The organism is Acinetobacter sp. MF4642, from assembly GCF_002018925.1.
In the GTDB taxonomy this organism is placed as follows: Bacteria; Pseudomonadota; Gammaproteobacteria; order Pseudomonadales; family Moraxellaceae; genus Acinetobacter; species Acinetobacter johnsonii.
Genome location: NZ_MVON01000004.1, coordinates 115,343 through 173,013 on the forward strand (window position 1 = coordinate 115,343; position 57,671 = coordinate 173,013).

Sequence of the window (57,671 nt, forward strand, 5' to 3'; positions counted from 1 at the left end):
AAGCACAGTTCAAAACTTTGCAGGAAGCATCCAAGCAGTATTCTAGTTTTAGCAATTTAGATAAACGTTCTAACCCAGATAAAGCCGAACTCAAAGTCGATGTGAACCAAAAGCAAGCTTTGGCCAATGGACTCAGCCAGACCGCCATTAATAGCACTTTATCCAGTGCTTGGGGTGGAAGTTATATCAATGACTTTATTGACCGTGGTCGGATTAAGCGGGTAATTATGCAAGGGGATGCCGAATTTCGTTCAAAACCTGATGATCTTCAAGCATGGACCGTACGTAATGATCTGAACCAAATGATTCCTTTTACAAATTTTGCTCAAGTATCTTGGAGTGGAGGCCCTGAGGTAGTGAATCGCTTTATGGGCTATACCGCACTAGAAATGGAGGCGGATACAGCACAAAATGTTAGTTCTGGACAAGCCATGCAAGACGTACAAAACATGGTACGAGGGCATGATGGTATAGATTTGGCTTGGAGCGGGTTATCGTTCGAGGAAAACAAGTCCAATAACCAAGCATTGCTGCTGTATTTGGTCTCCATAGGCTTTATCTTTTTATGCCTTGCTGCACTTTATGAAAGTTGGAGTATTCCAACTGCAGTCATGAGTGCGATTCCACTCGGTATCGGTGGCAATATTTTGTTCAGTTATCTGACGGGTTTTCCGAATGATATTTACTTTCAAATTGCCTTGCTGACTACAATTGGTCTGTCCTGTAAAAATGCGATTTTAATTGTGGAATTTGCTTCACTGGCGCAGCAAAAAGGCCAAACCGCAATTGAAGCTGCCTTGGAAGGCGCAAGCTTACGGTTACGCCCGATTTTAATGACGTCTTTGGCTTTTGGCGCGGGTGTTACACCTCTGGTCTTTGCTTTTGGTGCAGGGGCCGCAAGTCGTCAGGAAATTGGGGTGAGTGTACTTGGTGGCGTGATTTTTGGCACGGTGTTGGTATTGCTGTTTATTCCTTTAATGTATGTCTTGGTTCGCCGTGTGTTTCATGGACGAACACCTCAGGACGAGGTTTAAGATCGAATCCGAAACATTCGTGTGCAGTCTGAATAGGCAAAGCGAACCTTTAACCCAATCAGGCTGAAAGGCCTGACATTTAAAGATCGTTTGCTATACTCGCATAGATAAAGAAAACAATATTTGAGTGGTGTATGCCAAATCCGTCATTTTCACAGCAAGATTTCCAAGAGCAATTAAATCAGCCCGATAACCATGCTTTTATTCAAAGTTTGAAACAGTACAGCACTGCGTATTTGGCTGATATTTTAATGGGCCTGCCTATAAATGACCAAATTCGGCTATTGGAACAATTACCACAAGCCAGTTATGTCTTTGAGTTTTTAGCATTAACCCAGCAGCAGCAGCTAGCAGCGCAATTGCCTCAGGCTTTGCTGGTGAAGCTACTGGCTCATATGCATTCGGATGACCGTACTGATTTATTTCAAAGCTTGGCACAAGAGGTTCAAGGTCAGATTTTTCCGCAGCTAGATGCGCATGTTCAAGCCCAGCTGAATGATTTAATGCACTATCCAGCTGAGTCTGCGGGTGCAATTATGAGCACTGAAGTCATTACGGTACATGCCGAAATGACCATGCAACAGGCGATTCAACATATACGACAGCATGCAGCGGAAAGTGAAACTTTATATCTCATCTATGTGACCGATGCCTCGCGTTATTTACACGGGGTGATTTCGCTGCGGCAAATTATTCAGTCTCCGCCTGAGCAATTGATTGGACAGGTTATGACCAGCCATGTCATTACGGGTTTAGTCAGTGAGGATCAGGAAAGTATTGCACAGAAACTGGCTCATTATGATTTTATGGCTTTGCCCATTGTCGATGAGCAGCAGCGTCTATTGGGGATTGTGACTTATGACGATGCAATGGATGTGGTGCAACAAGAAACCACAGAAGATATTCTAAAAAGTAGTGCGGTTGCGGCCAGTCCGCAGATGAGTATTAAAACGGCTCCAATCCTCTTACTGTATCAGAAGCGGGTGTTTTGGTTGGTGTTTCTGGTTTTTGGCAGTTTACTCTCGGGGCTAGGAATTGCACACTTTGAAGACTTGATTGCGGCACATATCGTTTTGGTATTTTTCCTTCCTTTACTGGTGGGAAGTGGGGGAAATGCGGGGTCACAGTCCGCCACTTTAATGGTACGTGCACTGGCAACTGGCGACGTACATTTTAAAGACTGGTTTTATTTGCTAGGGCGTGAAAGTCTGGTTGCGCTGTGCTTGGGTGGAACCATGGCAACGGCAGTCTCCATTTTGGGCTATTTCCGTGGGGATATTCTGGTCGCTGTAGTATTGGCACTGAGTATGATGGGCATTGTGTTGATGGGTTGTTTGATTGGTATGAGTCTGCCGTTTATCTTAAACCGCATGAAACTCGACCCAGCCAGTGCATCCGCACCTTTGGTCACCTCAATTTGTGATGCGTCAGGCGTGGTGGTATATCTGCTGATTGCATCGCAAATTCTGACCTTGTCTTAAGCTAATAAGTAATTGTTTCAGCACAAAGTTAGCACAGAAAAAAGTCATGAAAACCAGCATAATTCAGTGGTTTTATGATGTTAAAGTGGTTGAAATGATGGAGGTCAGTAACAACATGCCTGAACCCTTAGAACAAAAAAAAATGAGCCAGCAAGATGTCATTCGGTTAGAGCGTGATTTGGCCAAATATGCCAATATGATGGACTCTGTGGTGCGTATTCCGTTCACCAAGCAGGGTGTCGGTGCCGATGCCGCATTGAGTACTGTTCCGATTGCTGGGGATATCGCAGGTTTTGCCCTAACGTGTTATGCCATTTATAAAGCCAAGCAAATTGGCGTGCCGCAAGAGAAATTGAGCCCTGTATTGAAGCTGGCTATGATTGACGCTGTGGTCGGTTTTATCCCAGTGTTAGGAACATTGTTTGATATTTTTATACGTCCGAGTCGTAAAGCACTGGATGTGGTTCATGACCATATTCGGGAAGAATACCAAATTCATTCAGAGCATCATGTGACGCATCCTTTTCTCCATGAAAAATTGGAAAAGAAACAGCAACAGTCCGCATTTTGGCGAAACCCAGTAGTGGCATGGCTTTGGCTACACATCCCCGATTTGTTTGGCCTGATCTTTTTGGTGTGTTTTATGGGCTTATTGTGGTGGGGTGGTAGTGTGATGTGGCATTGGTTACAGGGACTAAACTTAGGATAGCCACTCATGAAATTTGAAGGTCAGATTACGGCAAATTTGCCAGCGATTGATTTGGCGTGCACTTCTTCATTTTATCAAAGCTTGGGCTTTAATCTGGTTTATCAGTCCGCAGAGTGGATGATTCTGCGTTTGGGCGAAATGACACTGGAATTTTTCCATCATCCGCATTTAGACCCAAATAGTTCATGGCATAGTGCCTGTATTCGCGTAGCGGAAATTCAACCCTATTATGAATACTGGTCTAAAGTGAATTGGTCGTTGTGGGAAAGCGCTCGTATGACCGATATTCAGGATTTTGATGAGATCCGCCAGTTTTGCATCATTGACCCAAATGGCAGTTTATTACGCTGCATCGAAGTGACGATTGAATGAAAATGTTCTTATGCCGAGTCACAAAAAAGCCTCCATGCGGAGGCTTTTTCAAATCTAGTGAACGAATTGTTTATGGACAATCGAGCTGTTGTAAAGCAGCAACACGTTGTTCAATCGTTGGGTGGGTTTGGAACAAAGCAGCTAAACTAAAGCCTTGCTCTTGACCTGCCGCGATCGCAAACGCTTTCATTTCTTTAGGCATCGCATCTGGAAGTTGTGACTCGGCTTGTAAACGTAACAAGGCTGAAATCATTGCTTGTTTGCCTGCAAGACGCGCGCCTGCTTCATCTGCACGATATTCGCGGTAGCGGGAGAACCACATCACGATTGCAGAAGCTAAAATACCAAAGACAATATCAAGCACGATGGTAATGGCAAAATAAGCTAAACCTGGTGCTTCACCGTCTTCACGACCAAAGACATTACGGTCAATGAAATCACCTGCGACACGTGCAAAGAACATCACAAAGGCGTTCACGACACCTTGAACCAGCGCCAAAGTCACCATGTCACCATTGGCCACGTGACCAATTTCGTGAGCCAAGACTGCGCGAAGCTCGTCTTTATTCATACGCTCAAGTAAGCCGGTAGAAACTGCAACTAATGCATCGTTCTTGTTCCAACCTGTAGCAAAAGCATTAGATTGGTAAGACGGGAAAATACCGACTTCTGGCATTTTAATACCAGAACGTTGCGCCAATTGAGCGACTTCTTGTAACAACCATGCTTCAGCTTGGTTGCGCGGGGCATTGGGGTCAATTAACTCTGTACCAGTTGTTTTTTTCGCCATCCATTTTGACATGAATAGAGAAATCATTGAGCCAACCATACCAAAGACAAAACAGATAACCAGTAGGTTACCTAGATTTAAGCCACCCGCGCCATGGTAACTACCGACACCGAAGAGTGACAAGATAATGCCAGCTACAACCAGTACCGCGAGGTTGGTTAGCAAGAACAAACCAATCCGCATCATTGAGAAAATCCTCTTATAATAAAAAAATAATCTGATTTATAAATCGAAAATCATTGATCTCAATATGAGGTGAAACTCATCAAAATTCAAGAAAAAATAATAAAACTGCTATAAAAATTATTCTGAAATTTGGATGCGGGCAGAGGCGGTTGCATTGGCCGTGGCATAGGAACCAGGCGCATCAGTAAAACTGCCATCAGCTGCGAGGATAATTTGGCGTGAAGGTGCGCTACGACTCACACTGAGTTGTGTGCTTGGAGAAGAGTCTGCATCGTAATGTGTAGATTGCGCAATGACTTGAGCATTGGCTGGTGTGTTATTTGAGCCTGCAGAAATGTTGATCCCGCCCGCATATAGATTGCTATAACGGCTACTCACGCGGCGAACATAGTCTTGAGTTTCACGGAAGGGTGGAATACCGCCGTACTTTTGTACATTGCCTTCGCCAGCATTGTAGCCTGCAAGCGCAAGACTGGTGTTGCCGTTAAAGCGTTTCATCAGCCATGCTAAATACTTGGCACCTGCATTTATGTTCTGCTGTGGATCATATGCATTAGAGACATTAAAGCGCCGTGCTGTCGCAGGCATGAGTTGCATAAGACCCTGAGCCCCAACAGGTGAGCGTGCGTTGACATTAAAGCCTGATTCGGTATGCATAACTGCTTTAATTAAGCCTTCAGAAACGCCGTGGGTTTGAGCCGCTTGGCGAATAATGTGGTCAAAAGCATTTTTGTTACGACTATAACTGGGCAACACGGAAGATTCAGAAGCCCCCCAGTTACTATAACTGTGGATATTACTGTCTGGATAATAGGTTTTCTTTTCGACTTTTAAGTTGCTATAACGACTTTGTTTATTGGTTAACAAGGTCGTGCCGTTGGAATCTTTCAATTGGTAGATAGTTTGACCCGCGTGACAATCTAGTGCCATAAACGAAATCGTCATACACCCCAAAACGTAAAAACGACTCAAAAGCAGCTTATTTTTCATTATCTATTATTAATCGTAAAAAAATCGATGTCAGTACTAGAAATGAGTTTAGCAAAAAAAGAACCGTCTGAAACTATTTTAAGTTTAAAAAATCCATGTCTTTGTAAAAATCAAGTCAAATTGTTGAGCAAGTAATCAAAAAAATAATTAATTTATTTTTAATGAGGATTGCTTGACTGGGTTAAGCTATTGAAATTTAATGGTAAATAAATTGATCAAAAAATGATCAATTTAAATAGAAGCCTTAAAGAGTGGGGGGGACACCCTGTCAAGTCGATTAGAATCCACAAAGTTATCCCCAGCTTTTGTGGAAAAATGTGGAAAAGTCCAAAACATAAGCAGTTCAGCTAAAATATGAACGCAATCGTTCAAAGTTAAACCGATTTCAATACATGAATATGACAGCAATGACAATTCATGAGAATTTACATTCTTTAGGTGCGAGATGGCTGTGAATCGGATAAAATTGCGCGGTATTTTTTTTAAGGTTTAACTCGTCTATGTTCTCGCCAGTTGAGTCCAATCAGGGATTTAATTTTAAACCAGAACTACCCACTAGCTCTGCGTATTATCGTCTGTTGAAAAAGTTACGCCGTCAGGTGGGTCATGCCATTCGCGATTTTAAAATGATCGAAGAAGGCGATAAAGTGATGGTCTGCATTTCCGGTGGTAAGGACAGTTATACCTTGCTCGATATTATGTTGCAGTTTAAACGCATTGCACCGATCAATTTTGATGTGGTGGCTGTGAATTTGGACCAGAAGCAACCGGGTTTCCCTGAGGACGTGTTACCACGTTATTTAGAAGAGAATAATATTCCCTACTATATCTTAGAAAAAGATACCTACAGCATCACCAAACGCTTAACGCCTGAAGGCAAAACCTACTGTGCAGTTTGTTCACGCTTACGCCGTGGCTCTTTATACGGCTTTGCGCAAGAAATTGGCGCGACCAAAGTGGCGTTGGGCCATCACCGTGATGATATCTTGGCGACTTTCTTCTTGAACTTATTCCATGGCGGCAGCTTAAAGGCGATGCCTCCTAAATTGTTATCGTCAGATAAAAAGAATATCTTGATTCGCCCACTGGCTTATGTGGAAGAAAAAGACATCATTAAATATGCTGAAATGCGTCAGTTCCCGATTATTCCGTGTAACTTGTGCGGTTCTCAGGAAAATCTGCAACGTGCCATGTTAAATGACATGTTACGTGAGTGGGATAAAGCACATCCAAAGCGTTTACACAGTATTTTTGGCGCCTTGCAGAATGTTTCGCCATCGCAGTTGGCAGATCGTGAGTTATTCGACTTTGAAGCGTTAGATAGCGAACGTGAATTCGACTTTAAAGGTGAAAGTTGTTCAACGGAAGATGAACCGGAGAACAAACGCATTAACATGGTTAATCTTGGCTTTGCAGCAGACTAATTTTGTCAGTTAAGCCAATGCAAAACACCAATCAATGATTGGTGTTTTTTTTATGTGGATGATTTTGATAAACTTTGTATAAGAAATATAAAATATGAACGGTACGTACAAAAAACTTTAGGCACATGCAGGATATACATGCTATAACAATCTCCGAGCGTATTTAGCTTCACAATGATGCCGTCTGGATAGGCAGCACACAACGAACAAAGAATTGAGGAAACATCATGCCTGCTTTTTTAACTGATGATTGGTTTTCAACTGTAGAAACATTAACTGCTCAAGCGGGGAATTTGAACCTGCCGCCAGCACTTGCGAATCTTGCAATTAACTTAGTTGTTGCTGACAATGCGGGTAATACCGAATTATCTTTAGATGGCGGCGCAATTAAAAAAGGTTTGTCTTCGAACGCGAAAACAACTTTGAACATGGATGCTGAAACACTACGTAAAGTGTTCCTTGAGTTTGATATGGCTGCAGCAATGCAAGCGTTCATGACGGGTAAAATAAAAGTTCAAGGCGATATGTCACAGTTGATGGCATTACAAACAGCGAAGCCAAGCCAAGAGCAAAAAGATTTATTTAAGAAAGTGCTTGAGCAAACGGCTTAAGTGTTCTGAAATAAAAAAAGCTTACCTTTATAGGTAAGCTTTTTTTATGCCGATAGAGAGGATCTTTTAGATATTGACCAGCTGCGGCGTGGTTTTAATGTGCTCAAGATAAGCTCGGATACGCGTCACATACTGTAGTGCTTGACGGTAACGGCCATTCTTTGTTTGGTTCTGTTGTAAGTAAGCATACAAATTGAGCCAGTTATTTGGGTCTTTACCTTGTGCTTGAATCCGTTTTTGAATCTGATTCACCGCACCCGGTCCCATATTGTACGCAACCAATGCATACCAGTTACGGTCAGGGAAGGGAATATCATCATAGCGACTCAGCATTTGGTCGTAGTACTTAGCACCACCTTGAATGCTTTGCGCAGGATCGGTACGGTTACTTACACCCATGGCTTTGGCTGTGCTATTGGTCAACATCATCAAACCACGTACACCCGTGGGAGAAACGGAGTTTGGTTTAAGATAAGACTCTTGATAACCAATCGCTGCCAATAAGTGCCAATCTAAATCGTACTTTTGCGCTGTGCTTTTAAAACTGGCCTTATAGATTGGCATACGCTGACGCAAATCGCGTTGAATCGTATTCCAGTTTTCAGGCTTCACGACATTACGGTTGTAAAAAGAGGCCAATTGACCAATTGAACCAGATTGTTTACCACGGCAGACAAATCCGCTCGCCGTTTGCGTTAATGGATCATTCGCATGTTTAAATACCCAGTTCAGCTCAGTATTGAGGCCATTTTTACGTAAAACGTTTAAATCACCACAAGTTGCAGAAAAGGTTGCGAGACTTTTTTGCTCAATCGTTTGAACACTTGCCGTCGTCATTGCAAAATTTGCTTTGCCCTGTGCGACCCATTTCAGTGCTGTAGCGTTATCGGGGACGGTTTTGAAGTCTAGCTTTACATTTAAGCTGTCTGCATAGTTACGTGCAAGGTCATAACCAAAACCATGCAAATGCTGACCATCTTTAAAAACGGTCGTTGGGTTTTCCACTGAAACGACAGTCAATTTATTATGATTGACGACGTTATCATATTGGTAGGTCTTACTTGCATTAATACTATGAAATGGAATTAACAAAGTACTTAAAGCAAGGGCTTTCAACGGGAGAGAGAAAGTTAATGAATTAAGGCAAAGCCTCGATCCAGAAGTTGAACTACTGTGCATGTTGTCTCCGCTACAAGTAATTTATGCCCTAGAACGCAAAGGCAAAAACATGCCTTAAAACGAGTTCAAGTTGTCTAAATTCAATAAGAGGTTGGGCATTCATGACGTCATTCAAAATGACATGGGATTAAGAAGATTATGTAGAAAAACTACATAGATTAAAAAATAGGCAACTAATTTAAGATGTGCGCATAATATATAGCAATTTTAAAAGTGTCAAATTTTGTGCAATATTTTTTTGAAAAATGTAACATAACAATTTAATTTAATTCAGGAATTTATTTTATAAACTTCTGTTGTGGAGAAATAAGGGATAAAATAATCCTTTGTTGTAAATCAATAAGCAGATTTAGACGGCATTCATCATGAAATCAAACTTAATTACACGTGCTGGTCACGACAAATTGGTGGCGGAATTAAAGCAGCTTTGGCATGAAGAACGTCCTGAAATTACCAAGAAAGTAAACTGGGCGGCGAGCCTTGGCGACCGTAGTGAAAACGCGGATTATCAGTACAACAAACAGATCTTACGTAAGATTGATCGACGGGTTCGCTACTTGGGAAAACGCCTCGAAGAACTTCGTATTATCGACTTTTCTGAAGAGCAGGCTGGCAAGATTTATTTTGGGGCTTGGGTCGAAATTGAAAATGACGCAGGGGAGCAAAAAACCTTACGCATCGTTGGGGTGGATGAAATTTATGATCATCACCCGCAGCACATCTCCATCGACTCGCCGATGGCACGGGCTTTACTGTCCAAACAAGTCGATGATGAAATTGAAGTGTTGACGCCAACTGGAAAAAAACACTGGTACGTCAATTCAATTCGTTATGACATACCTGAAAGTTCAGAGAACTAAAAGATTTTGTTTTAATTTTAGCCACTTGGTGTGATTTTTGAAGAAAAGTATTTGCCAAGTAGATTGAATGTTTATATGATGTCGCCCATGGAAGCGTGGCAGAGCGGTTTAATGCACCGGTCTTGAAAACCGACGAGGGTGTGAGTCCTCCGTGAGTTCGAATCTCACCGCTTCCGCCAAATTCAAAAACCCTGACTAAGTCAGGGTTTTTTTTATGCCTTTTTTAAAGTTAATTTTTAAAAGATGCCAGAGTTATTGATCAATTTTCCATCCTATAGAGGCTGTAAATTTAATATCTTATTGAGATTGAACATTTTTTAGCTGAATAGTGGCTTTTTGCAGGCCGTGAGATGAAAAATATTTGCCAAAAAATATTTTTATTTATATGATAGCGCCCATGGAAGCGTGGCAGAGCGGTTTAATGCACCGGTCTTGAAAACCGGCATACGTTAATAGCGTATCCAGGGTTCAAATCCCTGTCTCTCCGCCACATTTAGAACTAACCCACTGTTTTACAGTGGGTTTTTTCGTTTTTAAGCATTTCAAAGATGATCGGTCGATCAAAAAATCATTCAAAAATAAGAGTCGTTAGCAGTTGTTAGTTTTAGCAGGTCCTAAAACTCTCTACAAGAGTCGCTATGAAGTATTTAGTCATAAGCACCACCCAGATAACCATAACAGCGTTAAACGCTGCTTATGGCACATACAGCTCTTTTCAAGCAATCAAATAACTCTATTTACAGTAATATGTATAAACAAGTTATTTAATGAGACTTGAATTTACCTGAAAATATGATAAATAAATTAATGTAAAAAACTATTTTAAAGGAGAAATAATGAGTATTAAACATGTTTATATATCAGCAATTGCTAACAAAGAAAATACAGATGTTGAACTTGTAAGAAATTGGGCATTGATGTTATTAATGAATATCGAAGTACAAACAGAATGGAAAAGAACATCTGATTTTTTTAAGGGCTTTATGTGCCCACCAATTTCAGCAGAAACATTAGATTATATAGATAATGAGATTTTACACAATGAAACTGATGTTATTGAAGCAGAAAGTTTACTTTATATTTTTGAAAAAGCAGAACAAGAATGTAATAAATATGTTGAATATATTCACGACATTCAAAACATCATTAATAAATACCAAAATCTTTAAAAGCTACAAATCAAAGATTTGTTACTCAAAAAAAGAAGAATATAAAGGCATTCTTCTTTTTTTCGAGCTTCATTTTAAAGACCCATTCTATTTTTTACTCTTTGAGTAAATGTTTGCTTTTGTGTTTGTTTTTCATTTTCTGGTTCATCAATTTCAATTTCTTCTGTAAACTCATTTTTTATAGATTTTTGAGATTTTAAACGTTCCTTTCTCTTTTCTTCTTCTTGGGTTTTTTTAGCAGTTTGACGTTTTAACCAATTTGGATTCTTCTTTTCAATTTCTTTTTTATATGCGTTATTTTCTTTCAATAAATCATCTATAAACTCTTTTACATCACGATAAAAGTCCAATGTTGATTTTGAAATTGAACGTAAGTTTGCAATTCTATCTTGAACCACATCACTTTGAATAATGTTATACAACCATTCTTGATTATTACGGATTTTAGTATTTATTCGTTTCAATTCCTTTTGAGCAAGTTTTGTTTTCTTCACAGCAGCCGCTTTTTTTGTCTCAGCAGCAGCAACTTCATTCAAAACATTGCTTTTAGCAGCCTCAGCAGCACTCAGAGCCTCTTGTTCTGCTTTTCTTTGTCGTTGTAGCTCATTAGCTTTATCGATACGTTCCTGAGCCTCTGGCACTTGATTGATCTTCTTTTGAGCAAGCTTTGTTTTTCTTTGCCATTCTTCTTGTCGTGCAATATGTTGAGGTTTTGACGGTTTACGCCTGCGTCTACCTCCTTTTTTCTTCTCAGAGCTTATATATTGAGGGTTATTTTTCATTCTTTTCTCAAACTGTTGCTTATCTTCAATTTCTAATTGATTTTTTTCTTCTTCACTTAAACGATCACATTTTGGAATATAATCTTGTGGTTTTAATTTTAAAGTATCTAATACAGCTTTATCATACGCTTTTTTTATATAGTTTTGTCCAGCCGTTTGATTTAACATCTTTAAATAATTACCACCTTGTATATTGCTTGTAATTATGTGTAGATGTGAAGCCTCTTCAAAATTATCTTCTTCATTATGAATAACAGCAACAGAATTATTTTTAAACATATCAGGATTTAATCTAATAGCATTATATTTTGCAACATTAGCTCTATTTTCTTCTTTAATGTGTTCAACGCCTTTATTTTCTTTTCTTTGTTGATTTTCATTGATGAAATGGCTTTGTTGCACAAAGCTGTTCGTAAGGTCTGATTCAGCAATATAATTCTGAGATGAATAAGCCTACACCTAAAATTTATCGTACAACCAATTGGTCTTCATATAACCGAGCACTCATTAATCGTGGAAATATTTCGATTTGGTTTGATCCTCAGACTCAATGGTATGCTCAATTACAAGGTAAACAAGGACGAAATCAAACCTACTCAGATAGAGCAATTCAATGCTGTTTGATGATCAAATGTCTATTTCGACTTTCTTTACGTATGGTTACAGGCTTTGTGCAAAGTCTTATTCAACTCTGTGGTTTAAGTTGGACGGCACCAGATTATTCCACACTCTGCAGAAGACAAAAGCAAATTGATATTGAGATAAGCTATCAGCAAAGTCATGGTGAACTACATCTACTTGTAGATTCAACTGGCCTGAAGTTTTTAGGTGAAGGTGAATGGAAACGCAAGAAACATCAACCTGAATACCGTCGGCAATGGCGTAAACTGCATATTGGTATAGATGCTAAAACGCTGCAAATACGGGCAGTTCAGCTCACGACGAATAATGTCAGTGATTCACAAGTACTTGGTAATTTACTTGATCAAATTCCACCAGATGAACAGATTGATTCAGTCTATACAGATGGGGCTTATGACACAAAAGAATGCCGTCAGGTTATTGCAGATCGACAAGCGCATGCGGTGATTCCGCCAAGAAAAAATGCGAAGCCTTGTAAGGATACAAAAGTTCATTCGCTAGAGCGAAATGAATTACTTCGTACTGTTAAACATTTAGGCAGGACACTATGGAAAAAATGGTCAGGCTATCATCGACGCAGTTTGGTTGAAACCAAGATGCACTGCATCAAATTATTAGGCGATAAATTAATGGCAAGAAGCTTTCCTAGTCAAGTGAATGAAATTCATGCTCGTGTAGCGGTCTTAAATAAATTTACACAAATAGGCCGACCTCATACCCAAGTTGTCACTTAAATTTGAGCGACTCAGGAAAGCTCTATCTTTAAAATCTTTATGCAACAAAGCCTGATGAAATTACAAAAATTCTCAATCGTCCTATTATAAATATCGTCCCATTCATCATTGCTTGGATGAATTAGATCTTCAGGCATTGATAAAACATAAGTCGTTGAAGTTTCAGGTGGTCTACCACCTCCATTTTCTTTTTGATGAGCAATATACTTTTCATTTTCAAAATATATTCTTTCATAAGTTTCTTTTACATTTTCAGTAAGTGAATGTATTTTTGACTTATAATGCGAGGCAGTATTTTCATTCAATAAGTAATCAATATGATTTTTTACTTTTGTAATTGTGTTATGTTTCCTCATTTGTTTGATAAAAAAATTCTTCATAATTAAAATCCTTGTTCTAATTATGTTTTATCATTTATTTTGCATCTTTCAAGTCTGAGATTTTTAGGATTAAGCAAGATAGCCAAACCTTGCAGGTTCGTCAGTCGTTTCACTCCTTGCTACTTGGCATGGGACACCCCTACAACCCAAAAAATCAAAGATTTTTTCAACCGCTAACGCTCTCGATTTTTTCAAAATCTCACTATATTACAGAGAAAATTTTTGCTTGTCTGTAAAAGGAAAGATCTCATTGTTTCAACCAAAAATCGGTTAATCCATTAAATTCGACCAATTCCCCAAAACCTCCCAAAAAAAGATAGTCTTTTTCTCTCCATTCGGTGATTTTTTATATTCAAATGGTCGGACTTTGCTTATTCGGTACTTAAAGTGATAATTGATTTATCATTTTCAAAAACAAACTTTCTTTTTTCGTGGGTTCATCGTTTTGATATTTTATATCCGTACTTAGATTTTATTTCAAATACTTAAAGCATTAGCTCTTTATATAAAACCATTGTTTCATCAACAATCTTTTTGTGATTTTCATTATAAATAATAAAATTAATGCCTCCACCTAAAAAAGTAAAAGAATTATTCTTTATTTCTATTGTTTCTGATAGTTCCACTCGATGAATTTGGTCTAATTAACAATTTTAATCACGCTATCAAATTCTATTTTTAACTCTTTTAGTTTCTCTTGTTCTGTTCTTTGGGGTTTTTATATTCAGCCATTTCCCTCACCTTTAATTAAAGTATATTTAAAAAGCCTTGACTTATTATCAACTGATGATAAAACATTATTAGAAATAAAAAAGTCACTGATTGAACAATGACTTTTAAGATTAAAACTTTATGCGGAAGTAATAATCCTTCAATAAACAATAAATCATTAATGTTTATTACTGTCAATAGCAACTTAAAAATTACTTCCGCATCAACTAAAAATAGTTGATGTTTTTTGTTTTAATCCAAATGAATTTTGGAATAAAGATGATTTGGAATTTGTTTGTTTCAGCCATTACAAGGATCGCCGAGAGTGGCAACCTGCGAGGATACTCGTTTTAATTAAAAACAAACGGTCTATGAATAAAGACATTAACGTTAGAGTAATACCGCCCAGATGCTCAAGAGCTTTGAAAGTAGCTTCAAATCAGGGTTAATTAAAACATAGAGTAGTTAGAGAGGGTTCGGTGGAGGATACTCAATTATTTCCTTTAAGTCTCTAAAAGCAACCATGAAAACTGAGTTCAAGGGTTGCCTGTCAATGGTCACAGGATGATCAAAAAGCAGAAGTCTGATTATGCACTATAAGCTATATTTTTTAAGCTAATGTGTAGGGGCTTGGTTTTTCTGTCTTTTGGTCCAAGGATATAAGAAAGATAATAATAAAGAGTAAGACTAAAAGACAGAAGTAATATCATTTTTATAAAATAATGTATATTTGTTATTTCATATGTATATCATCAATATTGACAATAAAGACCTTGCCGAAATTTTTTAGTTGTTTAAGCTCCCATGGTGGATTTTCTATTATGACGTTTACAACACCAAGCTTAATATAATCCGTCGGATAATAAGTCCACCCTGAATATTCGTGTGAATCAAACGCTTTATATTGTTCCGATTGACCAAGTGTTGTTATTTTTTTATTTACATTTATTTTGTTGAAAAAATTGCTTTCTTTAAATTTTGTCTCTTTGATATAGTCATGCATTTCTTTAAGGATTTTTTCTTTTTCTTTTTCCCGTGCTTCTTTAGGTAAGTCATGTAACATATTGTCAATTTCTGACATATCAAAGCTTTCACTGCTTAACCCTCCATGAAATCCGATAATTGCCTTATTCGATATATACTTGTATTTCCCAGAAGTAAAGATATAGTTCGCACAAGAGGATAAACAGTAATCTTTTACTTCTACATTCAAGTTATTATCATATATCCAATTACCTAATTCCATTCCCAGTCCTACATCACCACCATCACTGGATATTGAAATTGTCTTTGGTTTTATTGTAGAGTTTTTATATAGTTCAAATGTTTCTATATTTGCTTCATGAGTTAGTGTGCCATTATAAAAAATAGTTTCTTTTTCCAAAGAAACTTGTGTAATATTTTCCTGATTAGCAAAGCATATTGGACTAAATGCTAACATTAGCATAGTATTTAAAAATTTGTTTTCCATGAAACATCCTTACATATTAGTTAATTCAACACATATGACCTTTAAATCTTTCAATAAGTTCCCCTTTAATATTCGTAGAAATGACGCAACTATGTTATAGGTATGTTAATGCATTTGTTCCATTTAGCAGATACTATCATAGATGCATATCATCTAATGTAGTTATTGTTCTTTTAAACAAATCCGCCTTTCTTTTTTCAAATTGTTCATCGATTTCTTTTGGAAGTTCTTTCTCAATTGCGACTTTATTACGAACAAGTGCAGTTCGAGCCTGTCTTGTCATTACGGTGATATGGGAATAGTGTTTTTCTATCATTGTTACGCTCGTTCCTGCATTTTCTGCAATAAGAGGTAGGTCTACACCTTGCTCGATAGAAGTAGTGATATAACTATGTCTGAGTGAGTATAGCGTTAGATCTTTATCTTTTGGCAGCTTCCCAATACCTTTTAGATGGTCTACCCACTTTTTAAAAATTTTCGGATAGGTTGGGCTTTGACTATAAACCGTTGAAAAAATCGTCTCATTTGGTTTGTTATATCTCAAATATTCGATTATTGACCGTTTTGACCTGTTTTTTACGATCTTTGGATGTTTTAACTTAGCGACACCGATCAAACAATCTTCTGCAAAAAGATCAAAGAGCACATTACGATTATTTTTTTTATAATCCTTTGTTTTTCCATCTTTAATAGTCGCATATACATCACCAAATGAAGTAAAATTAAGATCTGACCATTTTATACCGAGCGCTTCAAATCCAGCACGAACTCCTGAATGATAAAGAAAGGAGATGTAATGAACTGCCATATGTTGAGTATGTTTTCCTTTACCATGTGCTTTATTTATCTCAGTTAGACCAAAATTAGCAACTTTTGTAAATTCATAGTAAGAAAAGTGATCTCTCCTCGATTGGGTTAGTTTTCCAACTTTAATTTTTTTTATATCGACAAGCTGATCAGCTTTAATCTGTTTTTTCTCTAATGAACGGTCTTGTATCGCTGTAAAGCAATACCGAGTCGCAACAAGTTGAGTCGTGGAAAACGGTTGATTTTCTTCAAAATATCTACGAATTTCTGCAATGTTTAGATCATGTGGTTTAGTTTTTGAATCATAAAAAGCTCTAATTTTTTTGAACAGTCTGATTTGAGTTGCATATTTTCCATCTCTACCGTCCTGTTTAACCTTTGCTTGTTCTTTCTCATGTTCATCAATTAGCTTATCAATGATTTTATAAAGTGAAAGGCGTTCTTGTGTTTGTGGAAACGGTATGCCATTCTCTAACATTAGTTCGTGAAAATGATATTGCGCTTTTGCTTTTGCAATTGCTTCATCAAGATCGGACGTTTTAAGCGAAAATTGGCATTTTTTATGACCATCGAACTTAATGTAAACACTGTAATTTTTACTTTGTGGCAGTTTACGGATCGACAATCCAGATTGGATTTTTATGCTTTTTGTAGACATTTTAAACCTTAAAAGTTGTTAGTTTAGTTGTTAGTCACCAATAACTTTCTTATAAATGTATGATTATATTCTTAAAATATGGAATTATCCATCAATCTTGAAAACCGACGAGGGTGTGAGTCCTCCGTGAGTTCGAATCTCACCGCTTCCGCCAAATTATTTTTAAATACAAATTAAAACTAATCATTAATCGATGACTCAAGTTTAAGTTGGGCCATTACGTCAAGTAGTGTGGGGCACACCACATAGATCGGCAGTGATCAAATTCTAAAAAAAGCAGCCAGACCTTCTCTTGTTGCTTTTTTTATTTAAGGCATTTAAGCCTTTTTTATAACTATTTAGCTATATTGAGCTGTCCAACCCGCTCCCTTTTTAGATTCGCTATTCGTTTCAGACAAGCAGTTAATAGAATGGACTGTGTAGCAGTCATTTCTGTAGATCAGATTTTAATTTCATCTGTGTGGTTTTAGCATCCGTCGTTCGGCCTATCTAGCAACTCATTACATATACGTTGGAAGGGCTATTGAATGGTGTTCTCCTGTATTTGATTCATCTGATATTTCCTTCATTAAATAAGCAAAGGTGACTTGAATATTTTTACAGATTCTATAAATTAGGTAGATCGATCTACTTAGTTGAGTGTGATGAATACGAAAACCGCGAAACAGAAAATTTTAGATGCAGCCGCTATTTTGTTTTATAACGATGGCATCACCAGTACAGGGATTAACAGCATTACCGATAAGGCCAAAGTTGCCAAAATGTCCTTATATAATAATTTCCCGACCAAGGCTGACTTGATCACCTCTTATATAGAAGCACGGCATCAAGAGTGGTTAGATTTGTATGCGCTTCGAAACCAACAGGCACATACCCCTATTGATAAAATTGTCGCGGTTTTTGAAGCCTATCAAGACCATGCTGAGTTTGCCTATGAAAAAGGCTTTAGGGGCTGTGGTTTGTTGAATGCTGCTGCTGAGTTCCCAGCGCACAGCGCCGAGCGCTTGGCTGTGAAAGCGCATAAGGATGAAATTGAAAACATTATCTCTACACAGCTTGCCTATATCATTTTGGATGCAGACAAGGTTAAACAAATGGCTTTGTTGTTGTCTTTTATTCTAGAGGGATCGATTGCGCGAGCAGGCTTGGAAAGCTCGAGTGAAAAAGTGCAAGCTGCAACAGCGATGGTGAAAACACTTTTAGCACAGGAAATTAGCACGTGAATCAGTCTGTTTCTGTAGTACCAAAATATGGTTTTATTGCAGTGCTGTTCGCTGCTTTTCTATGGGGAACGACGGGCACAGTCGCATCTTTTGCACCTAACTTGAGTCCTTTGGCGGTTGGCGCTGCGGCAATGGGCGGTGGTGGACTGTTACAGGCACTTTTAGCGCGAAAAAGTATTATCTACCATCTGGCACATATCAAAGCCAATGCTGTGATGCTCGCTGTAGGCGTAATTGCGGTTTTTATTTATCCCTTGGCCTTTTATTCATCTATGCACTATGCAGGCATAACCATTGGGACGGTCGTGTCGATTGGTACGGCGCCTTTATTTACCGCACTTTTAGAAAGGGTGTTTGACCGAAAAGCACTTTCAATGACATGGCTGATGAGTTTCGTCTTGGGGGTGACGGGCGTTGCGCTACTTTCACTCGGGGAATCACATGCTGTAGCAACCACGGAGAATCTGTCCCAAAACCGACCAATGTTGGGTATTGCTTTAGGGGCGGTTGCGGGATTGACCTATGCTTTATATTCTTGGGCGGCAAAACGAATGATTGACCGAGGGATGGATGCAAAAGCGTCTATGGGGCTCATCTTCGGACTTGGCTCTTTATTATTACTTCCGACTTTATGGATAACAGGTTCAAACTTGTTTGAAGAAAACATCAACCTTTATGTCGTGGGGTATATGATGTTGATCCCCATGTTTTTGGGCTATGTTTTATTTGGATATGGCTTAAAAACTGTGCCTGCGAGTAAAGCCATTACCTTGACCTTATTTGAACCTTTGGTTGCTGCTGTTTTTGCAATCCTGTTGGTGGGAGAGCAACTTGCACCAATCGGCTGGATTGGGATGGTTTTAATTTCAATTTGCTTAGCATTGCAGACTAAAGCAAAGTAAATTTTTTGCTTCAGACATTCGTTGGCGCATAAAACATATTTGCCGGGTGTCGGGAAATTTGATGCCTAGTTGGACTAAGCATCAATCTTATTTCAGTGAAATTGGCTATACACCTTAAATCTTTATAGGTATTTAAGAATGCGAATGTGTTTGTTTTTATGTTTAAAGGCTGAAAATTTCAACATCAAGGGATAGAGAGCTACAGTTAAAATAATCGAAATGAGCCATAAGGTGGAGACATGATCGACGCCAAAGTATTCGCCATGGGTCGTGCCAAACAGTGCGACTGCAATGAGATAGAGGGCTTTGAGCACATATAAGTGTACGATATAGAAAAACATCGGCACGGAACCAAAGATAATCAAGGGTTTGACCCAAGGTTTACTTTCAACCCTTTGAAGTAACACTAACAGAACTAAGCCTAGCCCGACATTCCACAAAATAAACAGCAGCGATGGTGGATACTTGGTCAAGTTCAAAAAACTCATAACGGTTTCAGTGCTGGTCGGCATGACTGACCATGCTTGGTCGCCATAGAGATTGATCATTCTTAAAACGATAAATAAGCTGATACTGGCAAGCCCGAAGCCTAACAAGATTTGACTTCTTTTTGCGACATCGTATGTACTGTTAAATATGGTATGACCGATGCAATAGCCAAGGGTAATCACCCCAATCCAAGGCAGTACTGGGTAAGAGGTTCTAAAACGAATCAGATCTCCAAATTCGATCCAACCACGTTCATGTAAAACAAACCACAGATTTTGCAGGATCGGCATCTGCGAAAATGACACTTGATCCAGCGCATTATGTCCATAAATAATGCTGAGACTGATCACCCAGAGCCATTTTTGCGATAGCCCAATCAAGCCTGCTAAAACCACCATACTCAGACCAATGGCCCAAATTACTTGTAAATAGATGACATCGGGCGGGAACTGTCCAGTCCAAGCGAAGTTGATAATGATCAGTTCGAGAAAAATCAGAAATAGACCGCGTTTGAGTAAAAATTCACGTGTCATTTGAGCGCTGTTGTTTTTTGCTTGGTAAAGATAAGCCGATAAGCCTGTTAATACCACAAAAACAGGTGCACATAAGTGAGCCAAGATCCGGCTAAAGAAAAGGGATTCTTCGGTTCCTGGAATCAGCATCGGGTCGGGGACTTGCTGGTGGAGATAAAAAGTTTCTCTGACATGATCGACCATCATAATCAGAATAACTAATCCTCTGAGGGCGTCAATCGCTTGTAAACGTTGTGAAGGTGTAGACATAAGATGAATTGAAAATTAGTGTTATGGTATAAAGTAACATTTATTTCAATCATTTATATCTGAAATTCAATCAGTAAAATTTATATGCAATCCAATGGTTCGAGATGAAGTATCAAAGGTAGATGCATTAATTTGTAGACGACTGGTCTATTATTGATTTATAGTGTGGATATGAAACGATCAGACAAAAGTGAAGCAACACGACTACACATTTTAAATAGCAGTTTTCAACTGGTATTACATAAAGGTTTTGTCGGAGTGGGTTTACAGGAAATTCTAAAGAATTGTGATGTGCCGAAAGGTTCATTTTATTATTACTTTGCTTCGAAAGAGGCTTTCGGCTGTGCGCTACTCCAGCAGTATCTGGCCGATTATAAAGTCAAAATCGATCAGCTGATACAGCAAGAACAGCGAAGCGCCTATGCAAGTCTCGTGGCACTTTGGCAAGCATGGATTGATAACCCATCGCATATTGAAAGTGATGTTGAACATCATAGCGATGGGGGATGGGCGGAGAACTGTCTGATCGTCAAGTTGGCAGCAGAAGTCTCAGATTTATCTGAAGATATGCGTCAGATTTTGAACTTCGGGGTGCGTAAGTTAACAGAACGTATTTCGGGTCTAATCCAAGCCGGGCAGCAAGATGGTTCAATTCCAGCGCATATTGACGCTGAAAAAATGGCACAGACGATGTATCAATTGTGGTTGGGGGCAGCTTTATTGGCAAGATTGGCCCAAGATAAGCAGCCCCTTTATCTTGCTTTGGAAACTACCCAACAACTATTACAGCCGATAAAGGAATAGCAAATGCAAAGTATTATTCATCACCATTTTGGTGAACCTGTTGACGTCTTGGAAGCTGCAGATATGCCGCAACCTGAAACGAAAGCGGGTGAAGTACGTATTCAAATGATTCTATCGCCAATGCATAACCATGACGTGTGGACAGTTCGTGGCAGTTATGGTTATAAACCCACACTGCCTGCAATTGGTGGCAGTGAAGCAGTGGGCGTGATTGATGCGCTTGGTGAGGGTGTACAAGGCGTATCGATAGGGCAGCGTGTAGCGGTTGCAGGAATTCATGGTAGTTGGGCTGAGTATTTTATTGCGCCAGCGCATGGCGTTGTGCCTTTAACTGATGCGATTGATGATGAAACGGCAGCGCAGTTGATTGGGATGCCGATCAGTGCACTGATGCTTTTAGATTTTATCGACTTGCCGGCAGATTCTTGGTTGATTCAGAACACTGCCAATGGTGCAGTGGGTAAAACCGTTGCAATGATTGCAAAAGCGCGTAGTCAAAAGGTAATTCATTTGGTTCGCCGTACTGATGCTGTAGCTGAAATGCAAGCCTTAGGCATTCAAAATGTGGTGGCAACAGACCAAGCCGATTGGAAAAAACAAGTCAAAGCGATTCATGCAGATCAACCATTGATCGCGGGTGTAGACTCCATTGGTGGTCAGGCCAGTGGTGAAATGTTAGCTTTGCTGAGTGAAAATAGTCTATTGGTTTCATTTGGTAGCATGACGGGTGAGACCATGCAGATTTCTTCGGGAGATCTGATTTTTAAACAAGTCACAGTCAAAGGTTTTTGGGCGAGTGTGGTGAATAAGCAATTATCTGCTGAACGCAAAAAGGCGTTAATTGTGGAGTTATTGACGCTTGCTGCACAGAAAAAATTACTGCTGCCTGTTGAAGGTATCTTCAGCTTTGCACAAATTAAAGATGCTGCACTGAAAGCGACGCAAGGCGCACGTCAGGGTAAAGTACTTTTGAAACCTTAACCGTTTTCGACTTGGATCAGCTGTGAAGCTGATCTAGCATCATTCATCAAAAATAAGGATAAAGTGTATGATGGGACAAATTTTGATTGCTTTAATTGCACTGTTGCATGTGTATATTTTAGTTTTAGAGATGTTTTTATGGGATAAACCCTATGGCTTAAAGGCCTTTGGCAATACGCCCGAAAAAGCACAACTGACCAAAGTCATGGCGCAAAATCAGGGCTTATATAATGGTTTCTTGGCTGCAGGTCTATTTTGGGCGCTATGTGCACCCGAAACTTATGCACTGCCACTGGCCAATTTCTTTTTAGGCTGCGTTTTGGTTGCTGGGATTTATGGTGGGTTGACCGCCAGTAAGAAAATTATCTACATTCAAGCCTTACCTGCTGCTGTAGCGTTAATTGTGGTGAATTTTCTCTAAGCCAAGAGAAAAAACTGCTTGAGTTCTGCATTAAAAAAGCCAACGTCGAGACGTTGGCTTTTTATTGTGAGTGATGACTTATTTGACTTCAGGCAAATCAAACCAAATCACTTGTGCATCTTCCAAGGCTTTAACATCGCTTGCTTCTAAGAAAGCAATCGCGTCACCTGCATGAAGAGTATGTTCTGTAATTTGGATTGAACCTGAAATTACATGCATATAGTTAATATGCTGTGTAGCTTTAACTTCTAGCATTTGATCTTTTTCAATCACAGCGGTTTTGACTTCGGCATCTTGACGGATATGCATTGCAGCATTGTCATTTGGACCACAAATCACATGCCATTGATTTGGCTGCTCATGTGGATCAAGACGAATCTGCTGATAGGTTGGTGCTGCATCTCTTTGATTTGGGGTAATCCAAATTTGTAGCAAATGTACTGGCTCATCACCCTGATTCATTTCACTGTGCTGTACACCGGTACCTGCACTCATCAGTTGCCATTCACCTGCAGAAATACCACCATGGTTGCCCATGCTGTCTTTATGGGTGATGGTACCTTTAAGCACACAGGTCAAGATTTCCATATTGTCATGGGGGTGCTGCCCGAAACCTTGATGACCCGCGATCATGTCGTCATTGATGACACGTAGAGCACTTACGCCCATATATTTAGGGTTATACCAACTGCCAAAAGAAAAACTGTGTTTAGACTCTAGCCAACCGATATTGACATGACCACGGTCTTGACTGCGATGAATGAAAGCATCCATTTTGAACTCCAATCTTATTTTTAATCTATGGAGTGATTTTAGCGTTTTATATTTGTCTCTAAAATAGTGAATTTGCAATGTTGCGTTTCAATATTGAAATGATTAAACACAACATTGCAGCCTTAGTTTAAATAACAATACCGTACGCGGAAATCTTTCCAGACGTAGTTTTTGCCTTGCGCATATTCAGCTAAAAATTGTTGATGTAGATTCGGCTGCTGTTGCATCCAGTCATTGCCCCATTTCACACCGAGTGGAGCTGCTTTGTCTTTAAAAACAAAATAGTCATCAAGGCAAGTACTGCTTTCAACGGAGAGTGGTACATCTTGATCATCGAGATAATTTTCATAATTAATCGAGTTGGGTGGATTCTTCAAAAATACTTTGTCACTGGCGGTGAGCAGAATTTTCTGTTCAAAGTGCTTCAATTGACCTTGTCTGTACTCATAGCGGGTTTCAAGGTTATAAGGGTGCACGGTTTGGTAGTCGCCCGGGGACTTGGTGCTGTATTCCAGTATTGCATTATTATAATCTGATGAGTCCTCATCCCATTTGGGGCTAAAACTCATTCCATCTTCAATGGTTGGAGCCACAAATTGCACGCGGTGGAGCTGTTTGCCATTCGTGTCAATTTCAATAATTTCATAGCTGTATCGGTAGCGATTGTTGGCATAGATGGAGTTCATAACTGCATTAGCTTTTAACTCTGTAGGAGTATAGGCATAGCGAGTACGAAAGATCAGGGCGAAATGCTGAGCGACAGGCATAATCGAAAACAGCTCATGATCTTTGACGGTGTTGTTGAGTTGGGGCTGTAGGGTGATTTTTTCTCGATTTTCAGTATAAGCCTCGCCTATTGAAAAAACCGCGGAGTGGGGTGGGTTTAAATAAAGTAGTTTAGGCTTTGGCCCTGTTCGAATCGCGTAATAGTAAATCGGAGATTTGCCTGCGATGACATAATAGCGTGCATTCAAAAGTGGTTCTCTGAGACTGTCTTGCTCTGGAATGTATTGCGGATGACGGATTTTTTCATGATCATCCAGACTGTCAAATGGATGGTCAGATTCCACTACATAAGCATCCACGCTGGTCACGATTTCTTCATCTAATTCGGCAAAGCTATAAGTTGAGAAAGATAGTAAGCAGGCCACGGGCAGTATTATTTTTAAAGCGTTCATCGTCATTTTTATATTGTTGTAATTGAAAAAAGGTGCTCTCAAGAGAACACCTTTTATAGCGTAAATAACTTAGAAAGCCAATTACTCTAAGAATTTAACCGTAACACCTGACTTCACTTTTTTGCCAAGATCATTAGCATCCCAGTTGGTCAAACGGATACAACCGTGCGATGCTGTTTTAGAAATAGCTGAAGGGTTTGGTGTACCATGAATACCAAATGATTTTTTGCTTAAACCAATCCAGATATTCCCTACAGGACCATTTGGACCCGGTGGTAGAGAAAGTGGTTTTAAGTTTTTGCCCTGTACAAAGTTACTTGGTGAGTAGCTATACCAAGGATTTGGCGCAACACCAGTGACTTTATAAGTACCCGTTGGAGACGGAGTATCTGAGCTACCAATGGTTGCAGGGAAAGAACCGATCATTTGGTTGCGGCTGTTAAATAAATACAGCTGTTTTGCACCTTTGTGCGCAACGATCAAATGAATGTCTTCTGGCACTTCATTGCGGATATTGGCCACAATAATTTTTTCGCCCGCTTTTTTGAAGGTCGCTTTTGGATTTAACTTCTGCAAGAAGTCTTCATCCATATGGAACTTTTCACCCAACATTTCAGTCACGCGAGTGTAATACAAACCTTTCATTTTGGCTTGTAGTGCATAATCGCGTGGAATTGATGCGGCATAAGGACCTTTTAGGTCTGCTTCGGTAATGGTGTATTCAATAAATGCAGGCTTAGAACCTTGGCTTGCCAGTAGGGCATCCCAAGTTTCTTTGGTTAAAGTGCCTGTTGCTTTTAAACCGCTCATTTGCTGGAACGAAGCAATGGCTTTGAGGGTATTTTTACCGCTCATGCCATCAATTGCACCCGGAGACGCATGTGCATTATTCAGCATCACGTGAGCACGTGCATAGACAGGGAATTGGCCTTTACCAATATTGTCAAACCATTCTGCACTGTTTAGACCATTTAATGTCCACGATGCTTTTGCTGCAGCAGGATTGGTCGTCGTGGTGGTCGGTGCAGGGGTGGTTTTGCTTGGTGCAGCACCAACGTCAGCGGTTTTATCTTCAGATTGTTCAAGTTGATCTAAAGTTTGCGAAGCTTGGTTTAAGTCTGCTTGTTCTTTTGCTGTAATTTGGCTATTTGCAACCGCAGTAGAAGCTGAAGCGACATCTGTTGCTAAAGGATCAATAGGATCTTGAACTGAAGTACCAATGATCTTTTTGGGCGTCAAAGGTTGTTCAGTAGTAGATGCAGCAAACGCTGTACCAGCAAGAATGCAACTTAAACTCATCGCGAGTATTGTGCGAACGAACATGTAATTCAACCTTAAGAATTATTCATTTACAAAGTAAAAACTAGTCAAGTATTACAGAAAAAAGATGGAGATGCAGTATTTGTTTTGTGTAAATATTCGTTTGCATCTTTGTCCTGATCGAATTTTAGTGTTATGAGAAGTTATTAAAAATTCGACCTTTTTGTTATGATGGTGAGCAAATTTAATTGAGATGGGAAAGTAAATGACGACGCTTAAAAATGATCGTTTTCTACGTGCTTTATTACGTGAACCTGTAGATACCACACCCGTCTGGATGATGCGTCAAGCAGGGCGTTATTTACCTGAATATCGTGCAACCCGTGCACAAGCGGGTGATTTCCTTTCGCTGTGTAAAAATAACGAATTTGCGTGTGAAGTAACTTTACAGCCTTTACGTCGTTATGAGCTCGACGCTGCCATTTTATTTTCAGATATTTTAACTGTACCCGATGCTTTGGGTTTAGGGCTTTATTTTGAAGCTGGGGAAGGGCCTAAATTTCATAAAACGGTTCGTACTGAACAAGATGTGGCGAATTTACCTCAGTTTAATGCTGCATCTGATCTCGACTATGTGATGAATGCAGTCAAGACGATCCGTTCAGCGCTTGGCGGCCAAGTGCCATTAATTGGTTTTTCAGGCAGTCCTTGGACGCTAGCAACTTATATGGTTGAAGGTGGTTCGAGCAAAGATTTCCGTTTCACCAAACAAATGATGTATGCGCAACCTGAAGTTTTACATGCGCTGCTCGATCGTTTGGCTGATGCGGTGATTGACTATCTAAATGCGCAAATTGATGCAGGTGCTCAAGCCGTACAAATTTTTGACAGCTGGGGCGGGGCATTGGCACACCGTGAATATTTAGAATTTTCTTTAAAATACATGCAAAAAATTGTTGCAGGTTTAAAACGTGAAAATGAAGGACGTAAAGTGCCTGTGATCTTATTCACCAAAGGTGGCGGTCAGTGGCTAGAGCCGATGGTGGCAACAGGAGCTGATGCTTTTGGTTTAGATTGGACGACGCCATTAAATGTAGCTCGTCAAACGGTGGCTGGCCGTGCGGCACTGCAAGGCAACTTAGACCCTGCAACATTATATGGTTCGCATGACACCATCGTGAAAGCCACTAAAGCCATGTTGGATGACGCTTATGCAGGCGGTGAGAAAACAGGTTATGTTGCAAACTTAGGTCATGGCATTACTCAGTGGGTTGACCCTGAAAACCCGAAAGCCTTTGTTGATACTGTGCATGAATACAGTGCCAAATATCTCTAAGTTTCACAGCTTCAATTCAATTAGGGTTCATGCGTGATCACGATTTTAAAATCATGTTTTGAGTTCTCATCTAAGGCAGCTTCGGCTGCCTTATTTGGGATATTACTGTTATTGGCTTTTGCGTTCACAGCCAGTATGGGGAGTCAGGAATATTTCGGCTTTTTCCGTTATGACTATCTATTGTTTTATGCCGTGCTGATTCAAGTTTGTCTGCTGTATTTAAAACTTGAGTCTTGGGCCGAAGCTAAAGTGATTGCATTATTTCATGTGATGGCAATGGTGATGGAAATCTTTTTGACTCATCCGCAAATTGCATCTTGGCAGTATCCGCATCCCGCCGTGTTTAAAATTTTAACAGTGCCTTTGTTTGCAGGTTTTATGTATTCGGCTGTGGGCAGTTTTTTTGCGCGTTCATTGCGTCTTTATCATATTTCTTTTGAACACTTGCCCCGTTTCTCCGCCATGCTAACCTTAGCGGTGTTGTCTTATATCAACTTTATGTCCAAATTTTTTGTTCCCGATATTCGTTATCTTTTGTTTGCGTGGAGCATAGTGCTGTTTTGGAAAACCAAGATTGGCTTTGAATTACAGCAGCACCGTTTTCAACTGCCGATGTTACCCGTACTTTTACTGTTGGCTTTTATTATTTGGATTGCGGAAAATATCAGTACGTTTTACCAAATCTGGCTGTACCCAAGTCAAGTCGATGCATGGCATATGGTCGGTTGGGGCAAGTTGGGTTCTTGGTATTTATTGCTACTGCTCAGTCTGGTGTTGGTGTTAAAGATTTTAGGGAAACGAGATCTACGTGGCAGTTGGTCCTTATACCGCTAAAGCACATTTTTAAATATTCACTTCACTTTAGTATAAATTGTTTTGCGTTATGCGCTTGTTACGGCTATCTTACAAGGGTGTAGCTCAAAATACACACAATGGGAACAATAAAAATACTCGGAGATAATCGAGTCTGGAGAAACCTTATGTTGAAAAAAATAGCATTGGCTGCGGTTTTGGCTGTTGGTTCTACCGCTACATTTGCAGATAATGACGTCGGTTGTGGTATTGGTTCACAAATTTGGGCTGGCCAGTCTGGTAAAGTCGCTAAAATTTTAGCGGGTACAACCAATGGTCTTTTTGCTAACCAACTTTTCGGTATTACCTTTGGTACTTTAGGTTGTAGCGGTACAGGTACTGTGACTGCTCAGGCAGTAACATTTACCAACGAAAATGCGGAAGCATTGGCGCGTGATATGGCAGTTGGTGAGGGCGAAAGTCTAAATGTACTGGCTGAATTACTGAACATCCAGTCTGAAGATAAAGCACGTTTCTTTGAAGTGTCTAAACAAAACTTCGCAAAAATCTATTCAGCTGAAAACCAAGATGCGCTTCAAGTATTAGCATCTTTACAAGCAGTCATGGCAACGGATAGCGTATTAAAAGCATACGTTTAATTGCACCATAAAACCCTGCCATTCAGGCAGGGTTTTTCATATCTAAAAAAGAAGAATAGCTAACACTGCATGAAATCTGTTGTCCTCCTCTTTAGTGTGCTATTCAGCACCAGCATCTTTGCTCAAGCACCTAGCTCAGCAGAGTTTTATATTGAAAAAGCACAGCAGCTGAAGCTAGCCTCAAATGTGACTTGGCAACGTTTGATGTATGCCAATGTCTCAGGACAAAGTGAAGTCACCTACCGTTCATTTTTTTATAGCGAACACGGACAAACTCAGCTCAAACAAGAGCTTGATGCCAATATTGCAGCACTTTTTACCCCAGCCGCAGCCAATCAATCGATTCAATGTCGCTTTCCGGCACGTTCAAAATGGCTCATAGGACAACTGAATATTGCATCAAACCAACTGCCTAAAGCCTCATGTCCTGAGCTGGATGAGTGGCTTGGGCAAATTAAGCCGTATAAGGCGACTTTAATTTACGCCACGGACTTTATGGGCAATCCCAGTTCGATGTTTGGGCATACCCTGTTAAGGCTCGATCCTAAAGACCAAAAACAGCTGAACTTAGTCTCTTATGCCGTGAATTATGCAGCGACAGTGGCCAATAGCGACAGCTTTTCTTTTGCATGGAAGGGCTTAACCGGGCAGTACCCAGGTGAGTACTCACTCATGCCGTACTATCGAAAAGTGAAAGAATATGGTGATTTGGAAAGCCGCGATTTGTGGGAGTACGAGTTAGCCCTGACGCCAGAAGAAACCAAGACAATGGTTGAGCATATTTGGGAACTCAAGCATGTGCAATTTCCTTACTATTTTATCAATGATAACTGTGCCTATCGTTTACTGGGTTTAATTGATTTGGTACGGCCAGAGGTCAACCTACAAAAACAATTTAAAACCGCTGCGATTCCTGTTGAGACTATTAAGGCGGTCGATGAAAACCATCTAATTGCAGAAAGTGTTTACCGTCCAGCTTTAGAAACTCAATTGTTGGCACAAGCCAAACAACATGGTCAAGCTTTGGCAGCGTCTGCGCATCAGGTTGCGCAACTTGAACCTGCTCAAATGCAAGATTATTTGAATCGCTATGCTTTGGTGGATCAGGCACGTATTTTAGAAATGGCCTATGACCATGTGTATTTACAGTTAATTGCACAAAAGATTGCGGCAGAAGACGCCCAACCGCGTATTCGACAACTGCTGGGTTTGCGGAGTCAGATTGACTTGGAAAAGCAGCGTCAAGTGGTCGAAGCGCCAAAAGTAGATCCGGTAAAAGGTCATCATGCGCGAACTATTCAGCTTGAAGCAGGTGAAATACAAGGTGACACTTATTTCCGACTGAGCCATCGTCAGGCCTATCATGACTTGATAGACCCGCAAGGCGGTTTCCGTTTGGGTACACAGCTTAAGTTTCTAGACGGTAGCCTCGAATACCGTGATGATCGACTAAAACTGCAAGAGTTGAATGTGCTGGAGGTCAATGCCTACAGTCCACTGACTGCCTTTAAAACGCCATTAAGCTGGGGTTTTAACATGGGTTGGCAACAAGAGGCACTAAATCGAGATGGTGCATTTAGTGAACAGGATCAACACGGCGTATTTAATCTATCCAGTCAGTTTGGCTATAGTGTGGCAGATCAAGATCGTCAACATTTATGCTATGCACAATTGCAAAATCATATTCAAGCAGGCAAAGCTTTAGACCGAGGTTGGCGCGTGGGACTTGGGCCAACGGTAGGCTGCCAGAACATCTGGAGCGAACATATCAATAGTTTGGTACAGGTCGAGCTGCCATATTGGGAAGATAGCCATCAATGGCAAGTCAGACTGAATACTCAGTTGCAATATTTATTCAATCAGCAAAATGCGTTGAGGCTTCATTGGCAGTATCAACAGCAAAAAGGCAAAGATTGGGATCAGACGGGTTTGAGTTATATCCATTTCTTTTAGTTCGATCCTCTTTTCAAAGCTCCAATAATGGGGCTTTTTTTATGAAAGTCATTGCCGTTAAAACAACCAAACGTGAGCCTTACTTTTTATAAAGCGCTGAAAATGAAAGCTGATGGTGAAAATAAGTATTGAAATTTGTTATATTAATCACATAAATGTCTAGTAAGTCTCAAAAATATATAAATAGGTAAGTTTTATGAATGATGAATGCATGGCTAAATTGGCCGAGCAATGGGGGAAAATTTGCCAACATTATTCAGTGAATGATCACGTTAAAGCGCAAAATTTTATTCAGCAGCATTCGTCTGTATTGGTTAATGAATTTTATAGCAATATTGTCTTGGAGCCTGAGGCTGCAGATTTTTTTAAAGATGACATCATTCAACAACGTTTAAAAAACAGTTTAAACCAATGGCTCATTGAAAGTTTCGACGTGGCTGTGAATGAAGCTTATTACGCAGCAGTTGAAAAACAACAAAAAGTTGGGCAGGTACATGCGCGGGTGGGTATTCCTTCTTGGTTGATCATGCGCGGTATTCGCGAGATTGAAAACAAGATCTTGGAACTCTTGGCTGAACTTCCGCTAGAAAATAACCACCACATGCTAAGTTATATGCTGCAAATTATGGGTTTTGCGACAGAAATTATGTGCAGATCCTATGAAGCCAATACAGAGCGAAGCCATGAAGTTAAGCATAGCTATCGCTTATTTTCTGCAATGCAAGATGTCGCGGTACAAAAAGATAAGCAGCGCAGTATTTTGCTCGACTGGGAAAATGAGTTGATGTTCAAAGTCTTCTCCGAGCATCCGCAGTTGCAACACATTGCTTTGTCTAAGTCAGAATTTGGTCTATGGTTTGTGCATAAAGCAGCGTATGCGTTTACAGGTGCAGAGCAGGTGGAGACCATTATCAGGCTGATTCAACAGGTCGATACCCTCAATTTTGACGTGCTCGACTGTCAGGATCAGGCTCAGAAGGTAGAACGCATTCAAGAAATTCGTGACGTGAACCGACAGATTCAGCATTTGGTCGATCAACTGTTTCAAGTGACCGAATATATAGACTCAGGCAATGACTCACTGACTCAGCTGTTAAACCGTCGTTATTTAAGTACGATTGTGTCGCGTGAAATTAATTTTGCCCGTAAAAATGATGCTGCGCTCAGCCTACTAGCAATTGATGCGGATTATTTCAAACGTATCAACGATAAATATGGGCATACCGCAGGGGACTTGGCACTGCGTTTTATTGCGGAAGTCTTGTTAGATGTAGCGAAGGGCAGTGACTATGCCTTCCGTGTCGGTGGCGAAGAGTTCTTATTGCTGTTGGTCGACAGTGATCTCACGCGTGCTTTACAAATCGCTGAAACGATTCTCATGCGGATACAGGAAACCCCAATTCGCACCGCTCATGGGCAAAGTTTTAGTTTTACCGTCAGTATTGGCTGTACGGTTTATAATGGTCATCCTGACTATCAGCGCTTTTTAGACACTGCTGATTCGGCACTCTATGCCGCCAAAAATAAAGGGCGTAACTGTATTCATGTGACTGAAAAAGTCCTGAGTGTTTAAATCTCAGACTTAAACACGAACTGTTCTAAGACGTTTCAAATCGGTTGTTGAGGTGCTTATACCTCAACAATCACATAGTATTTTTTTACAGCTTCAACCACTTCAAATGTGCCGATAAAACTCGGTGGAATAATTCCTGCCTGACCTACTTTGACTTCAATGAAGTCTTGAGTGTGGGCATCATGAATACGGATGCAGCCTTCCATCACTTGAAAGAATTCTTGTTTGTTGTCAGCAAATTGAATATTCCATGAGCCAACTTCACAGTGCCAAATCCCGCAGCCCATGTGCGGATGCTCATATAGACTATAGGTCTGGCGCTGTGGGTTGCCTTGGACCAAACGGTCTGGACGTGGAAAATCAATACTCTGTTCGCCTTGGGTCAAACCATGACCTGCTAACCAAATTGCTGACATTGCGTATTCCTCTAAACAAAAAATGAATCGTTCAACGATATATGCATAAAAAAAGCCCCAACAGAGGTTGAGGCTTTATGTTTCAATTAATAGCTTTCAGGGACTGCACTTAAAAACTCACGACGCTCTTCTTTATTGGCCTTAAAGTCACCAATAAAGGAAACGGTACGTGTAGTCGATTCTTGCTTGCCGACGCCGCGCATCATCATACACATATGTGCAGAATCAATCATAACCGCTACGCCACGTGCACCTGTCACTTCTGCAACCGCTTCTGCAATCTGCTGCGTCAGGTTTTCTTGAATCTGTAGACGACGTGCAAACATTTCGGTGATGCGTGCAAATTTAGAGAGTCCAAGGACATTACCCTCAGGTAAATATGCAATATGTACGCGACCATAGAAAGGCAATAAATGGTGTTCACAGAGTGAATAAAATTCGATATTTTTAACCAGTACCATTTCACGGTTGTCCGATGGGAACACCGCATTATTGGTCACTTCTTCTAAGCTTTTGCTATAACCAGACGTTAAATACGAAAAAGCTTTAGCAGCACGCATAGGCGTATCGAGGAGACCTGGACGGGTTAGGTCTTCACCAACGGCAGTTAAGATGTTAGCGTAGGATTGCTGCATAGACATAAGACGTGTTCACTTACACTGATATTGAACAAGGACGGCATTGTAGCAGAAAACTATTCCAATGCCTTATTTTGGACAAAAATCCGATTACTGTTTAAACTTTGGGTTCTTCTCGCTTCGTTTTAGCAACACTAAAACAGCACCTGTACCACCTTGCTTCTCTGGTGCACTTACAAAAGCCAGCACATCGCGGTGTTGACGCAGCCAACCATTCACATAGGTTTTTAAAATGGCTTCCGGACCTTTGCCGTGTACAATTTTAATGACATTTTGATTTTCATCTTTGGCCATTTGAATGACTTGTAAAACTGCGACACGGGCTTCTTCAACGGTGCAACCATGCAAGTCGACTGCTTCAAACCAACGGATGTTCCCCGCTTTTAAATCTTCAAATACTTTGTGTTGCAGCGTAGCAATGCGATAACTGAGCGCTGCTTGGCTCGCTACAGGGTTGAGCATCGCTTGAGTATCGGACAGCTCAGTTGCATCGGTATGCATTGGGCCTTCAGCCGCTGCACGTTTTGCTAAAGTTTGCGCATCGATTTTTTTCTTTGGATTTTTTTCTATTTTGGCAATGTTCGCGGTCTCCATCTTTTGGACACCTTGCATTTGTTTTTGAAACAACGCGAAATCATCTTCTGGCTCGGGTGGAGCAACTTGAGCTTGGGCCTCAGACTGTTTGATGGCAGTCGAATGCGGATTGGTGATTTGCTTTTTAAAGTCTTTCAGTAAATTAAACTGTTCTTTAGAAAGCGATGAATCATGTTTGCTCATAGTGTCAGAAAAATACGCAAAATAAGAAATTAGGCGATAATTATAGTCTGATTTTCCCTATATTTGAACTGAATTGCATTCATAGAGAATGGCAAAAATTGCATGTCAAATGGCGAATAGTATTCTGCGGGGTGCTCAAGAGCACTGCTGTTCTGGAATAACTTAAAATGATTGAACCCGAGCAACCATTCTATCTAGATAGACAAATGATGTACTCGGGTTCAGGTTTGGCGTGCTAAGTCAGTCGTGACTTAACTTGCACGTAAAGTACGGATGATTTTATCTAGTTTTTTATCGATCTGGTTACGATAAAGGTCAGGCAAGACACGTGAAAGTTTGGCAAGAATACGTGCTTGAGTACTTGGAATAATCATAAATTGAGAAGAAAAAATGCCGTTGTAAATTTCCTGACAGGCCTTTTCTAGTGGGAGGCTGCCGCCAAGTTGTTTTAATGCCGCTGTGACTGGTGAACCATTTTTACGTTCGTCAAATACCATCGGTGTCTCAATTTCTGGCGGGCAAACCACGGCAACTTTAATTTTCTGACTACGCAGTTCCATACGTAGCACTTCAGCCAAACCGACCACGCCAAATTTAGATGAGCAGTAACCCGTATAACCATAACAACCGACCAAGCCCGCTGCTGATGCAACTAAAACCAGTTTTGGTGATTTGCCTTGTTGAACCGCTTGCTTGAGATGCGGTAATGCAGCATGGACTACATTACGGCTACCGACCAGGTTGATATTAATTTTTCGTAAATATTCTTCAGACGTCATGTCTTCAAATGATTTTGCAATCGCAATGCCTGCCGAGTTAATGAGCAAATCTGGTGTACCAAATGCAGTCACTGCTTCTGCAAATTTTGCGATGATGCTGCTTTCATTTTGTACATCGACTTCAAAACCACAGACCGCAGGGGAGCGCTTTTGCAACTCAAGCACCGCTTGTTCAATCCCCGTGTGGGCGAAAATACACACTTGGAAGTTGTCTTTGAGTAGGTATTTAGTCAGTTCAAGACCAATACCGCTACTGCCGCCTGTAACCCATGCTGTTTTCATATTTTTTTTCATCACAATATCCTTTTGAATGTTTCGAATGAGCCTTAAACGACTTCGTCTTGAAGTAGAACATGACCAAATTGTTTGCGGAGTTCTGCCTTCACAATTTTACCTGTACCGTTGATTGGCAGTGCATCTACAAAAATCACCACGTCAGGAATCTGCCAGCGGGCAATCTTATTATCAAAGTAAGCCAGCACTTCTTCTTCAGTCAGTGTTGAGTTTTCTTGTTTTACGGCAATCAAAATTGGGCGCTCATCCCATTTCGGATGACGTGTTGCAATAGCAGCTGCCATACGGATTTCAGGGTGACCCACAGCAATATTTTCGAGTTCAACCGAAGAAATCCATTCACCGCCCGATTTGATCAAATCTTTGGCACGGTCACAGATGGTCATATAACCGTCTGCATCTAGGGTTGCGATATCACCCGTGTCGAACCAACCATCGGCTGTGGTGGCACTTTTTTCTTGATTGAAATAATGATCGACAATCCAAGGGCCACGAATTTGTAAATTCCCTTGAGTATGACCATCATTAGCTAAGACTTGATTGGTGCTTTCATCAACAATACGTAATTCAACACCAAAAGGTGGATGACCTTGGGTTAAGCGTAACTTTTCAAAGTCTTCAGCACTAAACGTGGCATGTTTTGCTTTCGGTTGGTTCGCTGTTCCCAGTGGGCTGGTTTCAGACATTCCCCATGCATGAATGGTGTCGCAAGCATAGTTGTTTTTGAAATCACGAATAATCGATGGTGGGCATGCAGCGCCACCCACGACATTACGGTTCATACTCTCTAAAGTTGTCCCGCGTTTTTTCGCAGCCGCAAGTAAGCCTTGCCAGATGGTAGGCACACCTAAAGCCACAGTAACTTTATAGTTGTCAATCAGGTCAACAAGGCTGTCACCATCTAGATTTGGTCCCGGTAAAACCACGCTACTACCGACCATAGCTGCGGCATATGGCACACCCCATGCATTGACATGGAACATTGGAACAACAGGCATGACCACATCATTTGCCGACAGGTTCAATGAGTCTGGCAAGCTTATCGCCATGGTGTGTAAGAGGGTGGAACGGTGGCTATATAGTACGCCTTTCGGATTGCCTGTTGTGCCTGAGGTATAACATAAAGAACTTGGGGTTTCTTCGCCGAATTGCGGCCAGTTAAATTCAGCAGATTGGTTTTGAATTAAATCATCATAGAAAATAACATCTGGAAGTGCTGCAATGACTTTTTCATCACACGCACCGTAACAGATAAATTTTTCAACGGTTGGTACTTTGCCTTGGATTGCGACAATTAACGGTAGAAAAGTTGAATCAAAGAAAATCGCTTTATCTTGTGCATCGTTAATAATGAACACCAGTTGTTCTGGGAATAAGCGAGGGTTGATGGTGTGGCAAACATAACCACTCCCTGAAATAGCATACCAAGACTCTAAATGACGGTGGTTGTTCCACGTGATCGTTGCAAGACGATCACCTTGGTTAAGATTAAATGATGTGAAAGCATTGGCTAAACGTTTGCTATTCTGTTGGACCTGTAACCAATTGGTGGTGGTCATTTGTCCAGTTACTTCACGTGAAAAAATAGAAGTATCTGCGTGGTACTTTGCCGCATGTTCGATTAAATTACTAATCAATAAAGATTGGTGCATCATTTTGCCAAACATTTCATTCATCCTTGGTGACTATTTTTCTAATAAAAAAGGCTATTAGCCGAAGCCAAAAGCCTTTTGGAATTTATTTGTCGCTAAATACAACATCCGAACCTGGTTTAATATAACGCGGCATTTTTTGCCCTGTATGTTCAGCCACGACGTGAAGAGTGCGCTCGATCCAACCTGCATCCATAATAAACATCAGTGAATCATCATCATTTAAGTTGACGTTCGCACCATTAATGACCATAAAGCCTTCAGCACCTTCTGGTGTTGCTAAAGTATGGATCGAACCTGCTGGTTCAAATAAATAGCTGCCAGCCGTTTGAACATCTTCAGGATATTCGACATAATGCCATGAACCTGCTGTTGTATAGAAATGTACAACACCGGTATGGAAGTGACGTGGAAGTATAGTACCTGGTTCAAAACGGGCATGAATAACCCAGACGCCATTATCAGGGTCTAAAAAGCAAGGCGTGACATGCACACCCGGTAGTGCATTTTTGATTTCGCCATCTTTGATGTTAATCGTTAATAATCGATCCTGATGTTTAACTGATTGTGCGATGCTCATGACAAACTCCTTATATATCTTTGATTTAGAATATGATATGAGATATCAATACCTAAGATTTCCTTGAGCTTGAGCATAGCAATGTTTCAAAGATCACAAACCACTCGAAAGAATGGAATTCACATTGTTTGATAAATATGCGAATGAATAGTTTGAGGTTGGGGTATCTGAAAGCATGATTTTGATGCAATTTCACATTGCCTAACTGTAGTTCCCCGACTAATTTATAAGTGTTTTAGACTGGAAAATGGCATAACATGATTGGTTGAGGATGATGTTTTGCCAAATGCAAAATTCAGGGAAATGAACATTGCAGATGAAGTTGAATAAAAAACGATTGGATGAATATACATGCAAGTGTTGAAGACTAAACTCAGTCGTCCGAGCGTGCAAAATGGCAGGGCAATGCAACGTCCCCAACTGTTAAGTCAGATGGTGGATTATTGTCAGTCTTCTTTGGTTTTTATTCACGCCGCGGCGGGTTATGGAAAAACCACGCTGATGCATCAACTCTCAGAGTCTCTATTAGCAAAGGGAAAGAAAGTCTGCTGGTTGACCTTGGATGATGATGACAATGACCCGATTCGCCTCTATCAATATGTGCGTTTGGCACTTTTGGATTTAGAGCCACCGCAGTCCATCTCTTATGGGCAGATCCATAAACAACACATCATCGAACTGACTGAAAAGGTGGCGGAAGCAGGTGCTGACACTGTTCTATTTATCGATGAGTTTGAAACATTAACGAACCCAGAATGTTTAAATATTTTTTGGTGGTTGTACCAGTCTTTACCTGAAAATTGTCATTTGGTGATTGCTTCAAGGGTCAAACCCAACTGGAGTTTCGCGAAAGAATATCTATTAGGTCGTTTAAAGTGGGTCACAGAGTCTCAGCTGAGTATCAAACAGCAAGAAAGCAGTGAGCTCATTCAGTTTTTACAACAACAAAACTTTGACCAGCTTGCTTTAAGCACTGAGCTTGCAGAACAACTGATTGATAAAACTGAAGGCTGGTTTACAGGTATTCAGTTCACCAATTTATATTTGAAAGAACACCAAGATATTCATGGCTTTATTCAAAACTTAAGTGGTGCGCATCATCAGATTGTAAATTACCTCAGTGAGCAGGTTTTTTTACAACAAGACCCTGAAATTCAGCAATTCTTATTGCAAATTAGTGTATTGAGAAAAATTAATCCAGCTTTGGTCATCGCCTTAACAGGTAATCCTGCTGCACAGCAAATTCTCGATGTCATCAGTCAAAAAGGTTTGTTCATTCAAGCGATAGATGAACAACGTACATGGTATCGCGTGCATCATTTATTTCGAGACTTTTTACAATCGAAGTTTAAGCTTTTACAACCTGATGCATATCAGCACATGCATCGTAAAGCGGCAGAATGGTTCAAACAACAGCGTTATCTGATGGAAGCGATTTATCACGCCCAACAAGCAGAAGATCAGCAATTGATTTTGGCATTGCTTAACTCGGTATGTCGTGAACTGATTTTAGAAGGTCGACACTATACTTTCTTGGAGTTGGTCAAGCAGATACCGGATTCTGTTTTGGTACAAAACTCAAATTTGCTTTATGACATTATTTGGACTTTGGTGCTGACTCATCAAGTGACCTTGGCCAATCATTACCTACAGCTCTGGCATAGCGTGGATCAACATGAAACCTTATTACAACATGAGGACCAATTAGGTTTAGCTCCTCTTATTGCAGTTTTAGAAGACAAGTTGGATGTGGCTTATACCTTAGCGCAACAAAACTTAGCACAACTGGCAAGTACGGCTTATTTTGCGCGTGCTCCACTCATAGGAATTGTGGGGTTGTATCACATTTGTTTGGGGCAAATGAGCGAAGCACGAAAGTTGCTGCTACAAACGCGTATTATCTATTTGCAAGGGCATAACCTATATGGTGTGGCAATGGTCGATTGTATTGATGCCCTATGTGATTATTTATTAGGAGATTTGACTCTCGCAGCAGAAAAGTTTGCACAAGTTGGACAGAGCGAGGAATATCGTAAATTAGGCTTAGATGATGACAATAAAGCGGCCATTATGAATATTCTAAGCAGCTTTAAAGCAGACTTGTATTATGAAATGAACCAAATGGCGCAAGTTGAAGCTGCATTAATGGATTTCAATGGCGGCGATCATTTGGCTATGCCTGATATGGTGGTGGTGGGCTATATCTTACAAATGCGTTTAGCTACGTTGCATCAAGATCAAGCCGCGATACAAGTGTGTTTGCATCAAGCCCATACCCGCAAGTAGTCAATGGTCGTTACCTCGACTCGCACAAACCATACAAGCCTATGCGCAACAAGCAAGCCCTCTTTCTGGATTAGCTGATACTGAACAGGCAGCATTTCAGCCGTATTTAAATTTCACCCATTTGCTGCGTGGCGATGATTTAATGGTGCTGCGTCAGCAAATTTTCATGGGGCAAGCCGAGCAAGCCAAAGAATATTTAAGCCAACAGTTAGCATTTTTTAGGATTTATCCGATACGTTTTGCGCGTGTTCAAATTTTGTTTGCACTGGCCCTGTATCAGCTGAAACAACATGAACAGGCTTTTGAGGCGCTACAACAAGCGCTTGAAACCCTCATGCCGACTCAGGCAGTGCGGGTGATTCTAGATGAAAACCCTTTAATTTGGGATATGTTAAGTGGCTTAAGTCAGTATTTAAGTCGGCAGAAGCAAAAGCATACAGTTGTATTATTAGAATATATTCAGCAACTTCAAAAGCTCAATCAAGCTGAAAGCAGTGTTGAAGCTTTGATCGGTAGTTCTGGCCTTGAGGCTTTATCGAAACGTGAAATCCAAATTTTAGAAAAACTAAGCCGTGGCTGTACTGATGCTGAAATATCCGAGTCGATTTTTTGTCCATCAATACAGTGAAATGGCATCTGCGTAAAATCTATAACAAGTTGCAGGTCCGCTCTCGAATGGAAGCGGTGAATGAGGCCAAGAAGCAGGGCTTAATTGAGTGATTTAAGATTGAATTTTTTTTTATATGTTACTGTTTAACGAGATCTTCAACAGCTTTTTGAAAGTGCAAATCATAAAATATTCAGGGTAAGAGCATGCCTTACCCTGAATATGCGATTAAAGTGATTTAGGTGTTCCAAACAGCTCAGTAAAGGCGTGGTCTGGACGCGGCTGCTTCATAAAACTTTCACCGACCAAGAAAGCATGAATGTCATGCTCTTGCATCATTGCAACATCCGCTGGGGTCGCAATGCCGCTTTCCGTCACCAGTAGACGAGATGGTTCAAGCAGTTTTTTCAAACGAATCGAAGTGTTTAAGTCCACATCAAAGGTTTTTAAGTTGCGGTTATTGACACCCAATACGCAACGCTCAGATAGACGTAAAGCACGTTCAAGTTCTGCTTCATCATGTACTTCAACCAAGACATCTAAATTCTGTTCAAAAGCTGTTTTAGACATTTCTTCGAGTTGTTGATCGGACAAGCATGCCACAATCAAAAGAATACAGTCGGCATGTAAAGCACGTGCTTCAATCACCCCGTAAGGGTCAATCAGAAAGTCTTTGCGTAATGCAGGCAGAGCACAGTGAGAACGTGCAATTTGAATATTTTCATCGGCACCTTGGAAAAAATCGACATCGGTTAAAACCGATAAACATGCTGCACCTGCGGCTTCATATTGCTGCGCGATTTCAGCAGGATCAAAGTTTTCACGAATAATGCCTTTAGATGGTGATGCTTTCTTAATTTCAGCAATTACACCCGGTTGTTTGCTCAGTAAAGACTTTGCAAAACCACGTACAGGAGTTGCCTCAAGTGCCCATTCTTCAACATCTTTATAGCTACGTTGTTTGAGGCGTGCAGCAAACTCTTCCTGCTTGCGATCCACAATTTTGCCTAAAATCGTATTTGCGATATCTACCATGACAAAATCCTGTCTATCAAGCGTCGTATTGTTTAAGGGTTTTGCTGAATTCAGCAAGGATGCTCATCTTTTCTAAGGCTTGTCCGCCGTAGATGATGTCATGTGCTAAAGCCACGCCTTGTTTATAACTGGTACAAAGTCCAGAGACATACAGACCGGCACCTGCATTTAAAGCAATCATATTGGCTGCTTTTTCGCCTTTATCGGATTTGTTTTTACCTAAGGCATCTTTGATTAAGCTTAAACTTTCAGCAGAATCTTGAATGATTAAACCTGTTAAAGTTTGCGATTCGATCCCAACATCTTCAGGTTGAATCTCCCATTCGGTGACTTCACCATTTTTGAGTTCAGCCACATAGGTGCTTGATGCAAGGCTAATTTCATCTAAACCATCTTTAGAATGAACGACCATGACATGTTCAGCCCCCAGTTGTTTCATCACTTCTGCAATTGGTCGACATAATTCAGTCGAAAACACCCCAATCACTAGACGTTTTACTCCAGCCGGATTCGTAAGCGGGCCAAGTAAATTAAAAATACTGCGAATGCCTAATTCACGACGTGGGCCAACCGCATACTTCATCGCTTTGTGATGATTCGGGGCAAACAAGAAACCGACACCCATTTCGCGAATACAGCGTTCAGTTTGTTGCATGTTTAAGTCAAGTTGGATGCCTGCTTGTTCTAACAGGTCCGAGGAACCCGATTTGGTTGAAACACCACGGTTACCATGTTTAGCAATAGTTGCACCTGCCGCAGCAATCACAAAAGCAGACGCAGTCGAGACGTTGAATAAGTTCTGACCGTCACCACCTGTACCGACGATATCGACTAAATAAGGCACATCACTGACATCAATTTTGATGGCAAACTCGCGCATGACACGAGCTGCTGCGGTAATTTCATCAATACTTTCACCTTTTAAGCGAAGACCCATCATCAGTGCACCAATTTGGGCATCAGTTGCTTCACCATTCATGATGGTACGCATGACGTCTTCCATTTGCGGCTGCGTCAACTCAATATTTTTAGTGATGTTATTTAAAGCTTGTTGCATATTCATTTTTCACTGCACTCATTTATGCGTAAATTTCTAAAAAGTTCTTAAAGATTTGATGGCCATGCTGACTCAAGATTGATTCAGGGTGAAATTGCACGCCTTCAACGGCAAGCGTCTTATGCTTTACACCCATGATTTCTTCAATTGAGCCATCTGCTTCATTGGTCCAGCAAGTCACTTCTAAGCATTCAGGCAAGCTTTCTTGATCAATCACCAGTGAGTGATAACGCGTTGCTGAAAACGGAGAAGGGAGGTCGCTAAAAATGCCTTTATTCGAATGGTGCATGTCAGACAAACGCCCATGCATCACTTTTTTGGCACGAATGATTTCGCCGCCAAAAGCCTGACCAATGGCCTGATGTCCTAAGCACACCCCTAATAATGGAATTTTTCCAGCAAAATGCTGAATGGCTGGAATAGAAATTCCTGCTTCCGAAGGTGAGCATGGACCAGGGCCAATTACAAGATACTTAGGTTGCCATCGCTCAATATCTTCCAATGTCACGGCATCATTACGTACTACTTTTACTTCTTGATTTAACTCGCCAAAATACTGGACGATGTTGTATGTAAAAGAGTCATAGTTGTCGATCATTAAAAGCATGAGCTTAACCTATTGAAATTTATGCAGATAAATGTGCTTGAAGAGTCCTATGGTATTCGTGCGTTTACATTATAAAGCTATAAGTAAATTATTTTTCTCATTCAATGACTTGAATGGAGGCACAAAACCGAAATTATCATAGCAAAAAATACACAGCTAGGGCGTGACATTTTTTTTCGGGCCTAAAAATTACAATGGGTTTTGTTACTAACTGATATAGAGTTTATGAATATCTTAGATTCAAACTCTAACGAGAAACCTCGTGGACTATGTGTAAATGTCATGAAGCATGCATATTCAAGGAATATAAAAGGATATCTTCTGATGTTGTGAGCTAAAAACTCCCCTAATGTCACCAAAACAGAGCATATTTTTTTGCTTGCTCACATCTGAGATATCGGGTTTATATTTGGTTTGAAAGGAGAGGTTTTTACTTTTTTTAAAATCAAATAAAAACAGTCAATTATGCTGATTATATTTGGTTTTATTAATGTTTCCCACCGTGATATGAGGTGTGGAGGTCAAATCAAGGCGAAAAAAACAGCTTAAACAGCGCTCTAATTTATAAAAAACGGGTGGAAATTGCACAGTGAAATTTAAAAATGCACCATTATGATCCACACTCAAAATCTTTTAGATTAAATGTGAAGAAGCATGCTTGAATATGGTGCATTTACTTTTTAGCTCAGTATAATAGAGCCAAAGCAAACAGCTTAAAACTGTTATTCTGATAATGAATTCAATATTTTAGCTAAGCTTTTTAAAGTTGGTACGGTAATTGCTTTAGAACAACCAACTACTAACACGCACTAAAGAGTGCAACAAAAATTCATCGGAGCAAAATGAGCATGGCGAACAAGGTCCTACAACTCATCCAAGAAAGTGGCGCAAAATGGGTCGATTTCCGTTTTACGGATACTAAGGGTAAAGAACAACACGTAACTTACCCAGCAGATACTATCGACGAAGATACTTTTGAAGACGGTAAAATGTTTGATGGTTCTTCTATCGCTGGTTGGAAAGGCATTGAAGCATCTGACATGATCTTACGTCCAGATGCTGCAACTGGTTTTATCGACCCGTTCTTCGCTGAGCCGACAGTAGTTGTTACTTGTGACGTTATTGAGCCATCAACAGGTCAAGGTTATGACCGTGACCCGCGTTCGATTGCTCGCCGTGCTGAAGAATACCTAAAATCGACAGGTATTGGTGATACTGCATTCTTTGGTCCAGAACCAGAATTCTTCGTATTTGACGAAGTAAAATGGGAAATTGATATGTCTGGCGCGCGCCATACATTGATTGCTGAAGAAGCTGCTTGGTCAACAAACAAAGACTACGAAGGCGGAAACTCTGGTCACCGTCCACGTGTTAAAGGCGGTTACTTCCCAGTTCCTCCAGTTGACTCTTCACATGACATGCGTGCTGATATGTGTGCGCGTATTGAAGACATCATGGGCCCAGGTCGTGTAGAAGTACATCACCACGAAGTTGCATCTTGCCAATTAGAAATTGGTGTAAGCTTCAACACAATGGTTCGTAAAGCTGACGAAGTACAACAGTTCAAATATGCGGTTTGGAACGTTGCGCACCAATATGCAAAAACTGCGACTTTCATGCCTAAGCCAATGGTTGGTGATAACGGTTCTGGTATGCACGTTCATATGTCAATCTCTAAAGATGGCAAGAACTTGTTTGCTGGTGATGAATACGCTGGTTTGTCAGAAATGGCGCTTTACTTCATTGGTGGTGTAATCAAACACGCTCGTGCATTGAACGCAATTACGAACCCATCTACAAACTCGTACAAGCGTTTAGTTCCGCACTTCGAAGCACCGATTATGTTGGCTTACTCAGCACGTAACCGTTCTGCTTCTATCCGTATTCCTTACGTTTCTAGCCCGAAAGGCAAACGTATCGAAGCTCGTTTCCCAGATCCAATGATGAACCCGTACTTAGGTTTCGCTGCATTGTTAATGGCGGGTCTTGACGGTATCCAAAACAAGATTCACCCAGGTGAAGCAGCTGATAAAAACTTATACGACCTTCCTCCTGAAGAAGAAGCGAAAATCCCTACAGTTGCGCACAGCCTAGATATGGCTCTTGAAGCGCTTCAAGCGGATCACGAGTTCCTTCTTAAAGGTGGTGTATTCACTAAAGAAATGCTTGATGCATATATCGAACTTAAAACTGAAGAAGTGCGTCGTTTGAACACGACAACTCACCCAGTTGAATTTGATATGTACTACAGCTTGTAATTCTGAACTGAATTTCGCTGCAAAAAACCCGCGCTAGCCGCGGGTTTTTTTGTATCATCTGTTTAACTTGAAAAAAATTGATGAGAGCAATGGCACAGCGTAAGAAGCACACCAGTTTTTATCCTTGGATTGACCCTAAAGATCACGACAAAGGTTTTAAGCTAAATTTTTCGATGGTGATTTATATCGAAGTTGGTCGCACCCCTGAAGGCTACAAGCAGGCAGAATTTGTTGCATTGAAAAGCCCTGAGTTAGCACTGGATTATGATTATCCTCAAAGTTTTTACTTGAGTGCTGAAGGTTTTATTTTGGTAAAAACTCCGCAGGGTAAATTTGAAACCATTGCAAAAACAGATAATTGCTAAAGATTGATCTTAGAATTGAATCAATGACATTCTGCATAACTCAAAAAGCGTTTAAGCGCACAGTAAATCAATGGTACAGGTAGGCTTATGCAGCAGATTCCAGCTGAACTGAAAACATGGTTATATGCTTCAGGTTCACTTACTCAGCAACTGAAGGATTTGGCTGATGGAACATTTAGGGTTCAACCAACCAAAGAGTATTTTCAGCGTCTTCAGTTTATCGATGCAAAATGGATGGGCATGCCGTTTCAGCATACGTCATGGGTACGAGAAAGTTTTTTATATGGCAGTGATGTAGAGCCTTGGGTCAAAGCTAAAAGCATTTTCCCGATCTTAAGTTTGCAAGGCCGCGCACGGCTTTTTAAACATATTGGTAAAAAACCGATTGGTTGGTTCTTGTTTCAGCGCACCAATCCAGCATGTGAACGTCGTGTGATTTGGCTAGAAGATGGCTGGACTAGACAGAGCTGTTATACTTGGCACGGTTGCAAGTTTATTGTTCAAGAAACTTTTTTAGCGAGTTTTGAGCAATTTTTGCAAAAGCAGAATTCAGCATCTGAAGGACAGTCATGACAACTGCGCATCAAATTACTTGGCGTGAACGTTTAGAAGCCTATTATTATTTATGTCGTTTTGATAAGCCTGTTGGCACAGAATTGGTGTTCTGGCCTACCATGTGGGCACTATGGATTGCAGCAGAGGGCATACCGCCAATTGGTATTCTGATTCCGATGGTACTTGGCACGATATTTATGCGTGCGGCTGGGTGTGCAATTAATGATTTTGCTGATCGGAAGGTCGATGCGCATGTAGAGCGCACTAAAACGAGGCCTTTAGCAACAGGGATTATCACGGCCAAAGAAGCCATTTATGTGTTTCTAGCTTTAGTCTTTGCTAGTGCTTGTATGTTGTTATTTCTACCGATTGAAACATTCTATTGTGCTTTAGGTGGGCTTTTTCTCGCATTTATATATCCTTTCATGAAGCGCTATACCCATTTGCCTCAGGTTGTTTTAGGCATGGCTTTTTCGTGGGGAATTCCGATGTCATTTACGGCCATGGGTAAACCATTAGATTTAACCTGTTGGTTGCTGTATTTTGGCAATCTGGCTTGGACTGTAGCGTACGATACTCAATATGCGATTACTGACCGTGAGTATGATTTAAAAATTGGGGTGAAGTCGACAGCCATTTTGTTTGGTCGTTTTGATATTCAAATCATTGCACTTTTACAGGCGATGAGTGTCGTTTTGATCGGTGCGGCGCTTTACCTTGAAAATTTATTGATGCCATTGGGTTTAATCGCATTGCTGGTAGTCGTGGCTGATTTTATTTATCAATGGTCAAAAACCAAAGATAGAGATCCACAGTATTGTTTTTGGGCATTCCGTCACAATCGTTGGGTGGGATTCATTATTTTTACTGGAATCTTTTTAGAATTAATTATTTAAAGTGATTGTTTGGTTGAAAAGCGTCCTATACAGGGCGCTTTTATTATGTCTTAATAAAACGGCATGTAGTTTCATGCTTAAAAAAACAATGAATAAAAGTATATTTTATGAAACGCTCGAAAATAGCATTAGCCCTTACAGTTGCCGTTTCAATGCTGTCTTTAACTGCTTGTAATGACGATGATGATTCGCCCGCTTCAAATCAAAAACAGACCTATGTTTCTGAAAGTGCCTATTCAGAAGACACATTAACCACTGCAGCTTCTATTAAGGTAATGATGTATAACATGGAAAATGTTCAAGGTCAGACCGCTAAAGCAACGGCGCTGGTGATGTTCCCTAAAGTAGCACCACCTACAGATGGTTATCGTGTAGTGGTTTGGGAGCATAGCACGGTCGGAGGTGGAGATGATTGTGCACCAAGTAAAAATGTGATTCATCCACGCTTTAAAATTTTAGCGAATACATTATTGGCTGCAGGCTATGTCATTGTTGCTCCAGATTATGAAGGTCTAGGTACATCAGGTGTACATCCTTATTTGAATTTGTCGAGCCAAGCTAAATTCTGCCATTGCAGCCGTAAAGGCCGCAAAAGAGCATTATGGTACCCAGTTAAATGGAGCATGGATGTCGATTGGTCAATCACAAGGTTGGGCATGCATCATTGGGTACAGCCGAGTTTGCTAATACAGATGCAACCTATAAAGGTGCTGTGGCGGGTGCACCAGCTTCGAGTTTGGGTAAAATTATTCTTGAAGTTGCGCCTGCTGCATTGGCTGACATCGAAGCACGTGAAACGGCTGCTAATGTCCCTCTAGCATATCGGACATCGGTGGATACTTATGCAACTTTATTGGCTTATGCAGCGTTAACAGGGGTGGGTATTAAAGCTTATGAGCCACGATTTAATTATCAAGATATTTTCCAATCACGTGCCAAATCTTTGGCTGAGTTTGCAGAAGGTTCAACAGGGGATAATGGCCTGTGTTTAGACAATGATAGTGACCCAAGTTTAAGCTTAATTAATAAATTTAAAGACGATATTATTCAGTTTATGACAGCAAATCTTGATAAAAAAGTCATGGATTATCCTGGTTTAGATACTAGTGTGTTTGCAACCAATGAAACCGTAAAAAACTTCTTAATCAGTAGTCAGCCTGGGACTAAACGAATTGATAAACCAGTCTATGTAATACAAGGCACAGCAGATACAAATGTACCCTATCCAATTACCCAAGCTTTGGTTGCAAACTTGAAAACATTGGGTTCACCAAATGTGACACTTGATCCAGTTATAGGTGCATCTCATACCCAAGCCATAGTTTGTCGGAATGCGGAGGCTGTAGACTTTATTCAGACCCATATGGCTGCGGGTACGGGTATTGTGTTAACTGATGCGCAAAAGGATGCGAGCCAGAACGTCAACTGTACAGGCATAGCACCCTAACTGGCATTAAATTAAATATTTATACTGAAGACAGAGCCTCATGATTGAGGCTCTTTTTTTGTTATAGTATTGGCCCATCAAAATCTAGATATTGGGAATAGGCTGGCTATGACGAAATCAACTAAAAAACTAACGCCGAAAGTGATGTTTTTGGCGAGTCTTGGTATTGTGATTCCATTGCTTATTTTAGGGATTGCTTTTTTAGCGGTAAAAAGCGATGCAAAAAACCAAGCGGAATATCAGCGTATTAAGGAAGAACAACAGCAGCGTATTCAAGAAAAATTGGCTGCCGAAAAGCAATTCACACAGCAGGAAGCGAGCAGCGCGATCTCAAAATAATTCAAGCACGCATTGCAGGCGTGATACCAATGTGTTTGTGCAGTTGGCGAATGCTTGGAATTTCTGTAAAACGCAGAACGATGTAACCTGCTTCATTGAGCATGGCATCACGTTCTGCATCTTCTTGTTCTTTGCCGATATGGGAAGGATCATCGAGTTCAATAATCACCACGACCGCTAATTGTTCATCTAATAAAACGAAGTCAGTGACTTTACGGTTAAATTTGGCCCGTATTTTATAGTGATCACTGGTAATCAGCGAACTAAATGAAACTTGGGCTAGAACATGATGGCGTGGAAAGGCTTCTTTTAAGCGAATAAACATTTTACGTTCAAATGGTGTAATGACGTGTTTGGCATAAAACTTTTGTTTACGGCGAAATAGGTCAGGGTAGACCATCATCACTAACGTAATAGTGGCGAGGCAGCCGATGATAAAAAAGATGATTTGACTTAGATCGAACACAATATTTTCTAGCGCAAAGAAAAAACCCACTCGCATGGAGTGGGTTTTTAGAATTTTGGCTCTCCAACCTGGGCTCGAACCAGGGACCTGCGGATTAACAGTCCGTCGCTCTACCGACTGAGCTATTGGAGAATCTGCACGCATTCTATGTGGCAAAGCTCAAAGGGTCAAGTCTTTGGCCTGATATTTTTATATAATTTGCTTTAAATGATTTAAAAATAAACGGTTTAGCTTTTATTGGTGCGATTTGATTCGGCCACACACTTTTCATGAAGATGTTTTGGGGGAGTCGAGATGAGAAGGGCCTGTATGGAGAGCTGCTTTAGAGTGATTTTGGTTTTACTTATAGGTGAATATCATCTACATGGATAGAAAAAAAGCCCAAGTCATAATGCTTGGGCTTTTTAAAATTTGGCTCTCCAACCTGGGCTCGAACCAGGGACCTGCGGATTAACAGTCCGTCGCTCTACCGACTGAGCTATTGGAGAATCTGAAATGCAGTATAGAGAAATTTACATATCGGTCAAGTTACAATGCTAAAAAAAGTCGAATTTTAGATTAAATGTTTTTTTTATAAACAATTTGATATGTCATAACTGTATACCAGAATGGTATAGGTTTGTGGATCAGAATAATGAGCGATAAAAAAGCCCAAGTCACGATGCTTGGGCTTTTTAGAATCTTGGCTCTTCCACCTGGGCTCGAACCAGGGACCTGCGGATTAACAGTCCGTCGCTCTACCGACTGAGCTATGGAAGAATAGTGGCTCTCCAACCTGGGCTCGAACCAGGGACCTGCGGATTAACAGTCCGTCGCTCTACCGACTGAGCTATTGGAGAATCTGATGCGCATTTTAGGGAGGAAAGGAAAATGGGTCAAGCAAAAAATATTGAGAAATGAATTGTTTGCTTTATAAATATGCGTTTAGGCAGCAAAAACAAAAAAACCGCTCAAAAAGAGCGGTTTTTTAAACAAGACGAATCTTATTTTTCAACGCCAGCAGCTTGACCTGCAAATTTCGCGTTTGCATAATCCCAGTTTACAAGGCTTTCAAGGAAAGTTTTGATGTAAACAGGACGCGCATTACGGAAGTCGATGTAGTAAGCATGTTCCCAAACGTCAATGGTTAACACTGCAACTTTACCGTGTGCAAGTGGAGTGTCTGCATTTGAAGTTTTAAGAATAGAAAGGTTGCCATTTACTTCGTCAGCAACTAACCAAGCCCAACCTGAACCGAATTGAGTTGTTGCAGCAGCAGCAAATTCTTCAGCGAATTTTTCGTAAGAACCGAACACTTCATCAATTTTAGCAGCTAAAGCACCTGTTGCTTTACCACCACCGTTTTTAGCCATACAGTTCCAGTAGAATGTGTGGTTCCAAACTTGTGCTGCGTTATTGAAGATACCTGCTTTAGCTGCATCACCAGCAGAAGCTGTGATGATTTCTTCTAAAGTTTTGCCTTCAAGGTCAGTACCCTTGATTAGGTTGTTTAGGTTAACAACATAAGTATTATGGTGTTTGTCGTGGTGGAATTCTAAAGTTTCTTTGCTGATGTGCGGAGCAAGATCTTCGTAGCCATATGGAAGTGCAGGTAAAGTAATGGTTGTCATGTTTCATTCCTTGCAGATTTGCTGGGTTTTACTTTAAGTGCATTTATTGTAAATGATTCTATAGACAATAGGGCAGTCTTTTAATACACAAAATATGCAAAAAACTTCGCAAGGAGACATATACGATACACAAGATATCGTTAGAGCCTTTCGTACAGAATATATTCATTTTAAAAGACTCTAAGCTCTAGATGGATTGAGGTGGTTGATTAATTTTTAGCTTGTAACGCAGTATGGTAACGTCGATTTACTTCATCCCAATCGACCACATTATAAAAGGCATTAATATATTCAGGACGGCGGTTTTGGTATTTTAGATAATACGCATGTTCCCATACATCTAAACCGAGAATAGGGGTATGACCGTGCATCAGTGGGGAATCCTGATTTGCACTGCTTTCAACAATCAGCTGGTGCTCAGGTGTCACGCTCAGCCATGCCCAACCACTGCCAAAACGGCTAATCGCTGCTTTGGTAAAAGCCTCTTTAAAAGTATCAAAACCCCCGAGTTGCTCATCAATAGCCTTTGCCACAGCTCCAGTTGGTTGCCCACCACCTTGTGGACTCATGACAGTCCAAAACAGTGAGTGATTGGCATGACCACCTGCATTATTGATCACCATATTTTTAAGATCAGTAGGGACTTCATTGACTTTGGCAACCAAATCTTCCACAGACAGTTTCTCCCATTCTGTGCCTGCAATCGCGCCATTAATGTTATTGATGTAGGTTTGATGGTGTTTACTGTGGTGAATTTCCATGGTTTTCGCATCAATATTGGGTTCGAGTGCATCATAGGCATAAGGAAGAGCGGGTAAAGAATAAGCCATGTGTTTGATTCCTTTAATCATCAAAATTGTTTTATTGGGATTTTTTAAAGCAGTTTCATTATCTACTTAAAAGTTAATGAGAATCAATATGTTTATTATTTGCAATTTTAAGGTAGAAGATAGCAAGTTTTATTGTTCATATTGGGTTGGAAGTTCAGTATGTATAACAAGAATGAGATGCAAAGCGCTTTTGAACTGATGCTATGTTTTGTTTTAAAAAGATGAAAGGCTAGGAATAATATTTTAGAAATTAATCATTTGCTGAAATGGAAGTGATGTCGGATGCCATGCAATGTAAGCGCATTGAAAGGACTGGGATGAAAGAAGCCTCATCCCAGTGATTGCTTAGATCGGGTTATTTAACTCGAAATAAACATATTCAATATCAAATTGTTTTGAAATGGCTTGACCTAATCGCTGCACGCCATAGCGTTCAGTCGCATGATGTCCGCAAGCAAAATAATGTACGCCTAATTCTTTAGCTTCATAGAAGGTACGTTCACTGACTTCGCCTGAAATATAGGCATCACAGCCTTGTTCAGCGGCTTTTACAATAAAATCTTGTGCACCACCGGTACAAAAACCAACTTTTTCAATCATGGTCTTGTCCGCAGGAAGATGGGTAACATCAAACTTTAATTTCTCAGACACAAACTTTTTAAACTCTTCTACAGGCATAGGCTGGTTTAAATAACCAATATTGCCAATAGGATGACGCTCAGATGGGTCAAGCGCCTCAATACGTTCCAGTTTGAGCAAATCTGCAATCGCTGCATTATTTCCAAGACTCGCATGGCTGTCGAGGGGGAGGTGATATGCCAACAAAGAAATATCATGTTGAATCAGACTCTTGATCCGTTTACCGCGCATACCTGTGATGGGAGAGGTTTCACCTTTCCAAAAATAACCATGATGCACCAGTAAAAGATCCGCATTTTCTCGGATCGCGGCATCTATGGCATCTTGCGATGCAGTCACAGCAGCTAAAATTTTACGCACTTCGGTCTTTCCTTCAATTTGAAGGCCATTCGGTGCATAGTCCTTAAACTCAGGTGATTTAAGGGTTTGAGCACACCACTGAATAATGTCTTGTAATTTTGCCATATCGACTTAAAAACTCTTTTAAATTGATTACATCGGAACCTATTGTTTATTGTAACTAAAGCATGACAAAACTCTTGCTTATTTTTGTGCTTCGGCTTAAATTTCGCTTTACAATAGGCATAAATTACTTAGTCATCAATGAATTAAAACATTTTAGAGGGTGAAATCGTGCGCAGGACCTTTTCCTGGTTACCTTGGGTATTACTCATTTTAGTCATTGCTGGATTTTTTGCTTGGCAGCAGTATCAAAAGCCAAAAGCGCCTGTGGCGTCGGATGGTATTAAGATGCCTGCTGAAAAGGTTGAGCCTTTAATTAACACCACGCGTACCGGTGGGGTGGTTTCTTATAGTGCCGCCGTGAAAGTGGCTGCGCCAGCAGTAGTGAATATTTTTACCACGCAAAAAGTCAAACAACTTGACCATCCATTACTCAATGATCCTGCGTTCCGTGAATTTTTTGGCAATCAAATTCCAGATCAGTTTAGCCAAAACAAAAATGAAAACAGCTTGGGTTCGGGTGTGATTGTTCGTCCTGATGGTTATATTTTGACAAACAACCATGTGATTGCTCAAGCCGATCAAATTGTTGTGGCCTTACAAGATGGTCGTCGAGCAGTGGCAAAAGTGATTGGTACCGACCCCGATACCGATTTGGCTGTGATTAAAATTGAGCTAGAGAAACTGCCTGTTTTACCTTTTAAGCTAAGCGGCAACGAAGTGGGTGATGTAGTCTTGGCCATTGGTAACCCATTTGGTGTGGGACAAACGGTTACGCAAGGTATTGTCTCCGCTACAGGACGCTCTGACTTAGGTATTAACACCTATGAGGACTTCATTCAAACCGATGCTGCAATTAATCCTGGTAATTCTGGTGGTGCTTTGATTGATGTCGCGGGGAATTTGATTGGGGTTAATACTGCGATTTTCTCTCAGTCAGGTGGGTCTTTAGGTATTGGTTTCGCCATTCCTGCAAGAATTTGCCAACAAGTACTGAACTCTATTCTTAAAGACGGTCGTGTGGTACGTGGTTGGCTAGGTATTAGTTTATTGCCTGTTGAACAAGTCAATATCTTAGAGCCTAAAGGGCCAGGTGTGGTTGTCGCGGATGTGTTAAAAGCGGGACCTGCTGCAAAAGCTGGTTTAAAGAAAGGCGACAAGATTGTGAAAGTGAATGATGAAGTGATTACTTCAACCTCACATTTGATTAATTTTGTGGCTCTACAACCGCCAAATAGCACCATTCAGATTTCACTTGAGCGCGATGGCAAACCTTTAGATGTTGCTGTGGTTGTTGGGGAAAGAAAAGAGCAAAATCAGGACTCTCAATTTATCCCATTACCTGAATAAGACTAAAAAACGTAAATAAAAAATGCCTCTTTATAGAGGCATTTTTTATGAGTAGATGATTTACAGTGTGAATATTAAATGCAGAGCATGATCAATAAAAACCCTGTGCATTTTAAATGCCTAAGATTGGTAAATGATGATCTCAGTTTTAGTCGAAAATCAAAGCTCACTTATTTTTAGATATTGCCCAATGGCATCAAGCATTCATAACACGATGAACTTATTTGTGTGGAGGTATAGGTCGAAGCTAAAAGAAGGTGTATGACTGAGGATGCCTTGTGTAGTCTCTTTGTGTGATTCTTATTTAACATAGATGATAGGTTTTACTTATTTGGAAATGTTGAGCCTAACTTTTAGGAAAACCATTGCTGTTATCGTTTTGAATGGTGTTTTTGTTTAAGCGAGGTGCTGATGACTCGGTTGAATCTACAGGAGGATTTATAGGGCACAAAAAAACAGCAACCGAAGTCGCTGTTTTTATATATCTGGAAATTACGCTTCTTGCTGGATACCCGCAACGAGCCAGTCTTGGGTAGAACCCGCAGGTTTTACAAAGTGCCAAACTTCAGCAAAAGGTTGCGGTAAGCTGTTGAGGTCTTCACTTACTGTACCAGTAAAACGTACGCTAACCACGTATTGGCCATTTTCTGTCGCAGAGTCCGCAACCATCGCATTAAGGTTTGAAAACTCAGCTACATCTTGATCTTGGTTTGCCATAATGTCTTGATACATAGACTGGTAAAGATCAGGTGTTAAATAACGCTGAATTTCAGAAATGTTACTTGCCGTGTTCATCGACTGAATATGATTGAAACGTTGACGAGCAATACGTAAGAAAGCCGCAGGTTCTGTACCGTCTGGCAGCTGACTACCACTATTGGTATAGGCAGTGCCAAAAGGTGCGTTGTTTTGTGGTGTAGCAGCTGAACCACCTACAGACTGGCCAAAAATGTTGCTGTTGTCATTTGATGTACGTGGTGCAGCTTGTTGGCCAAACGGTGCTTGAGTTGAACCATTGTTTGGCGCGTATGGATTAGGTGCTACTTTTTTTTTTGCGCCCATTTTACGGAAAATGAAGAAGGCAACAGCAGCGGCAAGAAGAATCCAAATCCAGCTCGGAATACCACCTTTTTCTTCCTGTGCTTGCGCTTGAGAAGCAGAGTTATCATCTGCCAATGCATTTGCAGCTACAGCACCAATTGCAGCACCCGCTACACCAGCCGCAACCATACCACCGACGCCTGGACCAGATTTAGCTGGAGCTGTAGCGGGCGCGGTAGGTTGTTGAGCTGGAGTTGCTTGACGAGGTTGTTGATAAGACTGAGTTGGTGCAGCTTGACGGCTCATGCCGTGGCTTTTACCACCACCTGCACGTTTAGCTTCTGCGGCTAAGGGTGCAACTAAAAGAGCCGCTGTTAAAAAACCAGCAATCAAACCACGCTGTCGAACTTCCATCAAATTTTCCTACTCTATAAAAAATAAATTTTAACTCTACCTTTATGCAGTCTTTCATCCTAAATTTCAATAAAAAACGTGTTTATTTTATGAGAAATCCAATTGAATGGAATTTAGCTTAGTTGAGTTCGTCACTTAAGCTCATGGCTTCAGTGAGTGCCTCATGTAAGCGCGCCACGGCGATGACCTTCACCCCAGCAATGTCTTTTTGCGGTGCGTTGCCTCGCGGTAGAATAATGTATTTAAAACCATGTTTAATGGCTTCTTTTAAGCGTTCCTGTCCATTAGGGACTGGGCGAATTTCTCCAGAGAGTCCTACCTCGCCAAAAACAGCCAATTGTTGTGGTAGTGCTTTACCTCGCAGGCTAGAGGCACAGGCCAATAGGACGGCCAAGTCAGAGCCTGTTTCCGTGATTTTTAAACCACCGACAACGTTGACATAGACATCTTGTCCAGATGTTTGCACGCCACCATGGCGATGCATTACCGCCAAGAGCATATTTAAACGGTTTTGTTCTAAACCTAAGGAGACTCGGCGCGGTTGACCATGTGCATCATCAACCAAAGCTTGAACCTCAACCAACAGAGGACGTGTGCCTTCACGGCTGATCATCACGATTGAGCCTGCAATGGCTTCATCATAACGGCTTAAGAAAATGGCTGAAGGATTCGCTACTTCTCTTAAGCCTTTATCGGTCATGCCAAAAACCCCGAGTTCATTGACTGCACCAAAACGGTTTTTAACAGCTCGAATCATCCGATAACGTGAGTCGGACTGACCTTCAAAGTACAGAACACAGTCCACCATATGTTCAAGCACACGCGGGCCAGCCAGTGCACCTTCTTTGGTGACGTGTCCGACAATGAACAAGGCTGTACCACTATTCTTAGCAAAACGTGTCAGTAAAGCTGCGGACTCACGAATTTGAGAAACACCGCCCGGCGCTGACTGGAGTGTTTCGGTATATAGGGTTTGAATGGAATCTAAAATTGCCACGGCTGGACGCTCATGGGCAAGCATTTCACATATCCGCTCGACACAGGTTTCTGCCATGACTTTGAGTTTATCCGTAGGCAGATCAAGACGATTTGCACGTAAGGCCACTTGAGAAAGTGATTCTTCACCTGTGACATACAATGCCGCACTGTTGGCTGCGGCCATATGCGTTGCCGTTTGCAATAAAATAGTCGATTTCCCGATACCCGGATCACCACCAATCAGTACCACAGAGCCCGTGACGAGACCACCGCCAAGCACACGATCAAACTCACCAATTCCTGTAGCCAATCGAGTCTCATGTGAAACTGAAATTTGATTTAAGGTGGTAATAGCAGCAGCTTGACCTGCATAGCCGCCACCCATTTTGGGCTGCGCACGATGTGTGACTGCTGGTGCAATATTGACTTCAACTAGACTATTCCATTCTCCACATTCAGAACATTGGCCCGCCCATTTTGAATGGTCAGCGCCACATTGTTCACAGCGGTAAACACTTTTTGCTTTTGCCATGCTTTATTTGATGCACTATTTGGAGTATTCGATGGTTCAACAGCATACAGAGGATTGGATTTGAAATGAATGCACTGAATCAAAAAGCCACCCGAAGGTGGCTTAACGATTGAAGATTTTAAAAATTTGCTTTGAAAATAACCTTAGTACAACTCACCTGATTTACGTTTTTCGACAAAATCACGTGACTCTTTCACAATCACCGTCGACAGCAATAACAAGGCAATTAAGTTTGGAACCGCCATTAAACCATTAAAGGTATCGGCAAATAGCCAGACTAAATCAAGAGATGCCACGCAACCAATAAAGACTGATGCGATGTAAATGAGACGGTACAACAGAACATACTTTTCACCGAGTAAATATGTACAGCATTTTTCGCCGTAATAGCACCAACCTAAAATGGTGGAGTAAGCGAAGAACACAATACCAAAAGTCACGATCCAGCCTCCGACACCCGGCAGTAATTGGTTAAAAGTATGAGTGGTTAATACCGCGCCTGTTTCGCCACCAAAACTATTGCCCGCCATAATAAAGCCCATAACCAAAACGATCCCTGTAATACTACAAACGATAATGGTATCGATAAACGTACCTGTCATTGAGACTAAGCCTTGACGTGCAGGGTGGTCGGTTTTTGCAGC

Annotated in this window: 55 protein-coding genes, 6 tRNA genes and 1 pseudogene (2 of these 62 running past the window's edge); 31 read left to right on the plus strand and 31 right to left on the minus strand. The window is 40.7% G+C overall.

The annotated features are described in order from the left end of the window. The 4 genes from MF4642_RS03690 to MF4642_RS03705 form a co-directional block, all read left to right on the plus strand. On the plus strand, positions 1 to 1,034 hold the final stretch of the coding sequence (locus MF4642_RS03690) for a multidrug efflux RND transporter permease subunit (RefSeq protein WP_078425335.1). It extends 2,071 nt beyond the left edge of the window; only the last 1,034 of its 3,105 coding nucleotides appear in the window; its start codon lies off the left edge, out of view; it ends in the stop codon at positions 1,032 to 1,034. Between the two features lie 134 nt (positions 1,035 to 1,168). After that, positions 1,169 to 2,515: a magnesium transporter gene (gene mgtE, locus MF4642_RS03695; RefSeq protein WP_078425336.1), complete on the plus strand. Its 1,347-nt coding sequence runs from the start codon at positions 1,169 to 1,171 to the stop codon at positions 2,513 to 2,515. A gap of 115 nt (positions 2,516 to 2,630) precedes the next feature. Further along, complete coding sequence (locus MF4642_RS03700; RefSeq protein WP_005400444.1) at positions 2,631 to 3,224, plus strand: DUF4112 domain-containing protein; 594 nt, start codon at positions 2,631 to 2,633, stop codon at positions 3,222 to 3,224. A 6-nt stretch (positions 3,225 to 3,230) separates the two neighbouring features. Continuing rightward, on the plus strand, positions 3,231 to 3,596 hold the full coding sequence (locus tag MF4642_RS03705; RefSeq protein WP_078425337.1) for a bleomycin resistance protein: 366 nt from the start codon (positions 3,231 to 3,233) through the stop codon (positions 3,594 to 3,596). Between the two features lie 70 nt (positions 3,597 to 3,666). Here the strand turns inward: MF4642_RS03705 and htpX are convergent, their stop codons facing one another. Together htpX and MF4642_RS03715 are read right to left on the minus strand one after the other, a co-directional pair. Beyond that, complete coding sequence (gene htpX, locus MF4642_RS03710) at positions 3,667 to 4,572, minus strand: protease HtpX (protein ID WP_004695643.1); 906 nt, start codon at positions 4,570 to 4,572, stop codon at positions 3,667 to 3,669. A 117-nt stretch (positions 4,573 to 4,689) separates the two neighbouring features. Continuing rightward, positions 4,690 to 5,562, minus strand: coding sequence for a lytic transglycosylase domain-containing protein (locus MF4642_RS03715; protein WP_078425338.1), 873 nt, complete (start codon positions 5,560 to 5,562; stop codon positions 4,690 to 4,692). 500 nt (positions 5,563 to 6,062) lie between these two features. On the opposite strand from MF4642_RS03715, the gene ttcA reads away from it, so the two are divergent. Both ttcA and MF4642_RS03725 read left to right on the plus strand, forming a co-directional pair. After that, complete coding sequence (gene ttcA, locus MF4642_RS03720; protein ID WP_004695645.1) at positions 6,063 to 6,986, plus strand: tRNA 2-thiocytidine(32) synthetase TtcA; 924 nt, start codon at positions 6,063 to 6,065, stop codon at positions 6,984 to 6,986. Positions 6,987 to 7,213: 227 nt separating this feature from the next. Beyond that, positions 7,214 to 7,597: an SCP2 sterol-binding domain-containing protein gene (locus MF4642_RS03725; protein WP_004695646.1), complete on the plus strand. Its 384-nt coding sequence runs from the start codon at positions 7,214 to 7,216 to the stop codon at positions 7,595 to 7,597. Between the two features lie 66 nt (positions 7,598 to 7,663). On the opposite strand, the gene MF4642_RS03730 is transcribed toward MF4642_RS03725, so the two are convergent. Further along, the gene (locus MF4642_RS03730; RefSeq protein WP_078425339.1) at positions 7,664 to 8,776 is read right to left on the minus strand and encodes a transglycosylase SLT domain-containing protein; all 1,113 of its coding nucleotides are present in this window, start codon (positions 8,774 to 8,776) and stop codon (positions 7,664 to 7,666) included. 365 nt (positions 8,777 to 9,141) lie between these two features. Here MF4642_RS03730 and greB point away from each other — a divergent pair, with 365 nt between their 5' ends. The 4 genes from greB to MF4642_RS03750 all read left to right on the plus strand — a co-directional run bounded on the left by greB (position 9,142) and on the right by MF4642_RS03750 (position 10,805). Next, a complete protein-coding gene (greB, locus tag MF4642_RS03735) occupies positions 9,142 to 9,636 on the plus strand; it encodes a transcription elongation factor GreB (RefSeq protein ID WP_078425340.1) in 495 nt (164 codons plus the stop codon). An 89-nt stretch (positions 9,637 to 9,725) separates the two neighbouring features. Further along, a tRNA-Ser gene (locus tag MF4642_RS03740) sits at positions 9,726 to 9,815 on the plus strand. Between the two features lie 220 nt (positions 9,816 to 10,035). Then, a tRNA-Ser gene (locus tag MF4642_RS03745) sits at positions 10,036 to 10,126 on the plus strand. Positions 10,127 to 10,472: 346 nt separating this feature from the next. Continuing rightward, the gene (locus MF4642_RS03750; protein ID WP_078425341.1) at positions 10,473 to 10,805 is read left to right on the plus strand and encodes a hypothetical protein; all 333 of its coding nucleotides are present in this window, start codon (positions 10,473 to 10,475) and stop codon (positions 10,803 to 10,805) included. Positions 10,806 to 10,879: 74 nt separating this feature from the next. Here the strand turns inward: MF4642_RS03750 and MF4642_RS03755 are convergent, their stop codons facing one another. Beyond that, complete coding sequence (locus MF4642_RS03755) at positions 10,880 to 11,989, minus strand: hypothetical protein (protein ID WP_078425342.1); 1,110 nt, start codon at positions 11,987 to 11,989, stop codon at positions 10,880 to 10,882. A gap of 41 nt (positions 11,990 to 12,030) precedes the next feature. Here MF4642_RS03755 and MF4642_RS03760 point away from each other — a divergent pair, with 41 nt between their 5' ends. Then, a complete protein-coding gene (locus MF4642_RS03760; RefSeq protein ID WP_078425343.1) occupies positions 12,031 to 12,963 on the plus strand; it encodes an IS5 family transposase in 933 nt (310 codons plus the stop codon). A gap of 11 nt (positions 12,964 to 12,974) precedes the next feature. On the opposite strand, the gene MF4642_RS16635 is transcribed toward MF4642_RS03760, so the two are convergent. The 3 genes from MF4642_RS16635 to MF4642_RS03770 form a co-directional block, all read right to left on the minus strand. Beyond that, positions 12,975 to 13,343, minus strand: a complete 369-nt coding sequence (locus MF4642_RS16635) for a hypothetical protein (protein WP_101495435.1) — start codon at positions 13,341 to 13,343, stop codon at positions 12,975 to 12,977. 1,444 nt (positions 13,344 to 14,787) lie between these two features. Further along, on the minus strand, positions 14,788 to 15,525 hold the full coding sequence (locus MF4642_RS03765; RefSeq protein WP_078425344.1) for a peptidase: 738 nt from the start codon (positions 15,523 to 15,525) through the stop codon (positions 14,788 to 14,790). A gap of 136 nt (positions 15,526 to 15,661) precedes the next feature. Beyond that, positions 15,662 to 16,990, minus strand: coding sequence for a tyrosine-type recombinase/integrase (locus MF4642_RS03770; RefSeq protein ID WP_078425345.1), 1,329 nt, complete (start codon positions 16,988 to 16,990; stop codon positions 15,662 to 15,664). Between the two features lie 644 nt (positions 16,991 to 17,634). Between MF4642_RS03770 and MF4642_RS03775 the strand changes: the two genes are divergently transcribed. Both MF4642_RS03775 and MF4642_RS03780 read left to right on the plus strand, forming a co-directional pair. Then, the gene (locus tag MF4642_RS03775; protein ID WP_078425346.1) at positions 17,635 to 18,213 is read left to right on the plus strand and encodes a TetR/AcrR family transcriptional regulator; all 579 of its coding nucleotides are present in this window, start codon (positions 17,635 to 17,637) and stop codon (positions 18,211 to 18,213) included. Further along, complete coding sequence (locus tag MF4642_RS03780; RefSeq protein WP_078425347.1) at positions 18,210 to 19,115, plus strand: DMT family transporter; 906 nt, start codon at positions 18,210 to 18,212, stop codon at positions 19,113 to 19,115. The genes MF4642_RS03775 and MF4642_RS03780 overlap by 4 nt, the downstream gene beginning before the upstream one ends. Positions 19,116 to 19,237: 122 nt before the next feature. Here MF4642_RS03780 and MF4642_RS03785 read toward each other — a convergent pair whose 3' ends face one another. After that, entirely contained in the window at positions 19,238 to 20,386 is a 1,149-nt protein-coding gene (locus MF4642_RS03785) for a DUF1624 domain-containing protein (protein WP_078425348.1), read from the minus strand. Positions 20,387 to 20,557: 171 nt separating this feature from the next. On the opposite strand from MF4642_RS03785, the gene MF4642_RS03790 reads away from it, so the two are divergent. The 3 genes from MF4642_RS03790 (at position 20,558) to MF4642_RS03800 (ending at position 22,592) form a co-directional block, all read left to right on the plus strand. After that, positions 20,558 to 21,190, plus strand: a complete 633-nt coding sequence (locus tag MF4642_RS03790) for a TetR/AcrR family transcriptional regulator (RefSeq protein ID WP_078425380.1) — start codon at positions 20,558 to 20,560, stop codon at positions 21,188 to 21,190. A 3-nt stretch (positions 21,191 to 21,193) separates the two neighbouring features. Next, a complete protein-coding gene (locus MF4642_RS03795; RefSeq protein ID WP_078425349.1) occupies positions 21,194 to 22,171 on the plus strand; it encodes a zinc-binding dehydrogenase in 978 nt (325 codons plus the stop codon). 67 nt (positions 22,172 to 22,238) lie between these two features. Beyond that, positions 22,239 to 22,592 (plus strand): DUF1304 domain-containing protein, encoded by a 354-nt coding sequence (locus MF4642_RS03800; protein WP_078425350.1) that lies wholly within the window; start codon positions 22,239 to 22,241, stop codon positions 22,590 to 22,592. Positions 22,593 to 22,670: 78 nt separating this feature from the next. On the opposite strand, the gene MF4642_RS03805 is transcribed toward MF4642_RS03800, so the two are convergent. From MF4642_RS03805 to MF4642_RS03815, 3 genes are all read right to left on the minus strand, one after another. Next, on the minus strand, positions 22,671 to 23,366 hold the full coding sequence (locus MF4642_RS03805; RefSeq protein ID WP_078425351.1) for a pirin family protein: 696 nt from the start codon (positions 23,364 to 23,366) through the stop codon (positions 22,671 to 22,673). Between the two features lie 122 nt (positions 23,367 to 23,488). Next, positions 23,489 to 24,544, minus strand: a complete 1,056-nt coding sequence (locus MF4642_RS03810) for a hypothetical protein (RefSeq protein ID WP_227518509.1) — start codon at positions 24,542 to 24,544, stop codon at positions 23,489 to 23,491. An 81-nt stretch (positions 24,545 to 24,625) separates the two neighbouring features. Next, the gene (locus MF4642_RS03815) at positions 24,626 to 25,867 is read right to left on the minus strand and encodes a L,D-transpeptidase family protein (protein ID WP_078425353.1); all 1,242 of its coding nucleotides are present in this window, start codon (positions 25,865 to 25,867) and stop codon (positions 24,626 to 24,628) included. 202 nt (positions 25,868 to 26,069) lie between these two features. Here MF4642_RS03815 and hemE point away from each other — a divergent pair, with 202 nt between their 5' ends. The 5 genes from hemE (at position 26,070) to MF4642_RS03840 (ending at position 32,117) form a co-directional block, all read left to right on the plus strand. Beyond that, on the plus strand, positions 26,070 to 27,140 hold the full coding sequence (gene hemE / locus MF4642_RS03820) for a uroporphyrinogen decarboxylase (protein ID WP_078425354.1): 1,071 nt from the start codon (positions 26,070 to 26,072) through the stop codon (positions 27,138 to 27,140). Between the two features lie 36 nt (positions 27,141 to 27,176). Next, positions 27,177 to 27,974 carry a DUF817 family protein gene (locus MF4642_RS03825; RefSeq protein ID WP_171262493.1) on the plus strand — a complete coding sequence of 266 codons (798 nt, stop codon included), beginning with the start codon at positions 27,177 to 27,179 and terminating at the stop codon, positions 27,972 to 27,974. A 146-nt stretch (positions 27,975 to 28,120) separates the two neighbouring features. Further along, positions 28,121 to 28,591 carry a DUF3015 family protein gene (locus MF4642_RS03830; protein WP_004695672.1) on the plus strand — a complete coding sequence of 157 codons (471 nt, stop codon included), beginning with the start codon at positions 28,121 to 28,123 and terminating at the stop codon, positions 28,589 to 28,591. A gap of 69 nt (positions 28,592 to 28,660) precedes the next feature. After that, positions 28,661 to 30,544: a DUF4105 domain-containing protein gene (locus MF4642_RS03835; RefSeq protein WP_078425356.1), complete on the plus strand. Its 1,884-nt coding sequence runs from the start codon at positions 28,661 to 28,663 to the stop codon at positions 30,542 to 30,544. A 196-nt stretch (positions 30,545 to 30,740) separates the two neighbouring features. Next, positions 30,741 to 32,117, plus strand: coding sequence for a diguanylate cyclase (locus tag MF4642_RS03840; RefSeq protein WP_078425357.1), 1,377 nt, complete (start codon positions 30,741 to 30,743; stop codon positions 32,115 to 32,117). A 56-nt stretch (positions 32,118 to 32,173) separates the two neighbouring features. Here the strand turns inward: MF4642_RS03840 and MF4642_RS03845 are convergent, their stop codons facing one another. The 6 genes from MF4642_RS03845 to MF4642_RS03870 form a co-directional block, all read right to left on the minus strand. Further along, positions 32,174 to 32,533, minus strand: coding sequence for a cupin domain-containing protein (locus MF4642_RS03845; protein ID WP_078425358.1), 360 nt, complete (start codon positions 32,531 to 32,533; stop codon positions 32,174 to 32,176). A gap of 86 nt (positions 32,534 to 32,619) precedes the next feature. Beyond that, complete coding sequence (folE, locus tag MF4642_RS03850) at positions 32,620 to 33,168, minus strand: GTP cyclohydrolase I FolE (protein WP_171262494.1); 549 nt, start codon at positions 33,166 to 33,168, stop codon at positions 32,620 to 32,622. Positions 33,169 to 33,261: 93 nt separating this feature from the next. After that, positions 33,262 to 33,948 (minus strand): Smr/MutS family protein, encoded by a 687-nt coding sequence (locus tag MF4642_RS03855; RefSeq protein ID WP_004982632.1) that lies wholly within the window; start codon positions 33,946 to 33,948, stop codon positions 33,262 to 33,264. A 251-nt stretch (positions 33,949 to 34,199) separates the two neighbouring features. After that, positions 34,200 to 35,021: an SDR family NAD(P)-dependent oxidoreductase gene (locus tag MF4642_RS03860; protein ID WP_227518510.1), complete on the minus strand. Its 822-nt coding sequence runs from the start codon at positions 35,019 to 35,021 to the stop codon at positions 34,200 to 34,202. A gap of 32 nt (positions 35,022 to 35,053) precedes the next feature. Continuing rightward, positions 35,054 to 36,688, minus strand: coding sequence for a long-chain fatty acid--CoA ligase (locus MF4642_RS03865; protein WP_078425360.1), 1,635 nt, complete (start codon positions 36,686 to 36,688; stop codon positions 35,054 to 35,056). 70 nt (positions 36,689 to 36,758) lie between these two features. Next, entirely contained in the window at positions 36,759 to 37,253 is a 495-nt protein-coding gene (locus MF4642_RS03870) for a 2,4'-dihydroxyacetophenone dioxygenase family protein (protein WP_004695688.1), read from the minus strand. 351 nt (positions 37,254 to 37,604) lie between these two features. On the opposite strand from MF4642_RS03870, the gene MF4642_RS03875 reads away from it, so the two are divergent. The 3 genes from MF4642_RS03875 (at position 37,605) to MF4642_RS17115 (ending at position 40,259) form a co-directional block, all read left to right on the plus strand. Next, positions 37,605 to 39,539: an AAA family ATPase gene (locus MF4642_RS03875; RefSeq protein WP_227518511.1), complete on the plus strand. Its 1,935-nt coding sequence runs from the start codon at positions 37,605 to 37,607 to the stop codon at positions 39,537 to 39,539. A 142-nt stretch (positions 39,540 to 39,681) separates the two neighbouring features. Further along, positions 39,682 to 40,167, plus strand: coding sequence for a LuxR family transcriptional regulator (locus MF4642_RS03880; protein WP_227518512.1), 486 nt, complete (start codon positions 39,682 to 39,684; stop codon positions 40,165 to 40,167). Further along, positions 40,164 to 40,259, plus strand: a complete 96-nt coding sequence (locus MF4642_RS17115) for a helix-turn-helix transcriptional regulator (protein ID WP_264754336.1) — start codon at positions 40,164 to 40,166, stop codon at positions 40,257 to 40,259. The genes MF4642_RS03880 and MF4642_RS17115 overlap by 4 nt, the downstream gene beginning before the upstream one ends. 115 nt (positions 40,260 to 40,374) lie before the next feature. Here MF4642_RS17115 and trpC read toward each other — a convergent pair whose 3' ends face one another. The 3 genes from trpC to MF4642_RS03895 are packed head-to-tail and all read right to left on the minus strand — an operon-like array spanning position 40,375 to position 42,845. Beyond that, positions 40,375 to 41,181 (minus strand): indole-3-glycerol phosphate synthase TrpC, encoded by an 807-nt coding sequence (gene trpC / locus MF4642_RS03885; RefSeq protein WP_062034010.1) that lies wholly within the window; start codon positions 41,179 to 41,181, stop codon positions 40,375 to 40,377. Between the two features lie 16 nt (positions 41,182 to 41,197). Continuing rightward, on the minus strand, positions 41,198 to 42,244 hold the full coding sequence (trpD, locus tag MF4642_RS03890) for an anthranilate phosphoribosyltransferase (protein WP_005400478.1): 1,047 nt from the start codon (positions 42,242 to 42,244) through the stop codon (positions 41,198 to 41,200). A 16-nt stretch (positions 42,245 to 42,260) separates the two neighbouring features. Then, complete coding sequence (locus MF4642_RS03895; RefSeq protein ID WP_004695699.1) at positions 42,261 to 42,845, minus strand: anthranilate synthase component II; 585 nt, start codon at positions 42,843 to 42,845, stop codon at positions 42,261 to 42,263. Positions 42,846 to 43,687: 842 nt separating this feature from the next. Here MF4642_RS03895 and glnA point away from each other — a divergent pair. The 6 genes and pseudogenes from glnA to MF4642_RS03925 all read left to right on the plus strand — a co-directional run bounded on the left by glnA (position 43,688) and on the right by MF4642_RS03925 (position 48,705). Continuing rightward, positions 43,688 to 45,103 carry a type I glutamate--ammonia ligase gene (gene glnA, locus MF4642_RS03900; RefSeq protein ID WP_005400480.1) on the plus strand — a complete coding sequence of 472 codons (1,416 nt, stop codon included), beginning with the start codon at positions 43,688 to 43,690 and terminating at the stop codon, positions 45,101 to 45,103. Positions 45,104 to 45,192: 89 nt separating this feature from the next. Next, positions 45,193 to 45,468 (plus strand): hypothetical protein, encoded by a 276-nt coding sequence (locus tag MF4642_RS03905; protein WP_078388621.1) that lies wholly within the window; start codon positions 45,193 to 45,195, stop codon positions 45,466 to 45,468. An 87-nt stretch (positions 45,469 to 45,555) separates the two neighbouring features. Further along, on the plus strand, positions 45,556 to 46,041 hold the full coding sequence (locus tag MF4642_RS03910) for a chorismate--pyruvate lyase family protein (protein WP_078425361.1): 486 nt from the start codon (positions 45,556 to 45,558) through the stop codon (positions 46,039 to 46,041). After that, on the plus strand, positions 46,038 to 46,919 hold the full coding sequence (ubiA, locus tag MF4642_RS03915; RefSeq protein ID WP_078425362.1) for a 4-hydroxybenzoate octaprenyltransferase: 882 nt from the start codon (positions 46,038 to 46,040) through the stop codon (positions 46,917 to 46,919). Before MF4642_RS03910 ends, ubiA begins: the two co-directional genes overlap by 4 nt. Before the next feature lie 107 nt (positions 46,920 to 47,026). After that, a pseudogene (locus MF4642_RS03920) lies at positions 47,027 to 48,366 on the plus strand (lipase family protein). A 108-nt stretch (positions 48,367 to 48,474) separates the two neighbouring features. Next, on the plus strand, positions 48,475 to 48,705 hold the full coding sequence (locus MF4642_RS03925) for a hypothetical protein (protein ID WP_078425363.1): 231 nt from the start codon (positions 48,475 to 48,477) through the stop codon (positions 48,703 to 48,705). A 1-nt stretch (position 48,706) separates the two neighbouring features. Here MF4642_RS03925 and MF4642_RS03930 read toward each other — a convergent pair whose 3' ends face one another. The 8 genes from MF4642_RS03930 to MF4642_RS03965 all read right to left on the minus strand — a co-directional run bounded on the left by MF4642_RS03930 (position 48,707) and on the right by MF4642_RS03965 (position 52,715). Then, entirely contained in the window at positions 48,707 to 49,171 is a 465-nt protein-coding gene (locus tag MF4642_RS03930) for a DUF2726 domain-containing protein (RefSeq protein ID WP_161489505.1), read from the minus strand. A gap of 56 nt (positions 49,172 to 49,227) precedes the next feature. Then, positions 49,228 to 49,303: transfer RNA gene (locus MF4642_RS03935), tRNA-Asn, on the minus strand. 280 nt (positions 49,304 to 49,583) lie between these two features. Continuing rightward, positions 49,584 to 49,659, minus strand: a tRNA-Asn gene (locus MF4642_RS03940). 195 nt (positions 49,660 to 49,854) lie between these two features. Beyond that, positions 49,855 to 49,930 (minus strand) — tRNA-Asn (locus MF4642_RS03945). Between the two features lie 4 nt (positions 49,931 to 49,934). Next, positions 49,935 to 50,010, minus strand: a tRNA-Asn gene (locus MF4642_RS03950). Positions 50,011 to 50,154: 144 nt separating this feature from the next. Next, positions 50,155 to 50,781 carry a superoxide dismutase gene (locus MF4642_RS03955; protein ID WP_078425365.1) on the minus strand — a complete coding sequence of 209 codons (627 nt, stop codon included), beginning with the start codon at positions 50,779 to 50,781 and terminating at the stop codon, positions 50,155 to 50,157. A gap of 209 nt (positions 50,782 to 50,990) precedes the next feature. After that, positions 50,991 to 51,611 (minus strand): superoxide dismutase, encoded by a 621-nt coding sequence (locus MF4642_RS03960; protein WP_078425366.1) that lies wholly within the window; start codon positions 51,609 to 51,611, stop codon positions 50,991 to 50,993. A 345-nt stretch (positions 51,612 to 51,956) separates the two neighbouring features. After that, positions 51,957 to 52,715: a Nif3-like dinuclear metal center hexameric protein gene (locus MF4642_RS03965; RefSeq protein ID WP_078425367.1), complete on the minus strand. Its 759-nt coding sequence runs from the start codon at positions 52,713 to 52,715 to the stop codon at positions 51,957 to 51,959. A 168-nt stretch (positions 52,716 to 52,883) separates the two neighbouring features. Here MF4642_RS03965 and MF4642_RS03970 point away from each other — a divergent pair, with 168 nt between their 5' ends. After that, the gene (locus MF4642_RS03970; protein WP_078425368.1) at positions 52,884 to 54,062 is read left to right on the plus strand and encodes a S1C family serine protease; all 1,179 of its coding nucleotides are present in this window, start codon (positions 52,884 to 52,886) and stop codon (positions 54,060 to 54,062) included. Between the two features lie 492 nt (positions 54,063 to 54,554). Here the strand turns inward: MF4642_RS03970 and MF4642_RS03975 are convergent, their stop codons facing one another. The 3 genes from MF4642_RS03975 to MF4642_RS03985 all read right to left on the minus strand — a co-directional run. Further along, a complete protein-coding gene (locus tag MF4642_RS03975; protein WP_078425369.1) occupies positions 54,555 to 55,517 on the minus strand; it encodes a Tim44 domain-containing protein in 963 nt (320 codons plus the stop codon). Positions 55,518 to 55,635: 118 nt separating this feature from the next. Beyond that, positions 55,636 to 57,027 (minus strand): DNA repair protein RadA, encoded by a 1,392-nt coding sequence (radA, locus tag MF4642_RS03980; RefSeq protein WP_078425370.1) that lies wholly within the window; start codon positions 57,025 to 57,027, stop codon positions 55,636 to 55,638. 143 nt (positions 57,028 to 57,170) lie between these two features. Next, positions 57,171 to 57,671: the final stretch of an alanine/glycine:cation symporter family protein gene (locus MF4642_RS03985; RefSeq protein ID WP_004695773.1), read on the minus strand. Its footprint extends 861 nt past the window's final position; 501 of the gene's 1,362 nt are visible here — the last part of the coding sequence; its start codon lies beyond the right edge, outside the window; the stop codon is at positions 57,171 to 57,173.

Coding starts and splice junctions, on each gene's coding strand:
- mgtE (WP_078425336.1), top strand. CDS start 1,169: ATGCCAAATCCGTCATTTTCACAGCAAGATTTCCAAGAGCAATTAAAT.
- MF4642_RS03700 (WP_005400444.1), top strand. CDS start 2,631: ATGCCTGAACCCTTAGAACAAAAAAAAATGAGCCAGCAAGATGTCATT.
- MF4642_RS03705 (WP_078425337.1), top strand. CDS start 3,231: ATGAAATTTGAAGGTCAGATTACGGCAAATTTGCCAGCGATTGATTTG.
- htpX (WP_004695643.1), bottom strand. CDS start 4,572: ATGATGCGGATTGGTTTGTTCTTGCTAACCAACCTCGCGGTACTGGTT.
- MF4642_RS03715 (WP_078425338.1), bottom strand. CDS start 5,562: ATGAAAAATAAGCTGCTTTTGAGTCGTTTTTACGTTTTGGGGTGTATG.
- ttcA (WP_004695645.1), top strand. CDS start 6,063: ATGTTCTCGCCAGTTGAGTCCAATCAGGGATTTAATTTTAAACCAGAA.
- MF4642_RS03725 (WP_004695646.1), top strand. CDS start 7,214: ATGCCTGCTTTTTTAACTGATGATTGGTTTTCAACTGTAGAAACATTA.
- MF4642_RS03730 (WP_078425339.1), bottom strand. CDS start 8,776: ATGCACAGTAGTTCAACTTCTGGATCGAGGCTTTGCCTTAATTCATTA.
- greB (WP_078425340.1), top strand. CDS start 9,142: ATGAAATCAAACTTAATTACACGTGCTGGTCACGACAAATTGGTGGCG.
- MF4642_RS03750 (WP_078425341.1), top strand. CDS start 10,473: ATGAGTATTAAACATGTTTATATATCAGCAATTGCTAACAAAGAAAAT.
- MF4642_RS03760 (WP_078425343.1), top strand. CDS start 12,031: ATGAATAAGCCTACACCTAAAATTTATCGTACAACCAATTGGTCTTCA.
- MF4642_RS16635 (WP_101495435.1), bottom strand. CDS start 13,343: ATGAAGAATTTTTTTATCAAACAAATGAGGAAACATAACACAATTACA.
- MF4642_RS03765 (WP_078425344.1), bottom strand. CDS start 15,525: ATGGAAAACAAATTTTTAAATACTATGCTAATGTTAGCATTTAGTCCA.
- MF4642_RS03770 (WP_078425345.1), bottom strand. CDS start 16,990: ATGTCTACAAAAAGCATAAAAATCCAATCTGGATTGTCGATCCGTAAA.
- MF4642_RS03775 (WP_078425346.1), top strand. CDS start 17,635: ATGAATACGAAAACCGCGAAACAGAAAATTTTAGATGCAGCCGCTATT.
- MF4642_RS03785 (WP_078425348.1), bottom strand. CDS start 20,386: ATGTCTACACCTTCACAACGTTTACAAGCGATTGACGCCCTCAGAGGA.
- MF4642_RS03790 (WP_078425380.1), top strand. CDS start 20,558: ATGAAACGATCAGACAAAAGTGAAGCAACACGACTACACATTTTAAAT.
- MF4642_RS03795 (WP_078425349.1), top strand. CDS start 21,194: ATGCAAAGTATTATTCATCACCATTTTGGTGAACCTGTTGACGTCTTG.
- MF4642_RS03800 (WP_078425350.1), top strand. CDS start 22,239: ATGATGGGACAAATTTTGATTGCTTTAATTGCACTGTTGCATGTGTAT.
- MF4642_RS03805 (WP_078425351.1), bottom strand. CDS start 23,366: ATGGATGCTTTCATTCATCGCAGTCAAGACCGTGGTCATGTCAATATC.
- MF4642_RS03810 (WP_227518509.1), bottom strand. CDS start 24,544: ATGAACGCTTTAAAAATAATACTGCCCGTGGCCTGCTTACTATCTTTC.
- MF4642_RS03815 (WP_078425353.1), bottom strand. CDS start 25,867: ATGTTCGTTCGCACAATACTCGCGATGAGTTTAAGTTGCATTCTTGCT.
- hemE (WP_078425354.1), top strand. CDS start 26,070: ATGACGACGCTTAAAAATGATCGTTTTCTACGTGCTTTATTACGTGAA.
- MF4642_RS03830 (WP_004695672.1), top strand. CDS start 28,121: ATGTTGAAAAAAATAGCATTGGCTGCGGTTTTGGCTGTTGGTTCTACC.
- MF4642_RS03835 (WP_078425356.1), top strand. CDS start 28,661: ATGAAATCTGTTGTCCTCCTCTTTAGTGTGCTATTCAGCACCAGCATC.
- MF4642_RS03840 (WP_078425357.1), top strand. CDS start 30,741: ATGAATGATGAATGCATGGCTAAATTGGCCGAGCAATGGGGGAAAATT.
- MF4642_RS03845 (WP_078425358.1), bottom strand. CDS start 32,533: ATGTCAGCAATTTGGTTAGCAGGTCATGGTTTGACCCAAGGCGAACAG.
- folE (WP_171262494.1), bottom strand. CDS start 33,168: ATGCAGCAATCCTACGCTAACATCTTAACTGCCGTTGGTGAAGACCTA.
- MF4642_RS03855 (WP_004982632.1), bottom strand. CDS start 33,948: ATGAGCAAACATGATTCATCGCTTTCTAAAGAACAGTTTAATTTACTG.
- MF4642_RS03860 (WP_227518510.1), bottom strand. CDS start 35,021: ATGAAAAAAAATATGAAAACAGCATGGGTTACAGGCGGCAGTAGCGGT.
- MF4642_RS03865 (WP_078425360.1), bottom strand. CDS start 36,688: ATGTTTGGCAAAATGATGCACCAATCTTTATTGATTAGTAATTTAATC.
- MF4642_RS03870 (WP_004695688.1), bottom strand. CDS start 37,253: ATGAGCATCGCACAATCAGTTAAACATCAGGATCGATTATTAACGATT.
- MF4642_RS03875 (WP_227518511.1), top strand. CDS start 37,605: ATGCAAGTGTTGAAGACTAAACTCAGTCGTCCGAGCGTGCAAAATGGC.
- MF4642_RS03880 (WP_227518512.1), top strand. CDS start 39,682: ATGGTGCTGCGTCAGCAAATTTTCATGGGGCAAGCCGAGCAAGCCAAA.
- trpC (WP_062034010.1), bottom strand. CDS start 41,181: ATGGTAGATATCGCAAATACGATTTTAGGCAAAATTGTGGATCGCAAG.
- trpD (WP_005400478.1), bottom strand. CDS start 42,244: ATGAATATGCAACAAGCTTTAAATAACATCACTAAAAATATTGAGTTG.
- MF4642_RS03895 (WP_004695699.1), bottom strand. CDS start 42,845: ATGCTTTTAATGATCGACAACTATGACTCTTTTACATACAACATCGTC.
- glnA (WP_005400480.1), top strand. CDS start 43,688: ATGAGCATGGCGAACAAGGTCCTACAACTCATCCAAGAAAGTGGCGCA.
- MF4642_RS03905 (WP_078388621.1), top strand. CDS start 45,193: ATGGCACAGCGTAAGAAGCACACCAGTTTTTATCCTTGGATTGACCCT.
- MF4642_RS03910 (WP_078425361.1), top strand. CDS start 45,556: ATGCAGCAGATTCCAGCTGAACTGAAAACATGGTTATATGCTTCAGGT.
- ubiA (WP_078425362.1), top strand. CDS start 46,038: ATGACAACTGCGCATCAAATTACTTGGCGTGAACGTTTAGAAGCCTAT.
- MF4642_RS03925 (WP_078425363.1), top strand. CDS start 48,475: ATGACGAAATCAACTAAAAAACTAACGCCGAAAGTGATGTTTTTGGCG.
- MF4642_RS03955 (WP_078425365.1), bottom strand. CDS start 50,781: ATGACAACCATTACTTTACCTGCACTTCCATATGGCTACGAAGATCTT.
- MF4642_RS03960 (WP_078425366.1), bottom strand. CDS start 51,611: ATGGCTTATTCTTTACCCGCTCTTCCTTATGCCTATGATGCACTCGAA.
- MF4642_RS03965 (WP_078425367.1), bottom strand. CDS start 52,715: ATGGCAAAATTACAAGACATTATTCAGTGGTGTGCTCAAACCCTTAAA.
- MF4642_RS03975 (WP_078425369.1), bottom strand. CDS start 55,517: ATGGAAGTTCGACAGCGTGGTTTGATTGCTGGTTTTTTAACAGCGGCT.
- radA (WP_078425370.1), bottom strand. CDS start 57,027: ATGGCAAAAGCAAAAAGTGTTTACCGCTGTGAACAATGTGGCGCTGAC.